The organism is Flavobacterium olei (assembly GCF_039749035.1).
In the GTDB taxonomy this organism is placed as follows: domain Bacteria; phylum Bacteroidota; class Bacteroidia; order Flavobacteriales; family Flavobacteriaceae; genus Flavobacterium; species Flavobacterium olei.
The window spans coordinates 579,298-620,155 of the sequence record NZ_JBDKWC010000002.1 but is presented as its reverse complement, the minus strand read 5'-3'; the positions used below and the strand labels follow the sequence as shown (position 1 = coordinate 620,155).

At 34.3% G+C, this 40,858-nt stretch carries 39 protein-coding genes, 2 tRNA genes and 1 pseudogene; 29 read left to right on the top strand and 13 right to left on the bottom strand.

Annotation, left to right across the window (positions count from 1 at the left end; genetic code table 11):
* Nucleotide 1: 1 nt before the first annotated feature.
* Together ABEB31_RS06640 and ABEB31_RS06635 are read right to left on the bottom strand one after the other, a co-directional pair.
* Nucleotides 2-74: transfer RNA gene (locus ABEB31_RS06640), tRNA-Gly, on the bottom strand.
* A gap of 105 nt (nt 75-179) precedes the next feature.
* A tRNA-Gly gene (locus ABEB31_RS06635) sits at nt 180-252 on the bottom strand.
* Nucleotides 253-387: 135 nt separating this feature from the next.
* Here ABEB31_RS06635 and ABEB31_RS06630 point away from each other — a divergent pair.
* Nucleotides 388-825 carry a GNAT family N-acetyltransferase gene (locus ABEB31_RS06630; protein ID WP_347050561.1) on the top strand — a complete coding sequence of 146 codons (438 nt, stop codon included), beginning with the start codon at nt 388-390 and terminating at the stop codon, nt 823-825.
* A 1-nt stretch (nt 826) separates the two neighbouring features.
* A complete protein-coding gene (locus ABEB31_RS06625; protein ID WP_347050560.1) occupies nt 827-2,410 on the top strand; it encodes a L,D-transpeptidase family protein in 1,584 nt (527 codons plus the stop codon).
* Here the strand turns inward: ABEB31_RS06625 and ABEB31_RS06620 are convergent.
* Nucleotides 2,399-3,121, bottom strand: a complete 723-nt coding sequence (locus ABEB31_RS06620; RefSeq protein WP_347050559.1) for a murein L,D-transpeptidase catalytic domain family protein — start codon at nt 3,119-3,121, stop codon at nt 2,399-2,401. The genes ABEB31_RS06625 and ABEB31_RS06620 overlap by 12 nt on opposite strands.
* Before the next feature lie 299 nt (nt 3,122-3,420).
* Between ABEB31_RS06620 and ABEB31_RS06615 the strand changes: the two genes are divergently transcribed.
* Together ABEB31_RS06615 and gpmI are read left to right on the top strand one after the other, a co-directional pair.
* Nucleotides 3,421-5,856 (top strand): DUF5916 domain-containing protein, encoded by a 2,436-nt coding sequence (locus tag ABEB31_RS06615; RefSeq protein ID WP_347050558.1) that lies wholly within the window; start codon nt 3,421-3,423, stop codon nt 5,854-5,856.
* Nucleotides 5,857-5,996: 140 nt separating this feature from the next.
* Nucleotides 5,997-7,514 carry a 2,3-bisphosphoglycerate-independent phosphoglycerate mutase gene (gene gpmI, locus ABEB31_RS06610; protein WP_347050557.1) on the top strand — a complete coding sequence of 506 codons (1,518 nt, stop codon included), beginning with the start codon at nt 5,997-5,999 and terminating at the stop codon, nt 7,512-7,514.
* Nucleotides 7,515-7,734: 220 nt separating this feature from the next.
* On the opposite strand, the gene ABEB31_RS06605 is transcribed toward gpmI, so the two are convergent.
* Nucleotides 7,735-8,985 carry a DUF445 domain-containing protein gene (locus ABEB31_RS06605; RefSeq protein ID WP_347050556.1) on the bottom strand — a complete coding sequence of 417 codons (1,251 nt, stop codon included), beginning with the start codon at nt 8,983-8,985 and terminating at the stop codon, nt 7,735-7,737.
* Between the two features lie 208 nt (nt 8,986-9,193).
* Between ABEB31_RS06605 and map the strand changes: the two genes are divergently transcribed.
* The 8 genes from map (at nt 9,194) to ABEB31_RS06565 (ending at nt 18,932) form a co-directional block, all read left to right on the top strand.
* On the top strand, nt 9,194-10,012 hold the full coding sequence (map, locus tag ABEB31_RS06600) for a type I methionyl aminopeptidase (RefSeq protein WP_347050555.1): 819 nt from the start codon (nt 9,194-9,196) through the stop codon (nt 10,010-10,012).
* A 75-nt stretch (nt 10,013-10,087) separates the two neighbouring features.
* Nucleotides 10,088-10,483: a GxxExxY protein gene (locus ABEB31_RS06595; RefSeq protein WP_347050554.1), complete on the top strand. Its 396-nt coding sequence runs from the start codon at nt 10,088-10,090 to the stop codon at nt 10,481-10,483.
* Between the two features lie 45 nt (nt 10,484-10,528).
* Nucleotides 10,529-11,302 carry a methyltransferase domain-containing protein gene (locus ABEB31_RS06590; RefSeq protein WP_347050553.1) on the top strand — a complete coding sequence of 258 codons (774 nt, stop codon included), beginning with the start codon at nt 10,529-10,531 and terminating at the stop codon, nt 11,300-11,302.
* A gap of 135 nt (nt 11,303-11,437) precedes the next feature.
* Nucleotides 11,438-14,338, top strand: a complete 2,901-nt coding sequence (locus tag ABEB31_RS06585; RefSeq protein WP_347050552.1) for a DEAD/DEAH box helicase — start codon at nt 11,438-11,440, stop codon at nt 14,336-14,338.
* A gap of 66 nt (nt 14,339-14,404) precedes the next feature.
* A complete protein-coding gene (locus ABEB31_RS06580) occupies nt 14,405-15,658 on the top strand; it encodes a type IX secretion system plug protein (RefSeq protein WP_347050551.1) in 1,254 nt (417 codons plus the stop codon).
* A gap of 79 nt (nt 15,659-15,737) precedes the next feature.
* On the top strand, nt 15,738-16,124 hold the full coding sequence (gene apaG / locus ABEB31_RS06575; protein ID WP_008467225.1) for a Co2+/Mg2+ efflux protein ApaG: 387 nt from the start codon (nt 15,738-15,740) through the stop codon (nt 16,122-16,124).
* A 154-nt stretch (nt 16,125-16,278) separates the two neighbouring features.
* A complete protein-coding gene (gene pruA / locus ABEB31_RS06570; RefSeq protein ID WP_347050550.1) occupies nt 16,279-17,904 on the top strand; it encodes an L-glutamate gamma-semialdehyde dehydrogenase in 1,626 nt (541 codons plus the stop codon).
* A gap of 296 nt (nt 17,905-18,200) precedes the next feature.
* Nucleotides 18,201-18,932 carry a hypothetical protein gene (locus tag ABEB31_RS06565; RefSeq protein WP_347050549.1) on the top strand — a complete coding sequence of 244 codons (732 nt, stop codon included), beginning with the start codon at nt 18,201-18,203 and terminating at the stop codon, nt 18,930-18,932.
* Between the two features lie 86 nt (nt 18,933-19,018).
* Here ABEB31_RS06565 and rsmG read toward each other — a convergent pair whose 3' ends face one another.
* Nucleotides 19,019-19,648, bottom strand: coding sequence for a 16S rRNA (guanine(527)-N(7))-methyltransferase RsmG (gene rsmG, locus ABEB31_RS06560; RefSeq protein ID WP_347050548.1), 630 nt, complete (start codon nt 19,646-19,648; stop codon nt 19,019-19,021).
* A 107-nt stretch (nt 19,649-19,755) separates the two neighbouring features.
* Between rsmG and ABEB31_RS06555 the strand changes: the two genes are divergently transcribed.
* The 10 genes from ABEB31_RS06555 (at nt 19,756) to ABEB31_RS06510 (ending at nt 29,491) form a co-directional block, all read left to right on the top strand.
* Nucleotides 19,756-20,853, top strand: coding sequence for a fatty acid desaturase family protein (locus ABEB31_RS06555; protein ID WP_347050547.1), 1,098 nt, complete (start codon nt 19,756-19,758; stop codon nt 20,851-20,853).
* Nucleotides 20,854-20,925: 72 nt separating this feature from the next.
* The gene (locus tag ABEB31_RS06550) at nt 20,926-22,116 is read left to right on the top strand and encodes a pyridoxal phosphate-dependent aminotransferase (protein WP_347050546.1); all 1,191 of its coding nucleotides are present in this window, start codon (nt 20,926-20,928) and stop codon (nt 22,114-22,116) included.
* Between the two features lie 108 nt (nt 22,117-22,224).
* Nucleotides 22,225-23,235, top strand: coding sequence for a hypothetical protein (locus ABEB31_RS06545; protein WP_347050545.1), 1,011 nt, complete (start codon nt 22,225-22,227; stop codon nt 23,233-23,235).
* Nucleotides 23,236-23,385: 150 nt separating this feature from the next.
* The gene (locus tag ABEB31_RS06540) at nt 23,386-23,841 is read left to right on the top strand and encodes a ferritin-like domain-containing protein (RefSeq protein WP_347050544.1); all 456 of its coding nucleotides are present in this window, start codon (nt 23,386-23,388) and stop codon (nt 23,839-23,841) included.
* Between the two features lie 154 nt (nt 23,842-23,995).
* On the top strand, nt 23,996-24,634 hold the full coding sequence (locus ABEB31_RS06535; RefSeq protein ID WP_347050543.1) for a hypothetical protein: 639 nt from the start codon (nt 23,996-23,998) through the stop codon (nt 24,632-24,634).
* Between the two features lie 56 nt (nt 24,635-24,690).
* Nucleotides 24,691-25,035: a hypothetical protein gene (locus ABEB31_RS06530; RefSeq protein WP_347050542.1), complete on the top strand. Its 345-nt coding sequence runs from the start codon at nt 24,691-24,693 to the stop codon at nt 25,033-25,035.
* Nucleotides 25,036-25,159: 124 nt separating this feature from the next.
* Nucleotides 25,160-27,028, top strand: coding sequence for a peptidase U32 family protein (locus ABEB31_RS06525; RefSeq protein WP_347050541.1), 1,869 nt, complete (start codon nt 25,160-25,162; stop codon nt 27,026-27,028).
* A 402-nt stretch (nt 27,029-27,430) separates the two neighbouring features.
* On the top strand, nt 27,431-28,591 hold the full coding sequence (gene purT, locus ABEB31_RS06520; RefSeq protein ID WP_430408227.1) for a formate-dependent phosphoribosylglycinamide formyltransferase: 1,161 nt from the start codon (nt 27,431-27,433) through the stop codon (nt 28,589-28,591).
* A 2-nt stretch (nt 28,592-28,593) separates the two neighbouring features.
* Nucleotides 28,594-28,914: a DUF6370 family protein gene (locus tag ABEB31_RS06515; protein WP_347050540.1), complete on the top strand. Its 321-nt coding sequence runs from the start codon at nt 28,594-28,596 to the stop codon at nt 28,912-28,914.
* Nucleotide 28,915: 1 nt separating this feature from the next.
* Complete coding sequence (locus tag ABEB31_RS06510; protein ID WP_347050539.1) at nt 28,916-29,491, top strand: Crp/Fnr family transcriptional regulator; 576 nt, start codon at nt 28,916-28,918, stop codon at nt 29,489-29,491.
* 103 nt (nt 29,492-29,594) lie between these two features.
* On the opposite strand, the pseudogene ABEB31_RS06505 reads toward ABEB31_RS06510, so the two are convergent.
* Nucleotides 29,595-30,137 (bottom strand): annotated as a pseudogene (locus ABEB31_RS06505) (isocitrate lyase); the annotation flags it as partial.
* Nucleotides 30,138-30,247: 110 nt separating this feature from the next.
* Here ABEB31_RS06505 and ABEB31_RS06500 point away from each other — a divergent pair.
* From ABEB31_RS06500 to ABEB31_RS06490, 3 genes are all read left to right on the top strand, one after another.
* Entirely contained in the window at nt 30,248-30,964 is a 717-nt protein-coding gene (locus ABEB31_RS06500; protein ID WP_347050538.1) for a pirin family protein, read from the top strand.
* A gap of 145 nt (nt 30,965-31,109) precedes the next feature.
* Nucleotides 31,110-31,343: a (4Fe-4S)-binding protein gene (locus ABEB31_RS06495; protein ID WP_347050537.1), complete on the top strand. Its 234-nt coding sequence runs from the start codon at nt 31,110-31,112 to the stop codon at nt 31,341-31,343.
* A 148-nt stretch (nt 31,344-31,491) separates the two neighbouring features.
* Complete coding sequence (locus ABEB31_RS06490) at nt 31,492-32,025, top strand: YceI family protein (protein WP_347050536.1); 534 nt, start codon at nt 31,492-31,494, stop codon at nt 32,023-32,025.
* Nucleotides 32,026-32,188: 163 nt separating this feature from the next.
* Here the strand turns inward: ABEB31_RS06490 and ABEB31_RS06485 are convergent, their stop codons facing one another.
* Nucleotides 32,189-33,049, bottom strand: coding sequence for an AraC family transcriptional regulator (locus tag ABEB31_RS06485; protein ID WP_347050535.1), 861 nt, complete (start codon nt 33,047-33,049; stop codon nt 32,189-32,191).
* Between the two features lie 221 nt (nt 33,050-33,270).
* Between ABEB31_RS06485 and ABEB31_RS06480 the strand changes: the two genes are divergently transcribed.
* Both ABEB31_RS06480 and fabD read left to right on the top strand, forming a co-directional pair.
* Complete coding sequence (locus tag ABEB31_RS06480; RefSeq protein WP_347050534.1) at nt 33,271-33,633, top strand: DUF983 domain-containing protein; 363 nt, start codon at nt 33,271-33,273, stop codon at nt 33,631-33,633.
* Between the two features lie 73 nt (nt 33,634-33,706).
* Nucleotides 33,707-34,579, top strand: a complete 873-nt coding sequence (gene fabD, locus ABEB31_RS06475; protein WP_347050533.1) for an ACP S-malonyltransferase — start codon at nt 33,707-33,709, stop codon at nt 34,577-34,579.
* Between the two features lie 68 nt (nt 34,580-34,647).
* Here the strand turns inward: fabD and ABEB31_RS06470 are convergent, their stop codons facing one another.
* The 5 genes from ABEB31_RS06470 to ABEB31_RS06450 form a co-directional block, all read right to left on the bottom strand.
* Nucleotides 34,648-34,974 (bottom strand): hypothetical protein, encoded by a 327-nt coding sequence (locus ABEB31_RS06470; protein WP_347050532.1) that lies wholly within the window; start codon nt 34,972-34,974, stop codon nt 34,648-34,650.
* Nucleotides 34,959-35,153 carry a hypothetical protein gene (locus ABEB31_RS06465; RefSeq protein ID WP_347050531.1) on the bottom strand — a complete coding sequence of 65 codons (195 nt, stop codon included), beginning with the start codon at nt 35,151-35,153 and terminating at the stop codon, nt 34,959-34,961. The genes ABEB31_RS06470 and ABEB31_RS06465 overlap by 16 nt, the downstream gene beginning before the upstream one ends.
* A gap of 47 nt (nt 35,154-35,200) precedes the next feature.
* The gene (locus tag ABEB31_RS06460; RefSeq protein ID WP_347050530.1) at nt 35,201-36,106 is read right to left on the bottom strand and encodes a DMT family transporter; all 906 of its coding nucleotides are present in this window, start codon (nt 36,104-36,106) and stop codon (nt 35,201-35,203) included.
* An 85-nt stretch (nt 36,107-36,191) separates the two neighbouring features.
* Nucleotides 36,192-37,208, bottom strand: a complete 1,017-nt coding sequence (gene galE / locus ABEB31_RS06455) for a UDP-glucose 4-epimerase GalE (RefSeq protein WP_347050529.1) — start codon at nt 37,206-37,208, stop codon at nt 36,192-36,194.
* 39 nt (nt 37,209-37,247) lie between these two features.
* Complete coding sequence (locus tag ABEB31_RS06450) at nt 37,248-38,378, bottom strand: DegT/DnrJ/EryC1/StrS family aminotransferase (RefSeq protein ID WP_347050528.1); 1,131 nt, start codon at nt 38,376-38,378, stop codon at nt 37,248-37,250.
* Between the two features lie 134 nt (nt 38,379-38,512).
* Between ABEB31_RS06450 and ABEB31_RS06445 the strand changes: the two genes are divergently transcribed.
* Nucleotides 38,513-39,742 (top strand): 3-deoxy-D-manno-octulosonic acid transferase, encoded by a 1,230-nt coding sequence (locus tag ABEB31_RS06445; RefSeq protein WP_347050527.1) that lies wholly within the window; start codon nt 38,513-38,515, stop codon nt 39,740-39,742.
* A gap of 350 nt (nt 39,743-40,092) precedes the next feature.
* Entirely contained in the window at nt 40,093-40,308 is a 216-nt protein-coding gene (locus tag ABEB31_RS06440) for a PG1828 family lipoprotein (RefSeq protein WP_347050526.1), read from the top strand.
* 117 nt (nt 40,309-40,425) lie between these two features.
* Here the strand turns inward: ABEB31_RS06440 and ABEB31_RS06435 are convergent, their stop codons facing one another.
* The gene (locus ABEB31_RS06435; protein ID WP_347050769.1) at nt 40,426-40,824 is read right to left on the bottom strand and encodes a DUF1508 domain-containing protein; all 399 of its coding nucleotides are present in this window, start codon (nt 40,822-40,824) and stop codon (nt 40,426-40,428) included.
* Nucleotides 40,825-40,858 lie beyond the last annotated feature (34 nt).

The following is a 40,858-nucleotide window of genomic DNA, read 5'->3' as shown; positions in this document are numbered from 1 at the left end:
GAGCGAAAGACGAGGCTCGAACTCGCGACAACCAGCTTGGAAGGCTGGAGCTCTACCAACTGAGCTACTTTCGCATTAACAGGGTGCAAATATAAAAAAATTTAATCTTTAAAAAAATAAAAATCAAAAATATTTACTTTTTGCAAAAAAAACAGAAACAAAATGTTTTTATTTTTTAGAGCGAAAGACGAGGCTCGAACTCGCGACAACCAGCTTGGAAGGCTGGAGCTCTACCAACTGAGCTACTTTCGCATTGGTTGTGCAAATATAAAAAGAAAGTTAAGTTCAAAACAAGCTTTTTCTCAAAAAAAATTAATTTAAATCAATAATTATTTATAACTTATTTAAAATTAAAAAGTTATAAAAGCAATATTTTTTCAAAAAATCATGATTACAATCAAAGAAATTTCATCAAAAGACACTTATATCGTTAGACAACCTGTTTTAAGAAAAGGAAAACCCATTGAGAGTTGCATCTTTGAGGGTGACGATTTAGAAACAACACATCATTTTGGATTATTTGATGATGAAAATTTAATAGGAATTATTTCCTTGTTTAATAAAATCAACACTATATTTGCCCAAAAAAATCAGGCCCAGATTCGAGGGATGGCGGTTTTAGAAACGCATCAGAAAAAAGGATTTGGCGAAGCTTTGGTCAAACATTGTGAAACCTACTGCAATGCTAACAAAGTGGAATTGATTTGGTTTAACGCCCGAACAGCAGCTGTTGGCTTTTATCAAAAACTGAATTACCAACCCCAAGGTGAATCATTTGATATTAAGGATGTTGGCGAGCATTATTTGATGTTTAAAAAGTTATAATATGAAAAAACTTTACTATTTGGTAGTAATATGCATTTTTATTGGCTGTAAAAAAGACACGCCAAAAGATACTCCTATTGTCAAAAAAAGTACCCCCGCAATTATTCTTACCGATGAGAGAAAAGTTGAAATAGATACAGCATTACTGAATACTTTTAAGAGTGAAACTCTAAAACAATTTTATATAGCATCTGAAAATCAGACCGTCTGGGGAAATCTTAAAAAGCGACAATACGTTTTGTCACAATTAGAGAAATCTGATTTACTTGGCTTAGAGCCTGAAGATTATAGAACTGCCCAGCTTAAAAAATTTGAAACTAAAATTGGATCCCTTAGCGATAAGGATCTGGGAACTTACGATATTTTACTGACGTATAATTTTGAGAAGTATCTAAACCATATTCATAAAGGTAAATTAGATCCTAAAAAACTTTATAACAACTGGGATTTAGACGAAAAAAAATTGGACGTCAATACTATTCTTATTAAAGCTTTCAATAAAAATAAATTAGACAGTATAGTAGAACATATTCAACCTAAAACACAAATTTACAAGCAGTTATTAAAAGCTTTAGAAATTATTAATACTTTTCCGGAGGATGATATAAAAACGATAGAAGCTGCTGAAAAAATTGTTTTAAACGATACTAATGCTGCTCTGATTTCTATTAAGAAAAGGCTTTTGTACTGGAACGACATGACCGGAAAGGACAGTCTTACCAAAATATACGACGAAAAAACTTTTGAATCCGTTAAAAGGTTTCAGGAAAGACATGGCCTTGCTGCTGACGGAGTTATTGGTGCGGGGACTATTCGCGCTTTAAATCATTCTAAGGAAAGCAGAAAAAAGCAAATCATAGCGAATATAGAACGCTGGAGATGGTATAATGCTGAGCTGGCCGAAAACTATTTTATAATAAATATTCCGGATTACAGCTTAAACGTAGTTGAAAATCAAGACACTACTTTGGTGCGAAATGTCGTAGTGGGAACTGCAAAAAGAAGAACACCCATTATCACCTCTTTCCTTAAGACAGTTGTTTTTAACCCAACATGGACCGTTCCTCCTACTATCTTAAAAGAAGACGTAGTTCCGGCTATGAAACGCAACAGAAATTACCTGGCAAAGAAAAACATCACGATTTATAACTCGTCCGGAAATGTTGTTGACCCAATGGCCTGGAACGAAAACAAGCCAAACAATTATCGGTATGTACAAAGTCCGGGATACAATAATTCGTTGGGACTGGTAAAAATATTATTTCCAAATCACCACACGGTTTACCTTCATGACACGAACCACCGTAATATTTTTGGAAGAAACAACCGCTCTATGAGTTCGGGCTGTGTACGTGTTGAAAACCCTCTGGAACTGGCACAGCATATTTTGGATGTGGAAGGGAACTGGCCTCAGGACAGAATTGATACCATTATTGCAAGCAAGAAAACAATGAGTTTTAAAATCAAAAAGAAATATGCTTTATATCAATGGTACTGGACGGCATGGAGCAAAAAAAATCAGCTCCAATTTAGAGCTGATATTTATAACTTAGATTCGGATTTATATGATAAATTAAGAAATTAATCTTTCTTCCATCGCAAAAGTTCTCGATGGATGATAGATATATAAACACGATTTGTCTTTTATTAACTGAATGATTTCATTAGTCATTTCTACCGGAAGCGCAGGACAACCCTGACTTCTGCCAAGTCTTTTATGATTTCTGATGAAAGATTCGGATACGTAATCTGCACCATGCATTACAACGCCTCTTTCGCGTGCATTGTCATTTACGCCATTTTCTAATCCGTCTAAACGCAAAGAAGCACCATGTTTTCCCTGATATATTTCACCAGTGGAGTAAAAACCTAAACTACTTTTAAATGATGAATTAAGATTTGAAAATGCAGAAGCAAATTCTTCACCAGTATTTCTTCCGTGTGCTACAAGAGAATTGAACAAAATGGTGTTAGTTGTTAAATCAATTACCCAAAGACGTTTGGTATTTGATGACATACTAAAATCAATAAGTGTCAAAATATTTTTCTTGATAACTCCCTTTTCTTTCAACAAATAAAATCCCTTTAAAGCCTCCGAAAAAGTTTTAAGCTCAGGCATTTTGTAATTGTTAGAATTTAAGGCATTGTAAACGCTTTCAACTTTAGAATCAACCGTTACTTTCTCAACTTTAGCGATTGTCTTTACAGTAGCATTTTTAAGATCAGTAGTGTTTTTTGTATCTTTTCCAAAAGACAACAGCAAAAACACAAATAGTGGATAAATTTTGTAAATCATTGAACTTCTTTAGGTTAAACAAAAAATTTGGGTAAGGCAAAAGTAGAAAAAAATCGACCCGTGAAAAATATAATGCTGGTTTTCAGGCGTTTTTTGCCTAAATTTTAACATAATTAACATAAAAACGTGATTTATGTAAGATTTCTTCTTATGGGTAAAATCTTAACATTTTTACGATTTTTCTTAAAAAAAAATAAAAAAAGTGGAAATCTTGAAACTTTCTGTCTAACAAATAGAACAAATTGATGTCTATTATGGCTACATTAATGTTGTTTTTCTATTATTCGGTTCCAAAATCAATGAAAAAAATCATTTTCTTCTACTTTGTCTTTTCTGCATTATTTAGTTATGGTCAGAATTCAAAAAAAACGATTCAGGCGAAGGTTACTTCGCAGTCTATTTTCATTGATGGAAAATTAGAAGAGCAGGCGTGGGAAAGTGCTCCGATTGCTACAGATTTTGTAATGCTCGAGCCCGATAACGGAAAAGCAATTCCGTATGAAAAACGTACCGAAATTAAAGTCTTATATAATAATGACGCGATTTATATAGGCGCAATGATGTACGATAATGAGCCGGCTAAGATTCTGAAAGAAATTTCACAACGTGATAATTTCGGCACTGCAGATCTTTTTGGCGTCTTTATAAATGGCTTTAACGACGGCCAGCAGGATTTTATGTTTTACGTTTCTGCTGCCGATGTTCAGGGCGACTGCATTATGACCGATGCAAATGGCGAAGATTATTCCTGGGACGCCGTCTGGATCAGTAAAGCTGCAGTAACAGAAAACGGATGGATTGTTGAAATGAAAATTCCATATTCAGCCTTACGTTTTTCTGCAGAAAACAAACAAACATGGGGAATTAATTTTTTCAGAGAAATTAAACGGGAACGTTTTAAATATACCTGGAATTTTGTCGACAGCAAAATAGGAACTTTTACACAACAAACCGGAATTCTGGAGGGAATTGAAAATATTAAACCGCCCACCAGATTGTTTTTTATGCCTTATGCCTCCTACTACTTAAATGCTGCAGACGGACAAAAAACTTACGGAACCATGAAAGGCGGAATGGATATTAAATATGGTATAAACGATGCGTTTACCATTGATGCTATTTTAATTCCCGATTTTGGGCAGACAAAATACGACGATCAGATTCTAAATCTTGGTCCGTTTGAACAGCAGTTTAACGAAAACCGCGCATTCTTTACAGAAGGAACAGATTTATTCAGTAAAGGAAATATGTTTTATTCGAGAAGAATTGGAGGCGCGCCCTCTGTAGATCCTTCGTTAAACGAGAACGAAGAAATTTTAGAATTACCCGCCAACGTTAATCTGGTGAATGCCTTAAAATTATCCGGCAGAACCAAAAACGGATTAGGGATTGGTGTTTTGAATGCCGTGACAGAAAAAACTTTTGCTGTTATAAAAAATACTGAAACGGAAGAATCCAGACGCGTCGTGGTAGAGCCTTTAACTAATTATAATGTTTTGGTTTTGGATCAGCGTTTTAGAAAAAATTCATCGGTAACTTTTATCAATACGAATGTGACAAGAAACAGCCATTTTAGAGATGCAAATGTTACCGGCCTTGCTTGGGATCTCAACACTAAAGCCAACACATACAGTTTGTTTGGTAATGTAAAATACAGCCATATTAATGATTTTGAAGATAAAAATGGTTTTTATTCCACTGTAAGTCTGGCAGAAACAAGTGGGAATTACAGATACAGTGTGGGTTCTGATTTTGTAACGAAAGATTTTGATCCTAATGATCTCGGAATCAACTTTTACACTAATTATTATAACTTTTACGGAAATGCCAATTACAGAATTCTAAAACCAACAAAACGCTTTAATACTTTTAGAATTAACTATAATATGTATACCGAATTTAATAAGGAATCCGGAAAACTACAGGATAACAGCATCAATGCAAATTTAAATCTTACCACAATAAAAAATAATTATTACGGCGGTGGAATTACATTTTATCCACTGGAAATCAACGATTATTACGAACCGCGTGCAGAAAACCGATATGTTGTAATTCCCAGAAAAATAGAATCCTGGGGAAGTATTTCGACCAATTACAATCATAAATTTGCGATTGATCTTAATGGTACTCTGAATATTTTTGATGAATCGGAAAGACTAACTTATGGTTTTGATATTGGTCCGAGATACCGCTTTAGCGACAAACTTTTATTGACTTATTTCTTTAGCTATTTGAGAAAGAATAACAATAAAGGCTATATCGATCAAATCGATGATGATGAGAATTCAAATACTCCAAACGAGATCATTTTTGCAAACCGAAATGTAATTACCTACTCTAATACTCTTGGAGGTAAGTACGCGATAAACAGCGCAATGACTATTAATCTCTCTGTTCGCCAATACTGGTCGTATGCCGATAATAAAGACATTTTGGCTTTGCAGCAAGATGGAGATTTTATTGCTTACCCGCAATATACGATCAATAAAAATTCAAGTTTTTATTCCTGGAATGCAGATTTATCTTATTCGTGGTGGTTTGCTCCCGGAAGTCAGCTTTCTGCATTATACCGAAACAACGCTTCTAATTTTGAACGCATTATCGATAAAGATTTCAGACATAACGTTTCGGGACTTTTAAATAATGATGCATTAAAACACATCTTTTCGATAAGTGTAAAATATTTTATTGACTATAATGCTGTCAAAAATAAAGTAAGAAAAAGAGCTTAGCGTGAATTAATTTTAAAAAATAAAGACTTCTATAATTAAATTACTATTTTTTATGAGGCTTCATTTTATTAAATATAAATGTAACAAAGCTTTCTTGCCAATTTTAGAAATGACTTATCTTTGTAGAAAACAAAAAAGTAATGAACAAAAAAGTTATCCTTATGATTTTAGATGGTTGGGGAAAATCTCCTGACCCTAAAGTATCTGCAATAGACAATGCAAATGTTCCTTTTATAAACAGTCTTTATAAAAATTACCCAAGCGCCCAGCTAAGGACTGACGGTTTAAACGTTGGTTTGCCTGAAGGACAAATGGGAAACAGCGAGGTTGGACACATGAATCTTGGCGCCGGAAGAATTGTATATCAGGATTTAGCTAAAATAAACTTAGCCGTAGAACATAAAACTTTAGCAAAAGAGCAGGTTTTAATTGACGCTTTTACTTATGCTAAAAACAACAATAAAAAAGTACACTTTTTAGGATTAGTTTCAGATGGTGGTGTTCACTCACATACTTCACACCTTCGCGGATTAATCGATGCTTCTCAGGAATATGGTTTAGATCAGGTTTATGTTCACGCTTTTACAGACGGACGCGATGTTGACCCGAAATCGGGAGCAAAATACATTCACGATCTGGAAGATTATATTAAAGATACTCCGGTAAAAATTGCTTCAATCGTTGGACGCTACTATGCAATGGATCGCGACAGACGTTGGGAACGTGTTAAATTGGCTTACGATTTAGTGGTGAACGGAATCGGGATTCCGTCTACAAATGCCGTAAAAAGCGTTCTTGAAAGCTATGAGCACGATGTCACAGACGAATTTATCGCACCGGTTGTAATGGTCGATGAAGAACAAAAACCTCTTGCTACTATTATTGAAGGTGATGTGGTAATTTTCTTCAACTTTAGAACAGACCGCGGACGCGAACTTACCGAAGCATTATCACAACAGGATTTCCATGAGCAGAACATGCACAAATTAAACCTTTACTATGTAACGCTTACAAATTATGACGAAACTTACCAGAACGTAAAAGTAGTTTACAATAAAGATAATATTACCGAAACTCTTGGTGAGGTTTTAGAACAAGCAGGTAAAAAGCAAATCAGAATTGCAGAAACGGAGAAATATCCGCACGTAACTTTCTTCTTTTCTGGCGGACGTGAAGTTCCTTTTGAAGGCGAATCTCGTATTTTGAGAAATTCTCCAAAAGTTGCAACATACGATTTACAGCCGGAAATGAGTGCTTATGAGCTTACAGATGCCCTTGTTCCTGAATTGAACAAAGGTGAAGTTGACTTTGTATGTTTAAACTTCGCAAACGGCGATATGGTTGGACACACCGGAATTATGGACGCAGCAATTAAAGCTTGTGAAGCTGTAGACGTTTGTGTTAAGAAAGTTATCGAAGCTGCGCTTGCGAATGATTACACTACAATCGTAATTGCCGATCACGGAAATTGCGAGACAATGATTAATCCTGACGGAAGTCCGAATACAGCACACACTACAAACCCAGTGCCGATTATTTTAGTTGACAAACACTTAAAAAATATTCAGGATGGTGTGTTAGGTGATATTGCTCCTACTATTTTAGAATTAATGGGCGTTCAGCAGCCAAATGCAATGACTTGTCATTCGTTGTTGTAGTTTTCGAACTTATAAGAGTGATGTAAGTTCACTTAAATAAAATCTCGCAAAGTCGCGAAGTCGCAAAGAATTATAAACTTGGCGTTTTTGTGACTTTGCGAGATTATTTTTTTTATATAAATCCTATAAGTGATTTTTATATGATTTATCTGATTGTCACCTTGAGCGAAGTCGAAGGCTTATGATGCAAAAAGGCTTCGACTTTGCTCAGCCTGACAATTTACAATAACAAATGATACAATTGCTCCACACCAAAAATTATAAGTCCAATAATACCCCCAACTAAAGTTCCGTTGATTCTGATGTACTGAAGATCTTTTCCGATTTCTAATTCCAGTTTTTCTGAGACCTCTTTTCCGTCCCAGCTTTTTACGGTGGATGAAATCAAATCTCCAATTACTTTTTTGTTGTTCAAAAGAACAGCCAGCAGATCATTTTTGATGAAACTGTTTATTTTTTCAAACATAACGGGATCTTCTTTTAAGCCATTTCCAAAAGTCTGAATTAATCCTGCGATACTGTTTTTAATGGCCGAATGATCACCTTTATTTAAATCAGTTGTGATAGAAAGTTTTATTTCGTCCCAAATTCCGTTAATATAATCCTGGACTTCTTTTTTTCCGACAAAACCTAAAATCACATCGTTGATTTTAATTCTCATTTCTTCTGAGTTTTTTACTTTTTCTAAAAAGTCAAAAATATATTCGTCAATTTTTAAACGTACTGCACTTTCAGGATTTTTAGCTTCATCCAGAAAATCCTGCAAACCATTAAAAACACCTTCTGTTATACTTTTATCCGCGAGGCCGAAACTGAGAAACGGAGTTGATGATTTTACCTTTTGTCTAATTAAATCTTTATTATTTGTGAGTTCGCTGCTCATTACTTCCAGAAGATTGGTCAGCATTTGATTTTTGAGATCTCCTTTTTGCAAAGGCTCCAATGCAACCGCAACCCAGTTACCAAAATTGATACCTTCCATTTTTTCTTTAAACTGAACCTGAATAAAGCGCTTTATATCTTCGTCTTTAATTGCTTTCAAAATTCCGGGAATGATGTTTACAGCCACAACGTCTGCCACTTTATTGGCATTTTCCCCCTGCGAAAGCCAATCTGAAGCTTTAGAAGCAAAGTTAAATTCGTCTAATTTAATTTCCAGTTTTTCCTTGTTCAGAAATTCTTCTGAGACAAAGTTTCCCAGATTTTCACCAATCTCATTTTTCTTGGTCGGAATAATTGCGGTATGCCAAATCGGAATTCCCAAAGGATGACGAAATAAAGCGACCACAGCAAACCAGTCGGCGATCCCGCCTACCATTGCGGCTTCACTAAAAGCCTGAAGTATTGGAATTTTAAAATAAATAGCAATGATAAAAAGTAAAACTGCAATTCCTAAAAGTGCCAGAGCATTCTGCTTCATTTTACGTAAAGCTTTCACTTTAACTATATCCTGATCTGTGATTGTTTCCATGATCGTAAACGTTTTTACTACTAATTTAAGGCTTTTTGATGAAATAATTATCTAAAAAAAGCTTCAAAGAATTATATGAATTTTGACTAATTCATTTTATTTTGAATTTCAATTCATTTATTCGTGAAAATTCGTGCGATTCGTGGCAAAAAAACACCAAAAAATATCATTAAAAATTGTACTTTTGCGAACTGAAAATGGAAAAAATATGATTATCCAAAAAACTAGAGAGGAAATCGAATTAATGCGCGAAAGTGCTTTAATCGTATCAAAAACATTAGGTATGATTGCTTCTGAAATTAAAGAGGGAGTTACTACATTATATCTTGATAAATTAGCCGAAGAATTTATTCGCGATCATGGTGCCGTACCAAGTTTTCTTGGTTTGTACGATTTTCCGAATTCGCTTTGTATGAGTCCTAATGCTCAGGTTGTTCACGGTATTCCTAATAATGTCCCTCTTAAAAGTGGTGATGTTATTTCAGTAGATTGTGGTGCATTTAAAAATGGTTACCATGGAGATCACGCTTACAGTTTTGAGATTGGTGAAGTTGCTCCTGAAGTTAAAAAATTGCTCCAGGTAACAAAAGAATCTCTTTATGTTGGTATAAGAGAATTTAAAGCCGGAAATCGTGTGGAAGATGTTGGAAATGCGATTCAGAAATATACGGAAGCTCACGGTTACGGCGTTGTTCGTGAATTGGTCGGACACGGCGTTGGGCAGAAAATGCACGAAGAACCGGAAATGCCAAACTACGGAAAACGCGGACGCGGAAAACTTTTTGTAGAAGGAATGGTTGTCGCAATTGAGCCGATGATCAATATGGGAACAAGAAACATCAAACAACTTAAAGACGGCTGGACAATTCTGACTGCAGACGGAAAGCCAAGTGCTCATTTCGAACATGACGTTGCTTTGATAGACGGTAAACCAGAATTGTTATCGACTTTCCAATATATCTACAAAGCTTTAGGAATTGTAAGCAATGAAGAAGATGAGTTTAGACAAGTGCCATTAGTACTGTAAGAATTCCACGAAGATTCACAAAGATATACGCTGAGATACACAAAAATTATTTTATACGCCTTTTGAAAAATGTATTTGAAAAATGAAGTATCGCAAGACGAACTAAATACTATCTCATATAAAATTATAGGTTTAGCAATTGAAGTTCACAAACAACTAGGGCCTGGTTTACTAGAATCTGCGTACCAAGAATGTTTATATTACGAAATTGTAAATGCTGGATTAGCCGTAGAAAGGCAGAAAATTTTACCTATAATTTACAAGGATATTAAACTGGATCATGGTTATAGAATTGATCTGTTAATTGAAAACAAAATTGTAATCGAACTAAAAACTGTCGAAACTTTTACAGATGTACATTTTGCACAGATATTAACTTATTTAAAACTTGGTGAATATCCTTTGGGTTTGCTTATTAATTTTCATTCAAAAATTTTAAAAAATAACATAAAAAGATTTATAAACACTTAGCGAAACTCTGTGTTCACTTTGTGTAACTCTGCGAAACAACCCCACATGAAAAAACTTTTTAAATTAGTTTTAAATACCATTCCAAGACCATTATTAATTCGTATGAGTTATGTGGCCCGCCCGATTTTAGCTTTCTCTTTAAGAGGAGATAAATTTACAGATCCTATTGATGGCAGAAGTTTTAAATCATTTTTGCCTTACGGATACGGAAAACAGCGTAACAATGTGCTTTCGCCAAGTACGCTTTCTTTGGAGAGACACCGTTTACTCTGGCTGTATTTAAACGATCAGACTGATTTTTTTACAGCACCGAAAAAAGTATTGCATTTTGCTCCGGAACAGGCTTTTTACAAAAGATTCCGCAAGCAGAAAAATCTGGATTATACCACAACAGACTTACTTTCGCCCTTGGCAGATGTAAAAGCAGATATCTGTAATCTTCCTTTTAAAGATAATGAGTACGATGTTATATTGTGTAATCACGTTTTAGAACATATTCCGGACGATACGAAAGCCATGCAGGAATTATTTCGAGTTTTAAAACCTGGCGGAATGGCTGTTTTGCAAATTCCACAGGATTTAAACAGAGCGGTAACTTTTGCAGATGATTCTATTACAGACCAAAAAGAACGTGCCAAAATATTTGGACAATATGATCATGTACGTGTTTACGGACGTGATTATTTTGACAAATTAAGAAGTATAGGTTTTATTGTCATAGAAGAAGATTATACCAATAAAATTGCTCCCGAACTGGTTGAAAAATATTGTCTGGCTAAAGGCGAAATTATCCCCCTTTGCTTTAAACCGGAAAATTAGTTTTTAAACCAAATAAGCAATAAAAATACATTCTTAAATACTAATCAATAAATAGATTTTTTCTGTTTGCTGATTAGTATTTATTTTTTAAACCTACAGAATTCCCCAAAATTCTACTAAACCAAACCATAAATCTTGGAAAATTTATTTCAATTCTGTTTTGACATCAGTTTTGATAAAAACCTGAATGTCTATCTTCCGACGGCATATATTATTGAAGGAATCGATGAAATTAAATATTTAAACAAAAAAGCGACTAGAGATGTAATCGAAAGTTTTGGAATTGTTTATGAAAATCTGGATTCCAATACCAAAAAAATATTGACGTCTTGCGAATCTTTAAAACCGGAATTTATTTTCAAAAAATTTAGTTCAAAAATAAAATCTGCCAAAACAATTGCCGATTTACAGAAAGATTCCAAAATTGACTTTGCGATTCGTCAGCATTTAAAATTTCATTTAAGTTCTTTTTACAATTTAATTGTGCAGGAACAATTTCCGTTATGCCTGAATATCGGACCTGAAAAAGATTTTTATCGTGCAAAAATCACTGTTACTTCAACTGAATTTGAACCTCAGATTCAATTTGACAAACATGATCTGGGAATTACCTATACCCTTTCTTTAAAAGAAAACGAAATTACTTTTCTGCCAATGGATAGCAATATCGAAATTATTTTGGATGAGCCGGGCTGGCTGGTTGTCAACAAGAAATTAGGTCGTTTAAAAGAGCTTAATTCTAAGAAACTGATGCCTTTTCTAAAGAAAAAATCAATTGAAATCCCCGCCAAATTAGTTGATGATTATTTCAAAAGCTTTATTCCGCAGATCGCAAAAAAAATTGATATCGAAGCAAATGGTTTTGAAATTGAGCTTCGCGACAAAATTATTTCGTGCAGCATCCAGCCCGTCTATGATTTCTTTAAAAACTGTTATTATCTTAATCTCTATTTTGATTATAACGGCTATATTTTTGATTCGGGCAAAACAAAGAAAACACATTCTTTTGTTGATTTCAGCATAATTAATGAACCCAAAATAATTCAGTTTAAAAGAAGTGCTGACGAAAATTTATATGCTGAAAAACTAAATGAAATTGGATTTATAAAAATAAAAAATGAATTATTTGGGTGGAAATCAGAATCAGAAATTGAAGATCCTTTCGCCAATATTCAATTGGTTATAGATTATAAGGAAAAACTGGAAAGTTTAGGTTTTACTATCGAAAATCTAAAACTCGAAAGCAAAGAAATTATTACCGAAAACCATACTGTTTCTGCTTCCAAAGAGACCACTGGCGACTGGTTCGATATCCGGATAATCATTACTATTGGAAATTACACTGTCAATTTCACCGAAATTATTCCCAATCTAAAAAGCAAGGAAAGACTTTTCCAATTGCCGGACGGGAACTATTTTTTAATCCCGCTGGAATGGTTTAGCAAATACGGTTCTCTGGCAAAATTAGCAAAGACTGAAAACGGAGCGATTCTTTTACGGAAGACTAATTTTACAGCTTTAGATGCTATTCCCGAAATCCAAAATGAGGTGATCAGTAAAGCAGAATATACTTCTTCCGAATTATTAAAAGCGACGTTAAGACCCTACCAGCTCGATGGCGTAAAATGGCTTTTAAGTCATTATAATTCTAATCTCGGTGCATGTCTTGCCGATGATATGGGACTTGGAAAAACACTGCAGACGTTAGCCGTTTTAATTGCCGTACAGGAACAATTGGGTTTTACGACCAAAACCACCAATTTTGACTTATTTGCCAACGAAACGACTATTGAAAGAGAACCATTAAAGGCGTTGATTGTGCTGCCGTCTTCACTGGTTTTTAACTGGTACAATGAAGCGGGAAAGTTTACACCTCATTTTTCGAAAATGCAATATGTAGGCAACGACAGAAAACAATTAGTCAGCAGATTAAATTCGACTGATTTGATTTTTACGAGTTACAGCATCATTCATCGTGACATTTCGATTTTAGAAAAATACGATTTCCGATATTTGATTTTAGACGAAAGTCAATACATCAAAAATAAAAATTCTAAGATTTTCAAAGCGATTAATAAAATCAGTACAGGTCATAAAATTGCGCTGAGCGGAACTCCGATCGAAAATTCGCTTGACGATTTATGGTCGCAAATGGAGTTTATAAATCCGGATATCCTGGGCAGTTATGCTTTTTTTACAGAGCATTTTAAAAACCCGATTGAGAAAAAACAGAATGAAGAAGTTCTTACGGAATTAAAAAACCTCATCCAGCCTTATATTTTAAGAAGAACCAAAGAACAGGTTTTAAAAGATTTGCCAGAATTAACCGAGCAGATTTATTACTGCGACATGGATCCGGAGCAGGAAAAATTATACGAGAAAGAAAAATCCAAAGCCCGTAATTTTTTATTAAAAACAGACGGATCAGGTCCAGACAAAATAAGTATTATAAATACTTTAATGAAATTAAGACAGCTGAGCAATCATCCTAAAATGATCGATCAGGAATCTGAGATTGATTCGGGAAAATATATGGCCGTTACAAACTATCTGGAAAGTTTAGTAAAAGGAAAACAAAAAGCGATTATTTTTAGTTCGTTTGTTACCAATTTGCATTTTTATACCGACTGGTGCAGGCAAAATAAAATTGCGTTTTGTGAAATTACCGGAGAAACACCTTCTGCAAAAAGAGAGCAGCAGGTCAGACAGTTTCAGGAGAAAGAGGAGCCTTTATTATTTTTCATTTCGCTTAAAGCGGGGGGCGTTGGTTTGAATATTACCAAAGCTTCCTATGTTTTATTTTTAGATCCCTGGTGGAATCCTTTCGCAGAGAAACAAGGAGTGGGAAGAGCACATCGAATCGGACAAATGAATAAAGTAAATGTGATTCGTTTTATATCTAAAAATACAGTAGAAGAGAAAATTATAAAATTACAGGAGAATAAAAAATTATTGTCGGATTCGCTTTTAGAAGAAAATTTTATTAACAACGAAATAGAAAGCAACTTAAAATATATTCTGGATTCTGATAATTAAATCCAATAGATTGGCTTATTTTTCGTTATATAAAATTGTTATATTTACAATCTTACACACAACAAGATGCCAAAATTTTTATTTACAAGCTTTATTTTTCTTTTTGTTTTTACAATATCGACAGCACAGGAAAAAGAAATTGATCCTCCATATAATATAAAAACTGCATCATTTGTCCAAAATGGAAACAATGTTATTCCTATTTTTGAATTAGGCTCTTCTTTCGACTTTCAGTTTGATGATTTATTTGGTAATGAAGCCAATTACTATTTTGAGGTAATTCATTGCGATTACAACTGGATGCCTACCAATATTCCGAAAAACGATTATATATATGGTCTGGACAATCAGAGAATTATGAATTATTCTAATTCTTTTAATACGCTTCAGAATTACTCGCATTACCGACTTTCTTTTCCAAATCAGTTTACGACACAAATACGACTTTCCGGTAATTATATGCTTAGAATTCTAAACGAAGATCGTGATGTTGTATTCTCCAGAAAATTTATTTTATACGAAAATCATTCGACAGTCTCCGCTCAGGTAAAAAGAAGCAGGGATTTAAGCAATATTGATTATAAGCAAAATTTAGATTTTGCTATTTTATCTAATGATATAGTTTTTCAGACACCTTTAAAAAATGTGAGAGTTCTTTTATTGCAAAATGGGAATTTTAAGAATGCTATAAAAAATATTGTTCCTCAATACACACTTGGAAACCAGCTCGTTTATAAATACAACAAGGAAACTCAGTTTTGGGGCGGAAATGAATTTTTATATTTTGAAAATAAGGACATTCGTGCTGCGAATAATAATGTTGCACGGGTGGGAGGAAATAATGATATTTATAATGCCTTTTTATACACAAATTCGGCAAGAGGAAATCAGATTTATACCTTGTACGAAGATGTAAATGGAAATTTTGTGGTAAAAAATATCAACGGTTCCAACAATGACATAGAAGCAGATTATGCCTGGGTTTATTTTAGTCTTTCTGCGCCTGCTTTCAGACTGGACAAAGACATCTATATTACCGGAATGTTTAATAACTACAGTCTTTCTCCCGAATATAAAATGGATTATAATACCGACAAAGGTGTTTTTGAAAAAGCCATTATGATCAAACAGGGTTTTACCAATTTTCAATATACGGTCGCAGATAAAAAAGGGGTTATAGATTATGAAAATGCTATCGACGGAAACTTCTATCAAACCGAAAACGACTATACAATTCTGGTCTATTATAAAGAGGCAACAGATCGTTATGAGCGGGTTATCGGAAAAGGAAATGCTAACTCTATCAATATAGTCAACTAAAACAAATGTTAAGGTTTTAGATTAAATGATTTTTTTTTGTAGCTTTGCCCTATAACACTCACATATATACGTCGTTAGTATGGTTTCTCAGATTACAAGAGGCATAAAAATATCTGTTTTAACTAGTTTTGAAGGTACTTACTTCAAAAACTACAAGATTCATTTTGCCTTTAGTTATGTAGTTACGATCGAAAACCATAGTAAAGATTCAGTTCAGCTCACTTCTCGTCACTGGGAAATTTTTGATTCATTGAATGACTTGGAAGTGGTAGACGGCGAAGGTGTTATTGGGAAAAAACCGGTTTTAAAACCAGGTGAAAACCATACTTACAGTTCGGGTTGTTTATTATCGTCTCCCTACGGCGCTATGAAAGGTCATTTTAATATGATCAATTTTACTACTACAAAAACATTCAAGGTTATCGTTCCTACTTTTAGAATGTGCGCTCCTTTTGCATTAAATTAAGACCTGGTTTCTAACTATTGCTTTTATCGTTATCTTAATCATAAAATTATCAATTTATTAATTTATCCTTTGTACTTTTGTGCAGCGTTAGATTATTCGTAACAAAACAAATGGTCTGACTTTAAAATAGTCTAATTCACAAATTTTAAATAACATGCTTAAAGGATTTTTTCATGTACCAAAAGCGGTAAACGAGCCTGTAAAAAGCTACGCACCAAACTCCCCAGAAAGAGCAGCTGTTCAGGCAGCTTATTCCACCATGTGGAATTCTCAGATTGACGTTCCCTTATATATTGGAAGCGAAGAAATCAGAACGGGCAATACCAGAAATATTACAGCTCCGCACGATCATAAACACGTTGTGGGTAAATACCATTTAGCAGAAAAACAACATATCGAAAAAGCAATTTCCAATGCTCTTGAATCTAAAGAAGCATGGGCAAATATGGCATGGGAACAACGTGCTGCTATTTTCTTAAAAGCGGCAGAACTTATTGCTGGACCATACAGAGCCCGCATTAACGCTGCAACCATGATTGGTCAGTCAAAAAACATTCATCAGGCAGAAATTGATGCTTCATGCGAGTTAATTGACTTTTTACGTTATAACGTAGAATTCATGACACAGATCTATAACGATCAGCCAAAATCTGATTCTACAGTTTGGAATCGTTTAGAATACCGACCTCTTGAAGGTTTTGTCTATGCGATTACACCTTTTAACTTTACTGCGATTGCTGCCAATCTTCCTGCAAGTGCTGCCATGATGGGTAACGTTGTGGTTTGGAAACCAAGCGACAGCCAGGTGTTTTCTACAAAAATTATTCTTGAAGTTTTCAAAGAAGCGGGAGTTCCGGACGGAGTTATTAATGTAGTTTTCGGAGATGCTTTAATGATTACAGATACTATTTTAGCAAGCCGTGATTTTGCCGGAATTCACTTTACAGGTTCAACGCATGTATTTAAAGATATTTGGGCTAAAATTGGCGCCAATATCCACAACTATAAAACATATCCGAGAATTGTTGGTGAGACAGGTGGTAAAGATTTTATTATTGCCCACCCGAGCGCAAATGCAAAACAAGTGTCAACAGGAATTACGCGTGGAGCATTTGAATACCAGGGACAAAAATGTTCTGCAGCTTCAAGAGCCTATATTCCGCAAAGTTTATGGCCGGCCGTAAAAGAGCAATTAATTGCAGATGTAAAATCTATGAAAATGGGTTCTCCTGAAGATTTTGGAAACTTTATTACTGCAGTTATTCACGAAGGTTCTTTTGATAAACTGGCAAGTTATATTGATCAGGCAAAAAAAGATGCTGATGCAGAAATTATTATCGGTGGAAATTATGACAAATCTGTAGGATACTTTATTGAGCCAACGGTTATCGTAACTACAAATCCGAAATATACAACAATGGAAACCGAATTATTTGGACCCGTTATTACAATTTACGTTTACGAAGATGCGCAATGGGAAGAAACTTTAGAATTAGTAGATACTACATCTGAGTATGCTTTAACAGGAGCAGTTTTCAGCCAGGACCGTTATGCAATAGAAGTAGCAACTACTAAATTGCAAAATGCTGCAGGTAATTTCTATATTAACGACAAACCAACTGGAGCTGTGGTAGGAATGCAGCCATTTGGCGGAGCAAGAGCTTCAGGAACTAACGATAAAGCAGGTTCTGCATTAAATTTATTACGTTGGGCTTCTCCGAGAACAATTAAAGAAACTTTTGTAACTCCTGAAGATTACAGATATCCTTTTTTAGGTTAATTATTTAGATTTCTAATACAAATCTTATCTTTATAGCAAAGCCGATTCCTAACCGAATCGGCTTTTTCATTATGTGAATCAATAGTTTTAAATTAGCGGGAAGTATTGTCAATACCTACAAAATCAAACATTCTAAATTTGTAATACTTTTCTTATACAATTAATAATCAACAATTTAAAATCTGCATTTGTCTTATTTTGATATTTAAAAAACTTTTAGTTCCTATCCATAAGAATGCATCGCTCTACATTTGCTTTTAATATAACGTTCCACTAAAAACATAAAAAAGCAAAATATGAGAAACTTAAACAACGTTCCGGAAGTGATAATGGAGTCAAAATGTATTGGTCATCCGATTAACTATAAATGGACTAAAAACAAAATAAATGATTTCTTAGATCCTGTTGAAGGGAATGACGAATTGGAAAACACCCTGATGCAGATTAATCATAAAGCCTCTGTTGCCTTAACGGCAGCTTTATTAGAGTGGGTATACTGGCGTTTTACAGGTTATACCCAGGCAACAAATGACACTCAAAAACGTATTGAAGCACTATGGTGTTCTGTTGCAAACAGAGAGCAAACAAATCCATTGGTATTTGATACTGATTTTGAGGTTCCTGCAGCGGGTTCTGTCAATGGCGCTTTATGGATTGCCTTGATGAATGTAAGAATGATAGATGTACGATATCGAAAAGGTTCGTATTTTCTGCAAAATGAGCTGGTAGGTTTAGTTTTACTGGCGCGTCATATTACTCCAAAAAAGAAAAAATTCGACAACTGGTTTGGCCAAACAATTACTAAATTAATTCAGTCGCATTCTAATCCGTATAGAAATACTGAATTAGATCCAACAGATGAAGCCGTTTACGATTCTTCAAATGAACCGGTATTGTCCCGTGAGTTTTTCTTTGATGCTGCATTCGAATATAGTCCCGAGGCATCAGAAAATGCGATTCATAATTTTATTGATAATTTAGATCTTAAGGCAAATTCTTTTTTAAATTTTTCTAAAAGAGCCTCGTAGTTTTAAAAGTTTTATTTTTAATTCAAAAAAATAACCCAGTAGAAGAAATTCCGCTGGGTTATTTTATTTTATATTCTTTTAAAAAATTAAACTTTAAATTTTAATGGAAGATGAACCACTTTTTTAGTTTCAAAAAATTCATCTTCGAAAATTTCAGAGAGATCATATAAGGTCGCTTTGGGAAAATCTTTTAATTCTTCAGATAAATCTCCACCTTTTAAATATAGAATCCCGTTTTTTAAAGTATGTTTATGCTGTTTCTTAATTTTATCATTAATCCAGGAAACAAAATCCGGCATATTGGTAACAGCACGGCTTACAATAAAATCGAAATCGCCTTTTACTAGTTCGGCCCGCTTCTGTTCTGCTTTGACATTTTTTAACTCCAATGCATCAACAACTCCCTGAACCACCTTTATCTTTTTTGCAATAACGTCAATTAGATAAAAACGGGTTTCCGGAAAAAGAATTGCTAACGGAATTCCGGGAAATCCTCCCCCTGTTCCAACATCAAGCACTGTAGCTCCCGGTTCAAATTTCATAATTTTGGCAATTCCCAAAGAATGCAAAATATGTTTAGTATATAAAGAATCAATATCCTTACGAGAAATAACATTGATTTTTTCATTCCAATCGTGGTATAAATAGTCTAATTTTTGAAACTGTTCAATTTGAAGATCGGTCAAATTGGGAAAATATTTCAATATCTCATCCATTGCTGTAAATTTTTAACAAAAGTACTACTTTACGATTGAAATATTTAACTCAATTTTGCAAATTGAGAATTTATAATAATTACCTTTGAAAACTATTTAAATTAATTATGAATAACAACGCACCTACATTTGCAAGGCAAGACAATCTGAAGTTCTTCAGAACGCTTAACTCTCGGGTAAACAATTATTTCAAAGAAAATAATATTAAAAAAACCGGAAACTGGAAGCTACACTTAAAAGCTGTTATTCTGTTTGCTGTTTTTTTAACACCATATTTTTTAATCCTTACGCTTGACATGCCTTTTTGGGTAATGCTGCTTTTATCGATTGTAATCGGTATCGGAATGGCGGGCGTGGGAATGAACGTAATGCACGACGGTAATCACGGTTCTTACTCAACAAAAACCTGGATCAATAAATTTATGGGCGGTACTATTTATGTCCTAGCAGGAAACGTATACAACTGGCAAGTTCAGCATAATGTGCTGCATCATACCTATACCAACATTCCCGGACATGACGAAGATCTGGATGCAGGAAGAATTATACGTTTTACAAAAGATGCAAAATGGCATAGTTTTCATCGTTTTCAACATTACTATTCTGTTTTCTTATACGGTTTACTTACTTTTAATTGGGCTATTACAACCGATTTTAAGCAAATGAGAAGTTATCTTAAAAGAAAACTGTCTTATGGAGAACCTAAAAATCCGAAAATTCTCTGGACGACTTTAATTATTACAAAAGTAATTTATGTTTCTATCTGGATTGTTTTACCAATGGTAATCGGAATTACATGGTGGAAGGTTCTTCTTGGTTTCTTTGTAATGCATTATACTGCCGGATTGATACTGAGTGTTGTATTTCAATTAGCGCATGTTGTTGAAGAAACTACAAATCCTTCTCCAAACGAATTGGGAGAAATGGACAATACCTGGGCAATTCATCAATTGTTTACCACCACTAATTTTGCACCAAAAAATGCAATTGTAAACTGGTACACCGGCGGATTAAACCATCAGATTGAGCATCATATTTTCCCAAATATCAGTCACATTCATTATGGCAAAATTGCAAAAATTGTCAAAGAAACTGCAAAAGAATGCGACCTGCCCTATTACGAATACAAAACAATGGGAAGTGCCATTATCGCCCATTTCAAACATTTACGTGAACTTGGAATGAAACCGGAATTATCAGTCTAAAACTAAAAAAATCTATTAATAATTAACCTTCTTTAATTGGCGCAACAATTAGGGACATTCAAAAATTTTATAATGAATCATATTCTTTCGGACAGAATCAACAACTTAGCCACTTCGCAAACATTAGCAATGGCTGCTTTAGCCCGCGAGTTAAAAGCACAAGGAAAAGACATTATCAGTTTAAGTTTAGGCGAGCCGGACTTTAATACACCAGACTTCATTAAAGAAGCTGCTAAAAAAGCAATCGACGACAACTATAGCACTTATTCTCCAGTTGACGGATATCAGGATCTAAAAGAAGCAATCTGCAGAAAATTCAAAAGAGACAATGATTTAGAATACAAACCATCTCAAATTGTAGTTTCTACAGGAGCAAAACAATCATTATACAATATCGCGCAAGTAATGTTAAACGATGGTGATGAGGTTATTTTACCTGCACCATACTGGGTTTCATATTTCGAAATTGTAAAACTTTCAGGAGGAGTTCCTGTAGAAGTACCAACATCTGTAGAAACAGACTTCAAAATAACGCCAGAACAATTGGAAGCGGCAATCACGCCAAAAACAAAAATGATGTGGTTCTCCTCTCCTTGTAATCCTTCAGGATCTGTTTATAGCAGAGAAGAATTAACAGCATTGGCAAAAGTTTTAGAAAAATACCCAAATGTATATGTTGTTGCAGACGAAATTTATGAGCACATCAATTTCTCAGGAACATTCTGCAGTATCGGTTCTATTCCGGGAATGTTAGAAAGAACAATCACAGTAAACGGAGTAGCGAAAGCATTTGCTATGACAGGTTACCGAATTGGTTATATCGGAGCTCCGGAATTTATCGCAAAAGCATGTACAAAAATCCAGGGACAAGTAACATCGGGAGCAAATTCTGTAGCACAAAGAGCAACAATTACCGCTGTTGATGCTGATCCAAGTGTGCTAAACGAAATGGTTCAGGCTTTTCACGGTCGTAGAGATTTAGTAGTTGGATTACTAAAAGAAATTCCGGGAGTAAAAATCAACGTACCCGAAGGCGCATTTTACGTATTCCCAGACGTTTCTTCTTTCTTCGGAAAAACTTTAAGAGGAACAGAAATTAAAGATGCAAACGATGTTTCGATGTATCTTTTGGCAGAGGCAAATGTAGCAACCGTAACAGGCGATGCGTTTGGAAATCCAAACTGTATTCGTTTCTCTTATGCGACAAGCAATGATATTCTAAAAGAAGCATTACGCAGAATCAAAGAAGCTTTAACAGCTTAATTAAAGATCCAATTATATAAAAAAAAGCCTCAGGAAATTCCTGAGGCTTTTTTATAATTTAGCCATTATAAATGTTCCTTAAAGCGTTTATAAAAATCAAATCAAAAAATGAAGAGACAAACTTTTTTAGCCTTATTTACTTTACTATTGTATATCAATGTTAAAGCTCAGAAAAATGAAAACATAATGATTTCGGTTTTTTATAAAGGCGAAAGTGATAAAATTAACACTAAAAATTCATCAGATATATATGACGTAATTTATAGCATGTTTACCAATTATAATACTATTCCAACAGATAAGGTAAGTGTTAAGAAATTTGACAAAGAAGACATTTTCTTTAAAAATAATTTGCCCTCAGAAAAAATGATTTCCGCTATTGATTCTCTTTCAAAAAATTCAAAATTAAGTTTACTGACTCAATTTAATAAACAGCAGCTTTTGTTCCAATCACATTTTCCGGGTTTTTTCAAAAAGAATAATGATATAAATTTTGTGGAGATTAAATTGAAATCCTTTGATGCAATGGGTAAAAACAAAATTTCAATTGACAGTATTCACTCTGTCAACAATAATTGGGGCACCTTACTCAGCAAAGGCATAACATATCATACGATTGAAATTCAGGACAATCTTAATATTTCAGACAAAAAAGCAGCAGGAAGCGCCATTTATAATGTAAAAATAGTAACCGACTATAAAATTCAAAAATTAGATCGATTAAATTTAATTAATTCATTTTCGATAAATAATAAAGACATAAAAATAATTGAAATCTATAACAAAATTTTTGTGTTTGATGTTTTAAACGAAAGTAACAATTTTAAACAAAAATCTGAACATTTTAATTTTTTTGCAATTGATATAAATGATAAAAGTGAAACCAAATTAGGCTCAAAAATTAGTTATCCAATTTATAAAGATTTATATAACATTTATAAATCCAACAGAAAAATTAACAAAGAAGAATTAAAAAAGATCTTGCCTGTTGAAAGATTACAAAAGATGAAAGAGAACGGATTTTACTATGCTATAGAACAGGATATGCAATACGCAAACAATGTATTGTTTTACTCGAAAATTTATGGTATTTCAAAAGACATTAAAGTAAAAATTTAAATAATAAATATCAATTATCTTACTTCTAATATAAGTTGTTATAAAATTTCCATTCCACAATATTATAAAACATAAGCTATAATCCTGTAAGATATAATAACTTATAAAGAAGCAACTTTGTAATATATATTAATTTAAAAACTATTTGTCATGATACATACAGATGAAACCACAAAAGAAGCAGTTAAAACTTTAGAAGGATTAATTTCAATTCTTGAAGATGGAAAACTAGGATATACAAATGCAGCCGAACATGTAGAAAATCCAGCAATGAAAACTGATTTTCTTGAATATGCACGTGAAAGAGCTTTGTTTATTGTTGAGTTGCAGGACGAAATCAATAAACTTGGAAAATCAACAGATACTTCTGGTGGTGGTCCGTTAGGAGCTTTACACAGAACATGGATTGATATTAAATCATCTTTCACAGGTGGAGATACAGAAGCTATTATCAATGCTTGTGTAACAGGAGAAGAAGCTGCAATTGAAAAATATAAAGCGGCATTAGAAGATAATCATTTAGAATCAAGCCAGACTTCAATCGTTTCTAAACAATTGAACAGCATTCAGAATGCTTTATCACAAATTAAAATGAGAGCGAATTAATCGATCGATCGATTCATGCTTTTTTTTTGAAAACCACTTTAACCTTCGGGTTGGGTGGTTTTTTTGTTTTTAAATTCTTTTTACGATGGATATTGTCATATGAATTAAAATACTATTTTTATCGCGAATTATATTTCAAAACCAAACCCTGAAAATGAAAAAACTAATAATCGGAATCATAGCCGCTTTTAGCATAATCAGCTGTTCATCAGAAGATTCACCATCAACTAAACCGGAAACAGAAGTTGAAGCTCCAGTTAAACCGGAAATACCAGAACAACCTCCTGTTGTTAAAGTCGTACTTAAACCGGCCATTACAAATAATATAAAATCTTTAACTGGTAAAAGTCTTGAAACTGATTCGCTAAAATTAGTAAAACATGTTATTTATTATAAAGATGTGCCGAACTTTACTCAGGAAGCAGCTATAAAAGATTCTTTAAACACTTTTCGAGATACTTTAAGGCGTTGGTGGGGAAGTAGAACGGATTATGAGTATGACCAAATGAAACAACTTAAATCTACAAAAAAATACCTAGCCGGTTACAATGGTAATCAAGCAAGTACCACAGTAAGTTTTATGGACACATTTACGTATGTAAACGGAAAAGTTAGTACAAAAACCGAAAATAAATACTTGTACGATGTCAAAGGAAATATAAAAGAAGTAAAAACAAACGAAGGTACAGTTCTATATGAATATGATGATTTAAATAGAATAAAAAAAGTTGAAAAATACGTCTCTTACAACAATGTTTTTTCGCCAGATGTATCAGGTTTAGATATACTATAGATTTCGCATATGATGAAATTGGAGAAAATAAAGTAAGGGTAGTCGCAGTCTATTGGATGCAAACTTATGATAAATCCGGGCATGTTATACCTGGTCAGGAACATTATAATCTTAATTCTGATGAATACAACATTGATCCTACTAAACCCGGAATTTATGCAAATGAAGCTTGGTACAAAATATCAGCTTACCCTATTTTATCATATATGAAAACTCAAAATGAAGACAATAACACTTTTCTTCCTACACCTACTACTCATATAACAGATTGGCTTTGGTATTCTCAAAGACCTATGAAAGAATATTATATTTATAATAAACAGGATTATCTTATTAAACATATTACAACGACTAACTTTGCAAATGGCGTTTCGTCCTCAATAACTTTGTTTGAATACTAATAAGAATAAGGTTATAAGTTAACAATTTCAAAAAAAATCAACTCAACTCTAGCAATCTCAAATAATTTATAAGACCTTTGCACACTTTTTTTCGTGAATACCACAAAAGCCTAAAGTTTTAAAAATGAAGAAGAAGATTGAAATATTAGCACCAGCCAGAGATTTAATTGGCGGAATGGCTGCCATAAACAGCGGTGCCGATGCTGTTTATATTGGTGCGCCGCAATTTGGTGCACGTTCTAATGCCAACAATTCTATTGAAGATGTTGCGGCATTGGTAAAATATGCGCACTTATTTAACGCTCAGGTTTTTGTGGTAATGAATACCATTTTATACGACAACGAATTAGATACCTGTCGTGCCATGATTTGGGAATTATACGGTATTGGTGTTGATGCGCTGATTATTCAGGATATGGCGATTATGGAAATGGACTTACCTCCTATCGTACTTCACGCCAGTACACAAGCCAATAATCGTGATGCAGATAAAATTAAATTCCTTAAAGATGCCGGAATCAAACGTGTGGTTTTAGCACGCGAATTGAACTTGCATCAAATTAAAACAATCTACGACGAAGCCGATGTTGAATTAGAGTTTTTCGTTACCGGAGCACTTTGTGTTTCTTTCAGCGGAAACTGTTATATGAGTGTGGCAAACGGAGAACGTAGTGCCAACCGTGGTTCTTGCGCTCAAAACTGTCGTTTACCGTATAACTTAATCGACGGAAACGGAGAAACTTTAATCAAAAACAGCCATTTACTTTCTATAAAAGATTTAGACGTTTCAGACCAGATTCCGAATTTGATTGAAGCGGGAATTGTTTCTTTTAAAATCGAAGGACGTCTTAAGGATGTGGCGTACGTAAAAAACAACGTGTCGTACCTTCGTCAGAAATTAGACAGTTATTTAGAAGGAAGCGACAAATACACTAAAGCTTCTTCTGGAAAATGTACCTATACTTTCGATTCTACTTTAAACAGAACTTTCAACCGTGGTTACACTGATTATTTCGTAAACGAAAGACACGCTAGCATTGGCTCCTGGGAAAGTCCAAAATCAAAAGGACAATATATTGGAAAATTAATCCGAACTATCGGAGGCGCTTACGAGATCGAAAACGGCGAATTACTAAACAACGGCGACGGACTTTGCTTCATCAACGAACAAAACGAAGCCGATGGAATTTATGTAAACAAGGCCGAAAACGGGAAAGTGTATCCTAACGTTTTAAAAGAAATTAAAGACGGTACCTTTATTTACCGTAACAACGATACCGCTTTCATCAAAATTGTTGAAAGAGAAGATAGTGCGATCCGTAAAATTGGAACTACTTTGTTGCTGACCGAAAATGAAAATGGTTTCGAATTAATCGCAACCGACGAAGACGGAAACATAAGCACCGTAAAATTAGAACATCCAAAAGAACAAACGAAAAACGGCGAATCAATCGCAGAAAACTTCAAAGTGCAATTGGCAAAAACAGGTTTTACGCCTTACAGTGCTGATGAAATTGACGTTGTATTTTCGCAAAACTGGTTCCTTCCAATTTCGAAAATCAACGAAATGAGAAGAAATGTTTTCGATCAGTTATCAGAAATTCGATTGGCCAATTACAAACGTGAAGAACACCAATTGGTAAAAACGTCACATCCGTATCCGGAAACGAAATTAGATTTCATGTACAACGTTTCCAACAAAACGGCTCGTAAATTCTACGAACGCCACGGTGTTACCGAAATCGAAAAAGCATTTGAATTACAATGGGATCCGGGAAAATCTCGTGTTATGACAACAAAATATTGCATTAAATACGAATTAAAAAAATGCCCAATTCACCAAAAAGATATTGTTGGTGTTAAGGTTAAAGAACCTTTGGTTTTAAAACAGGGCGAATTGGAATACAAACTAAAATTCAACTGCAAACCCTGCGAAATGGAAATCTGGGAAAAAGATGCTGAATTTGAGATTGAAGAAGATCAATATCATTAAAAGTTCTTAACCGCAAAGAGCGCAAAGATTTACGCAAGGTTCGCAAAGTTTTTTTTTAAAGCTTTGCGAACTTTTTTTATTTTGATATTTCTATAATCTTGTCATTTCGACGAAGGAGAAATCTCCGCAAGTAACTCCGTTTCAATAAATCAATCTTTGTCGAGTTTCTAGTGTGATTTCTGCCTTCGGTCGAAATGACAAACTGTATGGTTATGTAATGTGACAATCAAATTAGCAATCAACTAAAATCTGCTGAATCTGCAAAATCTGCGTGAAACCCTTTGCTAACTTTCCTTTGACTTAAAACAAAACTTAGCGAACCTTGCGTAAATCTTTGCCAACTTTGCGGTTAAAAAAAGCTTTTTTGCTACTTTTACTTCTCCAACAATACAACACTCCAAAATGAAAATACTACTTCTGGGTTCAGGCGAATTAGGCAAAGAATTCACTATCGCCGCACAACGAATCGGACAAACCATAATCGCAGTTGACAGTTACGAAAATGCACCGGCAATGCAAGTTGCACACGGTTTTGAAGTCATCAATATGCTCGACGGCGACGCTTTAGACAGAATCGTAGCCAAGCACAATCCAGACTTTATAGTTCCCGAAATAGAAGCCATTCGCACTGAACGTTTTTACGATTACGAAAAACAGGGAATTACTGTTGTCCCCTCAGCGAAAGCGGCCAACTTTACCATGAACCGTAAAGCCATTCGTGATTTAGCATCCAAAGAATTAGGATTAAAAACTGCCAAATATCAATACGCAACTTCAGCCGAAGAATTACAAAAAGCCGTTCAGGAAGTTGGAATTCCGTGTGTGGTGAAACCTTTGATGTCTTCTTCTGGAAAAGGGCAATCAACAATCAAAACTGAGGAAGATATTTTAAAAGCCTGGGAATATGCTGTCGCAGGTTCGCGCGGCGATGTTATCGAAGTGATTGTAGAAGCTTTTGTAGATTTTCATTCGGAAATTACACTTTTAACGATTACTCAAAATAACAATCCAACTTTATTTTGTGCGCCAATCGGGCACCGACAAGAACGAGGCGATTATCAGGAAAGCTGGCAGCCGGCTTTGGTATCCGAAAAAGACTTATATGAAGCTCAGGATATGGCAGAAAAAATTACCGAAGCACTTGGTGGTGCCGGACTTTTTGGTGTGGAGTTTTTCCTGACTAATGAAGGTGTTTATTTCTCCGAACTTTCGCCGCGTCCGCACGATACTGGAATGGTAACTTTAGCAGGAACGCAGAATTTCAACGAATTTGAATTGCATTTAAGGGCGATTTTAAGTCTTCCTATTTTCGAAATTACTTTAGAAAAAGCCGGAGCAAGTGCCGTAATTTTAGCATCAGCAGATTCTGTTAATCCAACTTTTACCGGAATTGAAAAAGTAGCTGCGTTACCCAAAACCGATTTCAGGATTTTTGGGAAACCAACTTCAAGGCCGTATCGCAGAATGGGAGTTGTTTTAAGTTCTGATTCTTTACTGACTCCAATTGAAGAAATTGTAGAACGCGCCAAAGGAACTGCAAAATTAATAACCGTAAATTCGTAAACATGAAAAATATACTACTAGCGGCATTCCTATTTATCGGAATTGCAGCGCAAGCACAAGACAAAAAGAAATTTGAAAAACCGACAATCGTTGAAGCTTCCTGCGGAGAATGCCAATTCGGAATGAAAGGTAAAAGCTGTGACTTAGCCGTTCGTATTGATGGAAAAAGCTATTTTGTTGACGGGACAACCATTCACGATCATGGCGATGCACATTCTGACACAGGATTTTGCAACGCAATTAGAAAAGCTTCTGTTACCGGAGAAATAAAAGGAAATCGCTTTGCAGCAACTTCATTTGCATTAATAGACGAAAAAAAATAATATGGCATTGATTCTTGAAAACATTGCCAAACATGTTACTCTGACTCCAGAAGAACAGGCACTTTTTTTATCTAAATTAGAAACTAACACCTACAAAGCCAAAACCATTTTATTAAATGCCGGCGAAGTTTGCAAACATTCGTATTTTGTAAATTCCGGAATTTTGAGAAGCTTTAATATCAATGACAATATTGTCGAGCATGTGCTTTCTTTTGCCTGCGAAGGCTGGTGGATGAGCGACATGTACAGTTTTTTTTCGCAAAAACCGGGACAGCTTTTCATTGAAGTTTTAGAAGAAGCTGAAGTAGTTTCTTTATCCAAAGAAAATCAGGAACAATTGTATTTAGAAATTCCTAAACTAGAACGCTTTTTCAGAATTTTGATTGAAAACTCTTTAGTGGCGAATCAACAGCGTTTAATGGACAACTTAAGTTTACCCGCCGAAGAACGTTTTGAAAAATTCAGTAAAAAATATGGAACATTAATACACAAAGTTCCTCAAAAACAGATCGCTTCTTTTATTGGAGTTACGCCAGAATTCTTTAGCAAAATGAAAGCCCGTCTTTTAAAAAAATAGAAATTTCCGCCACGATTTACGAATTTTATTCTCAACGATTGTAAAAAAATAATTCGTGAATTACTTCGTCGATTCGCTATCGCTCGGGTCGTGGCGGAAAAAATTAAAATTGCTCAACCTCTGTAGAATGTTTCATTGCTGTAATTGTTGATTTTCCTATCATAACCGTGTTTTGAACGGCATCGAAATAAGAAGTTCCCACAAAAGCCTGATATTTTACAGCTCTGAATCCGTTTTTTTGTAACGCGAATTTCTTTCCTGCAATTCAGAATATCCAGCCATTCCGCGTTCTTTGTAGGCTTTAGACAATTCGAACCTACTTGTATTCAAAGCATGAAAACCAGCCAGTGTAATAAACTGAAATTTATATCCCATTACAGCCAAATCTTCTCTAAACGTTTCCATTTCGGCAACCGATAATTTTGCTGCCCAATTGAAGAGGGCGAACAATTGTAAGCAAGTAGCTTATCCGGAAATTCTTTTTTCATGGCGTCTGCAAACTTTTTGCATACACCAAATCACGATTACTGGTTTCCATCCAGATCAAATCGGTATATGGATCATAGCTTAAATCTCTTGCAATTCCCTGGTCGATTCCGTTTTTCACGTAGAAGAAGCCTTCATTGGTTTTTTCACCGGTTAAAAAAAGCTTAAAAATTTAACACCTTCGCATCTCAGAATCTTTTCTTAACCTAGATTAAGTGCCTTTTATAACTACTGTCGTAAATTTGTACTATTAAATTAAACATACAAATCATGGAAAATATAGTATTACATAAAGCAGAAACAAGAGGAAATGCAAATCATGGATGGCTTAATGCTTACCATAGTTTTAGTTTTGCGAGCTGGTACAATCCCGATAGAATTCAGTTTGGGGCGTTACGTGTTTTGAACGATGATACAATTGCAGGCGGAATGGGTTTCGGAACGCATCCTCACGATAATATGGAAATTATTACAATTCCGCTGGAAGGAGATTTGGCACACAAAGACAGTATGGGAAATACTGAAATCATCAAAAATGGCGATATTCAGGTTATGAGTGCCGGAACTGGTGTACAGCATAGTGAGTTTAACCCAAATGCAGACCAGCAGACTAAATTATTACAGATCTGGTTGTTTCCGAACAAAAGAAATGTAGAACCGCGTTATCAGCAAATTTCGTTGGATGTTGCCGACAGACACAACAAATTACAACAAATCTTATCTCCAAATGCAGACGATGCCGGAGTTTGGATTCATCAGGATGCCTGGTTTCATATGGCCAATTTTGATGCAGGAATTGCAACTGAATATCAATTGAAAAAAGAAGGAAATGGTGTTTATGCTTTTATCTTAAAAGGAAATGTTACGATCAACGGACAGGAATTAAACACTCGTGACGCGCTTGGAATTTCAGATTTTGAAACTTTAAATATAAAATCAAATACAGATGCTGAATTTCTTTTAATGGAAATTCCGATGAACTACTAATTCAAAACAACAACTTACTAAAAGGTAATATTTTGAATTTCAATTTATTACCTTTTATTTTTTATCCCAAAATTTTCAAAAACCAAAAAGAAAGATTAAATTAGAGAAAAATTGATTTTCTTTTCAAACTATTAAATTCCCAAATATGAACCCGGAGAACCTTACTAAAGAATATACAAACGGAGAAGTTACTATTGTGTGGCAATCCGGAAAATGCATTCATGCCGCGCAGTGTGTAAAAAACAATCCTGATGTCTTTCGGCCGAAAGAAAAACCGTGGATCACTGCTGAGCAATCAACTTCAGAAAAAATTATACAAACGGTACAAAAATGCCCATCGGGAGCTTTGACCTTTTATATGAATAATATAAAGTCATGAGCAGATCTAACAGGTTTTAGAAAACTGTTAGGTCTAATAAGAAAAAAAACAAAGTTTTTATTTCTTAATCTAGGTTAAGTGCCTTTCGATTACTACTAGCGTAACTTTGTCTTATCAAAATGAAATTAATTATTTAAAAAATAAAATTATGGCAACTACAAAATGGTCAATTGACCCAACTCACTCAGAAATTGGTTTTAAAGTTAAACACATGATGTTTACAAATGTTTCAGGAAAATTCGGAACTTATGATGCTACCGTTACCACAGAGGGAGAAAATTTCGAAAATGCTGACATTCAGTTTTCTGCTGACATTGCTTCTATCGACACAGCAAATGCTGACAGAGATGGTCACTTAAGAAGTGGCGATTTCTTTGACGTGGAAAACAATCCAAAATTAACTTTCAAATCTACTTCATTCACAAAAGTTGATGACGGGGATTATGAATTAACTGGAGATTTAAGCATTAAAGAGGTTTCAAAATCTGTAAAATTCCCAGTTGAATTTAGCGGTATCATGACTGATCCTTGGGGAAATACTAAAGTTGGTTTAAACATAGAAGGAAAAATCAATCGTAAAGATTGGGGATTAAACTGGAATTCTGCTCTTGAAACCGGAGGAGTTTTGGTTGGAGAAGAAGTAAAACTGAACATCGAAATTCAATTGGTAAAACAGGCTTAATCTCATAAAAATTAGGTTTTAATTTGGTTGGTTAAAAACCCTGTACTTTTTAGGAAGTGCAGGGTTTTTGTTTTTAAGGAACGCGGACTTCGACTTCGCTCAGCCTGACATTCGTAAGTTTAATTAATACATGATTGTCATCCTGAGCGGAGCCGAAGGCTTTTTAACGTTTATTTCTAAATTCGGTTGGGGAAATTCCGGTTTGTTTTTTGAAGACGCGGGAGAAATACGAATAATCTTCATAGCCAACCGCATACGCGACTTCGTTTACTGCCAGCTGTTTGTCGATCAGCATTCTTTTGATTTCCAGAATAACACGATCCATGATGACTTCGGTGGCGGTTTTTTGGAGAATTTCGTTGCAGATTCTGTTTAAATGTTTTAGTGTGATATTTAATTTTTCCGCATAAAATGATGGGAATTTCTGCGTTCTGAAATGTTCTTCTAAAAGAACTTCAAACGCACTTATTTTGATATTGTACGAATGCGTTTGATGTGAAAAAGTTTCACCATACTTACGGGCAATTTCGATATGAATGCAATCTAACAGATTTAGCATTTTATCCAATTGCAATTTATTGTCCTCACTATTTTCCTGAATTAATAATTCAAAGTAAGGCAGGATTTTAGCTATTTCTGGTGTTTTAAAATCTACTTCTGGACGATTTAAAATCGAATTGTAAAAATTATAATCGTTAATTTTTTTGTGTCCGAAATACAAATTATACAATTCCTGAGAAAAGATAATTACAAAACCCTCTATGTCTTCAGACAAACTCCAATGATGCATTTGGCCGGGCTGTAGAACAAACAGACTTCCTTTTTTTATTTCGAAACTGTCAAAATCTACTTCGTGCATTCCGGAACCATTTGTAAAAAAAACCATTAAATAAGAATCGTGACGATGTGGTTCTTCGACAAAACTGTGGCTTTTTAAATGCTCTTTAAAAGTATTTACATAAAACTCACGATGAATATCGTTACAGTTAAAATTTTGCACACTATAGATTGGGTATTTCTTCATAAGCACATTTCAATCGTTTATAGAGTTCCTGCAAGGTTTTTAAAACCTTGTAGGTATTGTAGGTGAATTCTTTGATGCTATTTAGACCTACAAGGTTTTGAAAACCTTGCAGGATAAAAATCAAAACAAAATGTCTTTATTATGCTATAATCAGCGAAGATAAACAAAAGGCTTTTAATACTTGTGTAATTACCTTTGTATAAACAAAAAACAACAAAATCATGTCAAGCGCATTAACTCATATTTTAAAAAACGAATGTCCTGTTTGTCACAAAGGTAAAGTTTTTACAGACAAAAACATTTTTCTGAATTTTAGTTTTCCAAAAATGAACGAATATTGCAGTCATTGTCATTATAAATTCCAAAAAGAGCCTGGCTATTTCTTTGGTGCAATGTATGTAAACTACGGATTAACAGTAGCTCAGGGAATTGCAACTTATTGTATAGCACAATTCTTTTTTGAAAAAAATTTCGATTTGCGAATCATTCCAATCATTGCTGTAGTGATCACTTTATTGACACCTTTCAACCTCCGATTTTCGCGATTAGCATGGATTTATATGTTTAAAGGTTATACAAGCTAAAAAAGTGTTATTTTTGCCGTCCAATTGAAACTACTTTTCAATTCCAAAAAAAAGTAAAAATTAAATTAGACAAATGAAAGCATACGTATTTCCGGGTCAGGGCGCGCAATTCACAGGAATGGGTAAAGACCTTTATGAAAGTTCGGCTTTAGCCAAAGAATTATTCGAAAAAGCGAATGAAATTTTAGGTTTCAGAATCACAGACATCATGTTTGAAGGTACTGCCGAAGAACTGAAAGAAACTAAGGTAACACAGCCTGCTGTATTTTTACATTCGGTTATTTTGGCTAAAACTTTAGAAGATTTTAAACCAGAAATGGTTGCCGGACATTCTTTAGGCGAATTTTCTGCATTGGTTGCCAACGGAACTTTGTCTTTTGAAGACGGACTTAAATTGGTTTCTCAACGTGCTTTAGCCATGCAAAAAGCCTGCGAAATTACGCCCTCTACAATGGCTGCGGTTTTAGGTTTAGCGGATAATGTTGTTGAAGAAGTTTGCGCTTCTATCGACGGTGTTGTGGTTGCTGCAAACTATAACTGCCCAGGACAATTGGTAATTTCGGGAGAAACTACTGCTGTTGAAAAAGCTTGTGAAGCGATGAAAGCTGCGGGTGCAAAACGTGCTTTGATTTTACCCGTTGGAGGTGCTTTTCACTCTCCAATGATGGAACCGGCAAGAGAAGAATTGGCTGCTGCAATTGAAGCGACAACTTTCTCTAATCCAATTTGCCCAGTGTACCAAAACGTAACCGCAAATGCGGTTTCAGATGCAAACGAAATTAAAAAGAACTTAATCATCCAATTGACTGCTCCTGTAAAATGGACGCAATCTGTACAACAAATGATCGCTGACGGGGCTACTTTGTTTACAGAAGTTGGTCCAGGAAAAGTTTTAGCTGGTTTGATTAATAAAATTGATAAAGAAGCGGTTACTGCTAATGCTTAATTTTTGAGTTTGTAACTTTAGCTTTCAATAAATAGAAAATGCCTCATAAATATTATGAGGCATTTTTGTTAAAGCCCTTGTGCTTCTACAGAATTATTATTTATAATTCTTGTAATTAAATAATTATCATTTCTTTTTTCAAAAAAGATATACCATGTTGTTCTTGAATTTGTTTTGTAAAACACGTAATTAGCTCCTAAGTATCTAAGTGGATTCGGAGTTTTTTTATGTGTCGTTTTCTTTATTCTTTCAGGAATTGCGTCATAAATATCAGACACATATTTTTCAGCAGATTCTATAAATCCGAAATATTCTTCCTTGTATAATTTAACAACCAAATCATCTAAAAATCGAATAACATCTGGTGTAGAATTAATTTCTATTTTCCCCACCACTCTCTTATTCTCTTAATAGATTCTGCTTTAGCTTCTTCTAAAGTCAAGCCTTTGGCAAACTCAGCATCAAAATCGAAATTCTCGTGATCTATTCCCTCAAATTTCGGTTTTAGAGCTTGATATTCAACGGCAGGTTCTTCGACTTTGTTGATTTTTTCATTTCCATTCTTCGAATCCATAATCACTTTCTTTATAGAGCAAATTTACGAGAAATGTTTGAATAAATTTAAATTACAGATTTTTCTTTCTTTTTATAATTAATTATAAAAACTCCCAAAATAATAAGTACGGTTGCGATAATAAAATCCATTGTAATTTTCTCCTTCAAAAGCAACCAGCCCAAAAATACCGCTATAATCGTATTGATGTAAGATAAGATAGAAACCTGCACAGCTGTAACATGTTTCAATGCATAGTTATAACTAAAGAAAGCAATTACAGATCCGAAGACTGAAAGATATAGGGCGGCAAATATACTGGTTGCACTCCATGTACTTATATCCGGATTGGGAGAAAAAATTGAAGCCAAAACCAGCTGTATACAAGATGCCATTGTAAATTGATAAAACAGATTCAGCACTATATTTCTTGATTTACTTCCGTGAAATTTGGTGTAAATTGTCCCTGCAGCCCACGCTATGATAGCAAATCCCATAAATATAATTCCGTTTCTGTAGTCTTCATCCAGAAATGATTCCAATCCGTCTTTAAAAATCAGGACAACTCCACAGAAACCGATAATAACACCAACAAAACCTTTCAAACTCATTTTCTGCAATCCAAATAAAATACTTCCGAGAAAAATGACTATGGGAGAAAGAGCACTAATCACAGACGCCAATCCGCTAGGCAAGGTTTGCTCTGCAATGGTAGTAAAACCATTAGCAATTACCAGCATTAAAACAGATGGAACAAGCTGATGTCTTAAATTTTCCCAGCCAATCCATTTCAATTCCTTTCTAAACAGCAAAATAATCATCATAATAAATCCCGCCAGTCCCTGACGAATAGAAGTTACAAACCACGGCGGAATCGTTTCTACCGCTACTCTAATTCCCAGAAATGTGGTCCCCCAGATTATTCCGACTGCTGTTAATGCAAAAATTAATTTATAATCAAAACTTTGTTTCATGATCTAAAAGTGTCTTAAAAAAAGTCCCAAACTATACTGGATAATTTGGGACTTTAAAATTTTTATAATTTTAACTGAGAAGAATTTATATACTCCTCACTTTTTGTTCCCATTTCCATGCGCTTGCCATTGCTTCATCTAAACTTAGTTCAGCTTTCCACCCTAAGACATTGTTCGCCTTATCTGTATTTGCATAAGCTTCTGTAATATCACCTTCGCGGCGAGGCATAATCTTATATGGCAATCTTTTATCGCTTACTTTTTCAAAACTGTGAATGACTTCAAGCACAGAGCTTCCTTTTCCAGTTCCTAAATTAAAAGTTTCAACCTTCTCTAAATTCTTTTTATTTAATAAACGCTGTAAAGCAATTACATGTGCCTTTGCTAAATCTACAACGTGAATATAATCGCGAACTGCAGTTCCATCCGGGGTTGGATAATCATTTCCAAAAACAGATAATTCCTGGCGCAATCCTGCTCCGGTTTGTGTAATAAACGGAACTAAATTTTGAGGAACTCCCAATGGTAATTCGCCAATTTCTGTAGAAGAATGAGCTCCAACCGGATTAAAATAACGCAGTAAAATAGCACTGATATTAGTCACTTTTGCTGTATCGGTAATTATTTCTTCGCCAATTTGCTTTGTGTTTCCATACGGAGACATTGCTGTCTGAACCGGCGCGTCTTCTGTAATCGGCATTTTTTCGGCCTGACCATAAACCGTACAGGAAGAACTAAATATAAAACTGGCTTCTGGTTTTTGCTGTAACTCCTGCAGAAGATAAATTAAACTGCTGATATTGTTTTCATAATACAATAAAGGCTGTTCCACACTCTCTCCCACTGCTTTTGAAGCTGCAAAATGAATAACACCTGTAACATCGCTATGCTTTTTAAAGAAATCCCGAACTGAAGCTTTTTCCCGCAAATCCAGTTTTTCAAATAACGGGGTTTTACCGGTAATGGCTGTAATTCCTTTCAAAACATCTTCTGAAGAATTAGAAAGATTATCAATGACAACAACTTCGAAGCCTTCATTTTGCAATTCGACTACGGTATGCGAACCGATAAATCCTAATCCTCCTGTTACTAATATTTTCATTTTGTGGTTTTTATGGTTGTATTTAGCTATAGCTTTTTATTATTTTAAAAATTCGATTACACTATCTGTAATAAATTTAATTTGCTCATCATCAAGTTCTGTATGCATTGGCAAAGCAATTACTTCTTTTACCAACTGATTCGTTACCGGAAATTGCTCTTCTTTATAACGCGGATCTACATATGCTTTTTGAGAGTGCAATGGAATAGGATAATAAATAGCACAAGGAATTCCTTTATCCAACAAATGCTGCATTAACGCATTACGATCTGCATCAACAATTCTTAAAACATATTGATGAAAAACGTGATCATTCTGATTTGCATCAAAATCTGGAGTAATGATATGTTTATTTCCTTCAAATGCTGCATTATATTTTGTCGCCGCCAAACGACGTGCTGCGTTGTATTCATCTAACAAAGGTAATTTTGCATTTAAAACCCCGGCCTGGATACTGTCTAAACGTGAATTAACTCCCACGACATCATGGTGGTAACGCTCGTACATTCCGTGATTTACAATTCCGCGGATAATGTGTGCCAGATTATCATCATTTGTAAAAATCGCTCCTCCGTCTCCGTAACAACCTAAATTCTTAGAAGGAAAGAAAGAAGTAGCCGCCACATGACCAATTACTCCAACTTTAGTTTTAGCACCCGATTTAGAAACATAATCTGCTCCAATCGCCTGTGCATTATCTTCAATTATATATAAATTATGTTGCGCTGCAATTTCCATAATAGCATCCATATTAGCAGCACGTCCAAATAAATGTACCGGAACAATTGCTTTTGTTTTTGGAGTTATTGCTTTCTTAACCGCTTCAATATCAATATTCATATTTACCATATCCACATCAACCAAAACCGGCGTCAATTGTAGTAAAGCAATAACCTCAACAGTGGCCGCAAAAGTAAAATCGGCAGTAATAACTTCGTCTCCCGGCTGAAGACCTAGCCCCATCATAGCGATTTGCAAAGCATCAGTTCCATTTGCACAAGGAATTACATGTTTTGCGCCTAAATAATCTTCAAGATTTTTTTGAAACTGATGAACTAAAGGTCCGTTAATATATGTATTTGTATCTAAAACTTCCTGAATAGAAGCGTCTACAGTAGATTTTATTTTCTCATATTGACTTTTTAAGTCAACCATCTGAATTTTTTTCATTTCTAAATAATATTTAAATTAAAGACCCCGTTTAAATTTGAAATCTCTAAATGGAGGAACAAAAATAGTTATTAATAGCTTCAAACCAATGAAAATAGTCGAAAGAAATGTAATTTAGCCACAAAAATTTACACATGCTTTTTCTATATAATTTAATAGTTTTATTCGCCGGATTTTTCCTCAGGATTGTCGCATTGTTTAGCCCAAAAATCAAGCTTTTTGTTGAAGGCAGAAAAAATGTTTTCTCAATTTTAGAGGAAAAAATAAAACCGGAAGACAAAACCATATGGTTTCATTCTGCTTCTCTTGGTGAATACGAGCAAGGCTTACCGGTTATCGAAAAAATAAAGGAAAAATATCCTTCACATAAAATTATTGTGACCTTTTTTTCTCCCTCGGGATACGAAGTGCGTAAAAATAACACAGTAGCAGATGTTACTATTTATTTGCCACTTGATACTAAAAACAACGCAAAGAGATTTTTAAAAGCCGTGCATCCAGAGCTAGCCTTTTTTATAAAGTATGAATTTTGGCTTAATTATCTAAACGAATTAGAAAAGAATAAAATTCCAACTTATTTAATTTCAGGCATTTTTAGAGACAATCAGGTGTTTTTTAAATGGTACGGCGGATTTTACAGAAAGGCACTCACTGCCTTTACTTACTTTTTTGTTCAAAACGAAAAATCAAAAGAAAAAGTAGAAAGCCTGGGTTTTCAAAACGTAATCGTTTCAGGAGACACCAGATTTGACCGCGTCAATGCAATATTAGAGAGAGACAACTCATTAGATTATATTGAAATTTTTAAAAACAACCAACCTGTTATTGTTTTTGGAAGCTCATGGCCAAAAGACGAAGCTTTGATTACAGAGTTTATTAATCAGGCAGATGAAAATGTAAAATTTATAATTGCACCTCACAATATTAAACCGGATCAGATTTCGGATTTACAATCAAAAATCACAAAATCAAGTGTTTTATTTTCTGAAAAAGACAACAAAAACCTATCACAGTATAATGTATTCATAATAGATACAATTGGGTTATTAACCAAAATTTACAGTTACGGAACTATTGCATATGTGGGGGGCGGATTTGGAAATCCCGGAATACACAATATTTTAGAACCTGCTACTTTTGGAATTCCAATTGTAATTGGCCCCAATTACTCTAATTTTGCCGAAGCTGTTTCTCTTGTAGAACTAAAGGGATGCGTGGTTATTTCTGATTTTCAGGAACTTAAAACAGCATTCGATCAGCTTTTAACTGATAAATTGTTTTATAAAGAAAAGAGTGAAATCTGCAGATCATTTATTCAAAACAATAAAGGAGCTACAGAAACTATCATGAAAGTAGTTTCCTAACTCTTTAAAAAGTAATTTTTGAGTTAAATACGAACTTTTTATACAATTTAAACTGATTAAAATTCCCTTTTGATCTTTGAAACCAAATTTCATATTTAATAAAAAACAAAATAAACTACAATAAACAGAATCAAAAGAGCCAAAAAAGCGATAGAATTTTCAATAAAAAATAAATTACACAAAACATACAATAATATCATTTCTTTTTGTTAATTTGGCATATTATTTGATAAATAACATAATCGTGAGTAAGGAAAATATTTTAAAAAAAAAGTGAAAAAATATTTTACATATTAAAAAATTTATATCTTTGCCACGAATTAATAATTAACCTTTTATAATAAAGTAAGATGAAAAAAGTATTTTTAAGTTTAGCTGTTGTTGCTGTATTAACTGTTGTATCTTGTAAAAAAGCTGACGCTGCTGCTTCAGAAACTGCTGTAGATTCTAGCGCTGTAACTGTTGATTCAGCTGCTGCTGTAGTTGATTCTGCTGCTGCAACTGTTGATTCTGCTGCTGCTAAAGTTGATTCTGCTGCTGCTAAAGTAGAAGAAGTAAAAAAATAATTAGAACCTAAGTTCTAACGATTTTAAAACCATCTTTAGAAGATGGTTTTTTTTATGATCAATTTTAATTGATCCGCTTCAATAAAAAAAAGCGTTCACAATTGTGGACGCTTTTTTTTATTCTGCAACTTCTTCCAACTCTTGTTGAGTCACTTCATCTTCTGTTTCCTCATCTTCAAATATCACTTCATTTGAAGAGAAATCCAAAATCTCCGCTTTAGCGCCGTAAGTAACAATTTCTTTAATTCCTTTTTGAAGAAGTAACTCTGTAGTATATTTTCGACTTGTGGCAAAATGAACACCATCCAACATCAGTTTAAAAAAATACTTTCCTCCGGAGCCTTTAAATTTCAAAAACTTCGAAAGCTCAATTGTTCTTTTAAATCTTTCAATATCTTCCTCACACTCAAACCGCAACTCATAACTTAAACTTGTAAAAATCACTTTACCTCTTCTGGAAGTAAAAACAAATTTATATTCATCGTTAAAACGCCTACTAATTACAAACGCACCCATTTTGATTGTTGATTTTAGATTGTTGATTTTAGAT

Bases quoted from the DNA above. Each gene is read 5' to 3' on its own strand.
- ABEB31_RS06630 (WP_347050561.1), top strand. From the start codon at position 388: ATGATTACAATCAAAGAAATTTCATCAAAAGACACTTATATCGTTAGA.
- ABEB31_RS06625 (WP_347050560.1), top strand. From the start codon at position 827: ATGAAAAAACTTTACTATTTGGTAGTAATATGCATTTTTATTGGCTGT.
- ABEB31_RS06620 (WP_347050559.1), bottom strand. From the start codon at position 3,121: ATGATTTACAAAATTTATCCACTATTTGTGTTTTTGCTGTTGTCTTTT.
- ABEB31_RS06615 (WP_347050558.1), top strand. From the start codon at position 3,421: ATGAAAAAAATCATTTTCTTCTACTTTGTCTTTTCTGCATTATTTAGT.
- gpmI (WP_347050557.1), top strand. From the start codon at position 5,997: ATGAACAAAAAAGTTATCCTTATGATTTTAGATGGTTGGGGAAAATCT.
- ABEB31_RS06605 (WP_347050556.1), bottom strand. From the start codon at position 8,985: ATGGAAACAATCACAGATCAGGATATAGTTAAAGTGAAAGCTTTACGT.
- map (WP_347050555.1), top strand. From the start codon at position 9,194: ATGATTATCCAAAAAACTAGAGAGGAAATCGAATTAATGCGCGAAAGT.
- ABEB31_RS06590 (WP_347050553.1), top strand. From the start codon at position 10,529: ATGAAAAAACTTTTTAAATTAGTTTTAAATACCATTCCAAGACCATTA.
- ABEB31_RS06580 (WP_347050551.1), top strand. From the start codon at position 14,405: ATGCCAAAATTTTTATTTACAAGCTTTATTTTTCTTTTTGTTTTTACA.
- apaG (WP_008467225.1), top strand. From the start codon at position 15,738: ATGGTTTCTCAGATTACAAGAGGCATAAAAATATCTGTTTTAACTAGT.
- pruA (WP_347050550.1), top strand. From the start codon at position 16,279: ATGCTTAAAGGATTTTTTCATGTACCAAAAGCGGTAAACGAGCCTGTA.
- ABEB31_RS06565 (WP_347050549.1), top strand. From the start codon at position 18,201: ATGAGAAACTTAAACAACGTTCCGGAAGTGATAATGGAGTCAAAATGT.
- rsmG (WP_347050548.1), bottom strand. From the start codon at position 19,648: ATGGATGAGATATTGAAATATTTTCCCAATTTGACCGATCTTCAAATT.
- ABEB31_RS06555 (WP_347050547.1), top strand. From the start codon at position 19,756: ATGAATAACAACGCACCTACATTTGCAAGGCAAGACAATCTGAAGTTC.
- ABEB31_RS06550 (WP_347050546.1), top strand. From the start codon at position 20,926: ATGAATCATATTCTTTCGGACAGAATCAACAACTTAGCCACTTCGCAA.
- ABEB31_RS06545 (WP_347050545.1), top strand. From the start codon at position 22,225: ATGAAGAGACAAACTTTTTTAGCCTTATTTACTTTACTATTGTATATC.
- ABEB31_RS06540 (WP_347050544.1), top strand. From the start codon at position 23,386: ATGATACATACAGATGAAACCACAAAAGAAGCAGTTAAAACTTTAGAA.
- ABEB31_RS06535 (WP_347050543.1), top strand. From the start codon at position 23,996: ATGAAAAAACTAATAATCGGAATCATAGCCGCTTTTAGCATAATCAGC.
- ABEB31_RS06530 (WP_347050542.1), top strand. From the start codon at position 24,691: ATGCAAACTTATGATAAATCCGGGCATGTTATACCTGGTCAGGAACAT.
- ABEB31_RS06525 (WP_347050541.1), top strand. From the start codon at position 25,160: ATGAAGAAGAAGATTGAAATATTAGCACCAGCCAGAGATTTAATTGGC.
- purT (WP_430408227.1), top strand. From the start codon at position 27,431: ATGAAAATACTACTTCTGGGTTCAGGCGAATTAGGCAAAGAATTCACT.
- ABEB31_RS06515 (WP_347050540.1), top strand. From the start codon at position 28,594: ATGAAAAATATACTACTAGCGGCATTCCTATTTATCGGAATTGCAGCG.
- ABEB31_RS06510 (WP_347050539.1), top strand. From the start codon at position 28,916: ATGGCATTGATTCTTGAAAACATTGCCAAACATGTTACTCTGACTCCA.
- ABEB31_RS06500 (WP_347050538.1), top strand. From the start codon at position 30,248: ATGGAAAATATAGTATTACATAAAGCAGAAACAAGAGGAAATGCAAAT.
- ABEB31_RS06495 (WP_347050537.1), top strand. From the start codon at position 31,110: ATGAACCCGGAGAACCTTACTAAAGAATATACAAACGGAGAAGTTACT.
- ABEB31_RS06490 (WP_347050536.1), top strand. From the start codon at position 31,492: ATGGCAACTACAAAATGGTCAATTGACCCAACTCACTCAGAAATTGGT.
- ABEB31_RS06485 (WP_347050535.1), bottom strand. From the start codon at position 33,049: ATGAAGAAATACCCAATCTATAGTGTGCAAAATTTTAACTGTAACGAT.
- ABEB31_RS06480 (WP_347050534.1), top strand. From the start codon at position 33,271: ATGTCAAGCGCATTAACTCATATTTTAAAAAACGAATGTCCTGTTTGT.
- fabD (WP_347050533.1), top strand. From the start codon at position 33,707: ATGAAAGCATACGTATTTCCGGGTCAGGGCGCGCAATTCACAGGAATG.
- ABEB31_RS06465 (WP_347050531.1), bottom strand. From the start codon at position 35,153: ATGGATTCGAAGAATGGAAATGAAAAAATCAACAAAGTCGAAGAACCT.
- ABEB31_RS06460 (WP_347050530.1), bottom strand. From the start codon at position 36,106: ATGAAACAAAGTTTTGATTATAAATTAATTTTTGCATTAACAGCAGTC.
- galE (WP_347050529.1), bottom strand. From the start codon at position 37,208: ATGAAAATATTAGTAACAGGAGGATTAGGATTTATCGGTTCGCATACC.
- ABEB31_RS06450 (WP_347050528.1), bottom strand. From the start codon at position 38,378: ATGAAAAAAATTCAGATGGTTGACTTAAAAAGTCAATATGAGAAAATA.
- ABEB31_RS06445 (WP_347050527.1), top strand. From the start codon at position 38,513: ATGCTTTTTCTATATAATTTAATAGTTTTATTCGCCGGATTTTTCCTC.
- ABEB31_RS06440 (WP_347050526.1), top strand. From the start codon at position 40,093: ATGAAAAAAGTATTTTTAAGTTTAGCTGTTGTTGCTGTATTAACTGTT.
- ABEB31_RS06435 (WP_347050769.1), bottom strand. From the start codon at position 40,824: ATGGGTGCGTTTGTAATTAGTAGGCGTTTTAACGATGAATATAAATTT.